This is a genomic window from Acidovorax sp. Root70, from assembly GCF_001428225.1.
In the GTDB taxonomy this organism is placed as follows: Bacteria; Pseudomonadota; Gammaproteobacteria; order Burkholderiales; family Burkholderiaceae_C; genus Acidovorax.
Genome location: NZ_LMHQ01000017.1, coordinates 1 through 51,770, shown reverse-complemented (window position 1 = coordinate 51,770; position 51,770 = coordinate 1). Strand labels below are relative to the sequence as shown.

Genomic DNA, 51,770 nt, shown 5'->3' with positions numbered 1-51,770 from the left:
GCTGCCGCACTACCTGACCGAAGCCGGGCAGGAAGGCCTGATCGAGCATGTGGCCCAGGTTTGCAACAGCGTGAAGTTCGGTGTGATCGTCTACAACCGTGACCGCACCAAGCTCACGGCCGAGTCCCTGGCCATCCTGGCCGAGCGTTGTCCGAACCTGGTGGGGTTCAAGGATGGTGTGGGCAATATCGAGACCATGTCGTCCATCTACATGAAGCTGGGGGACCGTTTCTCGTACCTGGGCGGCCTGCCCACGGCCGAGGTGTATGCAGCCGCCTACAAGGCGCTGGGCACGCCGGTGTATTCGTCAGCCGTCTTCAACTTCATTCCGAAGACCGCGATGGAGTTCTACCAGGCGGTGGCGAGTGACGACACGGCCACGCAGCACCGGCTGCTCAAGTCGTTCTTCATGCCGTACCTGGCCATCCGCAACCGGGTAGAGGGCTATGGGGTGTCGATCATCAAGGCGGGTGCGCGCATCGTGGGCCATGACGGTGGGCCGGTGCGGGCGCCGCTGGTGGACCTCAAGCCCAGCGAGATGGAAGAGCTCAAGGCGCTGATTGACAAGCTCGGNCGCATCGTGGGCCATGACGGTGGGCCGGTGCGGGCGCCGCTGGTGGACCTCAAGCCCAGCGAGATGGAAGAGCTCAAGGCGCTGATTGACAAGCTCGGGCCGCAGTAACGACGGGCCACACCCCCCGCAGAAATCCAAGGATCGAGGCCCCGCAAGAGGGCCACCGACCGCCACCCATTACCTCCGGAGACTTTCACCATGTTCATGAAGAAATTGCTGCTGGTTGCCAGCGCCTGCAGTCTGGCCTTGGCCGCATCGGCCCAGACCGGCACCCCTGCCGCTTGGCCTGAAAAGCCTGTCACGATCGTTGTTCCCTTCCCTGCAGGCGGTTCCACCGACATGGTGGCCCGTGCCATGGCCGTGAACATGGGTGACAAGCTGGGCCAGAACTTCGTGGTGGACAACCGCCCCGGTGCCACGGGCACGCTGGGGGCCGGCATGGTCAAACGCGCGCCGGCCGATGGCTACACGCTGCTGGTGTCTTCACTCGGTGCCTTCGTCGTGGCGCCGCACCTGCTGAAGACCGTGCCGTACGACGCGCTCAAGGATTTCGACTACATCACCGTGCCCGTGCAGGCACCCAATGTGCTGGTGGCAGCCCCGGGCCAGAAGGCGCGCACCGTGAAGGAGGTGATCGCCCAGCTCAAGGCCAACCCGGGCAAGGTGAGTTTTGCGAGCTCGGGCAATGGTTCGTCGGACCACCTCTCGGCCGAAGTGTTCTGGCAGCAAAGCGGCACTGAGGGCCTGCACATCCCCTACAAGGGCGGCGCACCGGCCATCAACGACCTGCTGGGCGGGCAGGTGGAGTTCTCGTTCCAGAACGTGAACGCGGTGCTGCAGCACATCCGTGCGGGCAAGCTGCATGCCATTGCCGTCACCGGCGACAAGCGCAGCCCCGTGCTGCCCGACGTGCCCACCCTGGCCGAGGCTGGCGTGGCCGGTGCCGAGGTGTACTCGTGGCAGGGCATGGCCGCGCCCAAGGGCCTGCCGCCAGCAATCAAGAAGAAGCTGTCGGACGCCGCTATCGCCGCCATCAACGACCCTGCCGTGAAAAAGCGAATGCTGGACCAGGGCCTGGAGATTGTGGGCAGCACGCCCGAAGCCTTCACTGCCTACCAAGCGCGCGAATTCGCCCGTTGGAAGACCGTGATCGAAACCCGAAAGATCACCGCTGATTGAGTTCTACCAGGGGCGCCTTTGTGTTCCCCATTCTCGTTTCCCGAACACCATGACCAACTCTTCCCATCCTTCTGCCACCAGCACCCCCCTCATCACCGAGCTGCGCGTGGTGCCCGTGGCGGGCCACGACAGCATGCTCATGAACCTGAGCGGCGCGCACGGCCCGTTCTTCACACGCAACCTGCTCATCTTGCGTGACAGCGCAGGCAACACCGGGGTGGGCGAGGTACCTGGCGGCGAGAAGATCCGCCAGACCATCGAGGACGCGCGCCCGTTGATCGTGGGCCAGCCCGTGGGCCACCACAACGCCGTGCTCAATGCCATGCGCGCCCAGTTTGCCGACCGCGATGCGGGCGGGCGCGGCCTGCAGACCTTTGACCTGCGCATCACCATCCATGCCGTGACGGCGGTGGAATCGGCCTTTCTCGATCTGCTGGGCCAGCACCTGGGCGTGCCCGTGGCCGCGCTGCTGGGCGACGGCGTGCAGCGCACCTCGGTGCAGATGCTGGGCTACCTGTTCTATGTGGGCGACCGTACCCAAACCGACCTGGCCTACCGCACCGAGCCTGGCGCCGACAACGACTGGTTCCGCCTGCGCAACGAAAAGGCCATGAATGCCGAGGGCATCGTGCGCCTGGCCGAGGCCGCGTACCAGCGCTACGGCTTTGCAGACTTCAAGCTCAAGGGCGGTGTGCTGCGGGGCGAGGAAGAGGTCGAGGCCATCCGCGCGCTGCACGAGCGTTTCCCAGACGCGCGCGTGACGCTGGACCCCAACGGTGGCTGGCTGCTGAAAGATGCCATCCGCATCACGCGCGACCTGCATGGCGTGATGGCCTATGCCGAAGACCCCTGCGGCGCCGAAGGCGTGTTCTCGGGCCGCGAGGTGATGGCCGAGTTCCGCCGCGCCACGGGCCTGCCCACCGCTACCAACATGGTGGCCACAGACTGGCGCGAAATGGCGCACAGCCTGGCCCTGCAGTCGGTGGATATCCCTCTGGCTGACCCGCACTTTTGGACCATGGCGGGGTCGGTGCGCGTGGCGCAGATGTGCCAGGCCTTTGGCCTGACCTGGGGCTCGCATTCCAACAACCACTTCGACGTGTCGCTGGCCATGTTCACCCACGTGGGCGCCGCCGCCCCGGGCCGCGTGACGGCCATCGACACGCACTGGATCTGGCAGGACGGCGAGCGTCTGACCAAACAGCCGTTCCAGATCAAGAATGGTTTCATTGATCTGCCCCAAAAGCCCGGCCTGGGCGTGGAACTGGACATGGACGAGGTGGAGCGCGCGCACCGCCTGTACTTGCAGCATGGCCTGGGCGCACGCGACGATGCGATGGCGATGCAGTACCTGATCCCCGGCTGGAAGTTCAACAACAAGTCGCCCTGTATGGTGCGTTGAAGCCGGGCACCGCGTGACCGAGGCCGCCCTGCGGTACCGAGGTCAGGCAAGAAAAGCCCTCCAGTGGAGGGCTTTTTGCATGGACCGGGGCAGGGTATTGGTATTACGCCACCCGGTCCTCCGCCCGCCGCCGGGGCAGCTGGCGCTTGACGGAGGGCCGTTGCAGGCGCTGCTTGGGGTCCGTGCCTTCCGGCAGGCTGGTGGCACGCTGCAGTTGCAGGTGGGCTACCAGGCCGCCGGTGCTGGAGTTGGCCAGCGCAAAAATGCCGCCCATGCGCTGCACCGTCTTGTCCACAATCGACAGCCCCAGGCCCGCGCCCGCCGCAGCCGTGCGCGCCGAGTCGCCTCGGAAGAACGGCTTGGTGAGGTTGGACAGCTGCTCGGGCGGCACGCCAGGCCCATGGTCGCGCAGCTTGATGAGCACCCAGTTCTCCCGGCTTTTGGCTGCAATGTCCACGTTGGTGATGCCCGTGTCATTGTTCTTGCCATAGCGCCTGGCGTTTTCCAGCAGGTTGGAGATCACCCGCGCCAGTTCCACTTCGTCCGCCAGCACGTTCAGGTCTTCAGGCACCGCCATGGTGATCTGCAGCTCGCGGTGGTCTTGCACCGCATACACACACGATGACACCACCGCGTGCAGGTTCACAGGCGTGAGCGTCACGTGGTCGGGCCGTGCGTAGTCCAGGAACTTGTCGATGGTGGCGTCGAGCTGAACGATGTCCGCCACCATGTGCTCGCGGGCCACTTCGTCGGTCACGCTCATCTCGGTTTCGAGCCGCAGGCGCGCCAGGGGCGTGCGCAAGTCGTGCGAAATGCCTGCCAGCATCACGGCGCGGTCCTGTTCCAGCTTGGCCAGCTTTTGGGCCATGCGGTTGAAGCCGATGTTCACCTCGCGGATTTCGCTGGTCACCACTTCTTCGTCGAGGTGGCTGGCAGCAAAGTCACCGTCTTTGACCCGGTTGGCCGCATACGACAGCTGCTTGAGCGGGCGGTTGATGAGCCGCGCAATCGCAGCGGCACCGGCCAGCGACAGCGCGGCGGCCGTGATCAGCCAGATCAGCCAGGTGCGCCCGCCCGCCGGGCTGAAGCGCGAACGATCCATCAGCAGCCAGTTGGGGTCGCCATTGATGTTGAAGCCGACCCACAGGCCGTTTTCTCCGTTCACGCTTTGCGCCACGATGGTGTCCGGGCCCAGGCGCATGGTCAGCTCGTCGGTCAGGCGGTTGCCCAGGGCCGTCGGGTCGAGCAGTGCGTATTTGTCCTTGGGCTCGCGCGGCAGGATGCGGACCCCTTCCTGGTCGGCCATGGTCTTGATCAGCGACACGCGCGCGATGGCGTCGGAGTGCACCAGCGCCGCGCGGCTCAGGTTGACCAGCGACGCAATCTGCTGTGCTGTCTGCAGCGTGCGCGGTTCAAACTCCAGCGCGCGCAGGGTCTGCAGCCACGCCAGGATGCTGCCCACCAGCAGCAGCGCGAGCAAAAAGAACGTGCGCCAGAAAAGGTTCAGACCCACGCGCGCACGTTGCTCCCGTGCCCGCCGAATGGCCTCCAGCGGGGCGGGGCTGGTAGCGTCGGAGGGGGCGGTGACAGACATTCGGGACGAAGATCTGGGCTTGCCCTCGGTGTTGGCCATGGGCTATCAGCTCGTTCCGTCCGGCACAAACACGTAGCCCACACCCCAGACGGTCTGGATGTAGCGGGGCGCTGCGGCGTCCACTTCCACCAGCTTGCGCAGGCGCGAGACCTGCACGTCCAAGCTGCGGTCAAAGGGCTCGAACTCGCGGCCGCGTGCCAGCAGCGCCAGCTTTTCGCGCGACAGGGGCTGGCGCGGGTGGCGCACCAGGGCTTTGAGCATCGCGAATTCGCCAGTGGTCAGGGGCAGCTCTTCGCCGTTGCGCTGCAGTGCGCGCGTGCCCAGGTCGAAGGTGAAGGGGCCAAAGGTGACGACTTCGTTGTCGCCCGAGGGGGCGCCCGGGGCTTCCTGCGCAGGGCGGCGGCGCAGCACGGCGTGGATGCGGGCCAGCAGTTCGCGGGGGTTGAAGGGCTTGCCCAGGTAATCGTCGGCGCCCACTTCCAGGCCCACGATGCGGTCCACGTCCTCGCCCTTGGCTGTGAGCATGATGATGGGGGTGCGGTCATTGGCGGCGCGCAGGCGGCGGCAGATCGACAAACCGTCTTCGCCGGGCATCATCAGGTCCAGCACGATGATGTCCACCGTTTCGCGCAACAGCAGGCGGTTGAGGGCCTTGCCGTCTTCGGCAACCATGACTTCAAAACCCTCTTGGGTGAGGTAGCGGCGCAGCAGGTCGCGGATGCGGGCGTCGTCGTCCACTACCAGAACTTTGTCGGTGCGATTGGGTGTTGTGGCCATCTTGATCTCAAGTCCAATTTGTAACAGAGCCAATTCTGACCAGTTGGAACGCCGAAGTTCGGGTTTGAAGGCCGGGTTTGACCAACTGTTACAAGTTTTGCCCAGCTTCGCACCTCGTGCGACAGGGCTTTGTCAAGGGCGTCGCGCACAGCGGTTAAGGTGGTGTCCCGCACGCCTGGCAACCAGGACGTGCACCGATGACAAGGACCGCGTGATGATGAAAAACACTACCAAATTGATAGCTACCAGTGTATTGATTGCCTGCGCTAGTGCCGCCTTTGCCCAAAATGCACCAGCGCCTGAGCTGCGCAATGTGGTGCAGTTGTCGGCCACAGGCACGGTGGAGGTGCAGCAGGATCTGCTGGTGCTCAACCTTGCCACCAGCAAGGAGGCCGCCGATGCCGCCACCGTGCAGACCCAGCTCAAGCAGGCGCTGGACGCGGCCCTGACGGAGGCCAAGCGCAATGCGCAGCCCGGTCAGCTGGATGTGCGCACCGGCCCTTTCGGGCTGTTTCCGCGCTACGGCAAGGACGGCAAGATCAACGGCTGGCAGGGACGTGCCGAATTGGTGCTGGAGGGCCGTGACTTTGCACGCATCACGGCCACTGCCGGCAAGATTCAGACCCTGGCGATCAGCCAGGTGGCGTTTGGCCTGTCGCGCGAAGCCCGCTCCAAGGTGGAGTCCGAGGCCCAGACCCAGGCCATCGAGCAGTTCAAGGCCCGTGCAGCCGAGCTGGCCAAGGGTTTTGGATTTGCCAACTACAGCCTGCGCGAAGTGGCTGTGAACAGCAATGAGATGTCGCCCGGCCCTCGGCCCCGCATGATGGCCGCCGAGGCCAAGGCGGCGTCTTTTTCAGACTCTGCCGTGCCGGTCGAAGCGGGCAAGGCCCAGGTCACGGTGAACGTGTCGGGCTCGGTGCAGATGCGCTGAGGCCCCTGAGCCACTGGGTGAGGCCTGTTTGAAGTAAAAATGGCTGCAAGCGCCAGTGCAATAAGCGCTGGCAGCTATTAAAAATAGAGCTAAATGCTCTGTGCAGGCTCCGCGCAGGCTTACTGCGCAGCCCAGCCCCCGTCCATATTCCACGCCACACCGCGCACGTTGTTGGCCGCGGGGGAGCAGAAAAACACGGCCAGTTCACCCAGCTCTTCGGGCGTGGTGAACTGCATCGAAGGCTCCTTCTCGCCCAGCAGCAGCTTCTTGGCCTCTTCGTTCGAGATGCCGTGTTCGGCGGCCTTGGCGTCCACCTGCTTTTGCACCAGCGGTGTCAGTACCCAGCCGGGGCAGATGGCGTTGCAGGTCACGCCGGTGGTGGCGTTTTCCAGCGCGGTGACCTTGGTCAGGCCCACGATGCCGTGCTTGGCGGCCACATAGGCGGACTTCTGGGCCGAGCCCACCAGGCCGTGCACCGACGCCACATTGATGATGCGGCCCCAGTTGGCGCTCTTCATTGCGGGCAGGGCCAGGCGCGAAGTGTGGAAGGCGCTGGTCAGGTTGATGGCAATGATGGCGTCCCAGCGCTCGACGGGAAAGTTCTCGACATTGGCCACATGCTGGATGCCCGCGTTGTTGACCAGGATGTCCACGCGGCCGAACTGGCTGGCGCTGTACTTCATCATGTCCTCGATGTCGGCCGCCCGGCTCATGTCGGCGCCGTGGTAGGCCACCTGGGCGCCAGCGGCCTCACCGGCGGCCAGCACTTCGGCTCGGGGGCCATCCACATCGCCAAAACCGTTAAGCACGATGTTGGCACCCTGGCGCGCCAGGGCCTTGGCGATGCCAAGACCAATGCCGCTGGTGGAGCCGGTGACGAGGGCAGTTTTGCCTTTCAGCATGGGAGTCTCTCCGAATGAATTACGATGCGACGACAAGAAAAAGTCGGCACTCAAGGGCAAGCAATGGGTGCCAACGACCACAGCATTATCGAGCGCTGCCCCCGGATTTCGCACCCATGATTGAACCTACGCTGAACTACGTACTGTGCCCAGGCCCTGCGGCCGCGCCGGAGACTCCAGGCCGCGCACCCGCTCCCGCACAGCAGCACCGCATGGCGTACTGGGAATGGAATGCCACCGGCAACCCGGCGCACCCGCACGTCATCGTCTGCGTGCATGGCCTGTCGCGCCAGGGGCGGGATTTTGATACCTTGGCCCGCGTGCTGAGCCAGCATGCACGGGTGATCTGCCCCGACGTGGTGGGCCGAGGTCGCAGCGATTGGCTGGCCGACCCCATGGGCTACCAGATCCCGCAGTACGCAGCGGACATGCTGGCATTGCTCGCGCAGGTGCATCAGCAAGCCCCCATCACCACGCTGGACTGGGTGGGCACGAGCATGGGCGGGCTCATCGGCATGGGCATCACTGGCCAGCCGGGCCTGCCCTTGCCGGTGCCCGTGCGTCGGCTGGTGCTCAACGACGTGGGGCCGCTGATCCAGTGGCAGGCGCTGCAGCGCATCGGGCAGTACCTGGGGCAGCCGACGCGGTTCGGCTCGCTGCAGCAGGCGGCCGACGCGATGTGGGCCATCTCCACCAGCTTTGGCCCCCACACGCCCGCCCAGTGGCTGGACTTGTCGCGCGCCATGGTGCGCGAGCTGCCCCAGTCCGCCGGAGGAAGCCTCACATTGCACTACGACCCGGCGATTGCCGTGCCGTTCAAGACGCTGACGCAGGAGGCTGCGGCGGCGGGCGAGGCGGCGCTGTGGCAGCTGTATGACCACATCACGGCCCAGACGCTGCTGTTGCGTGGTGCGCAGTCCGACCTGCTCTCGCGCGAGACGGCGCAGGCCATGGCGCAGCGCGGGCCCCGTGCCCAGGTGGTGGAGTTTGAGGGTGTGGGCCACGCGCCCACGCTGGTGGCGCCCGACCAGGTCGCCGCAGTCGCGGATTTCCTGCTGACGGCAGAAGGCGCTGTGGCCGGATGAAAACCAACCCTCCTGCGCCAGCGTCTCTCACTCCCCAGACCGACGCCGTCCCCCAGCTCATCGCAGCCACGGCGCACACCCTGCCGGAGCAGGTGAACGCACTGGCGCGCGCACGCGCGTTTGCCGAACCCCTGATGGCGGGCGAGACGCTCGACTCTGGCGAGAACACGCTGGCCCACGCCGATGCGGTGGCCGCCATCCTCAAGGGCATTGGCGGCTCCGAAGCCATGCAGGCGGCCAGCTATCTGGTGCATGCCTGCATCCACCTGAACAAACCCGAAGAAGTCATCGCCAAGGCGTTTGGTGCCAACTTTGCCGCGCTGGCGGTGGAGACCACCAAGCTGATGCGCGTGCAGCAGCAGGCCCGCGCGGCCGCGCCGCTGGACGACCCGGCCGTGCAGACGGAGAACGTGCGCAAGATGCTGCTGGCGTTCTCGCGCGACCTGCGTGTGGTGATGCTGCGGCTGGCCTCGCGCTTGCAAACGCTGCGTTTTCATGCGGCCAGCAAGCGCCCTGTGTCACCCAGCCTGGCGCGCGAGTCGCTGCAGGTGTTTGCGCCGCTGGCCAACCGCCTGGGCATCTGGCAGGTGAAGTGGGAGCTGGAAGACTTGTCCTTCCGCTTCCTGGAGCCCGACACCTACAAGGAAGTGGCCCGCCTGCTCGATGAAAAGCGCGGCGAGCGCGAGGTGTACATGGAGCAACTGCGCGCGCGGCTCGAATCCGACCTGCGCGCCCGCAGCATCAGTGCCACCGTCGCGGGCCGCCCCAAGCACATCTACAGCATCGTCAAGAAGATGCGCGGCAAGTCACTCAACTTCGACCAGGTGTTCGACATCCGCGCGCTGCGCGTGGTGGTGCCCACAGTGAAGGACTGCTACGCCGCTCTGAGCTGGGTGCACGAGCAGTTCAAGCCCATCGTGGAGGAGTTTGACGACTACATCGCCAAGCCCAAACCGAACGGCTACCAGTCACTGCACACCATCGTGCGGGACGACAACGGCAAGCCCATCGAGATCCAGATCCGCACCCAGGCCATGCACGAACACGCCGAGCACGGCGTTGCAGCGCACTGGGCCTACAAGGAGGCGGGCGCCAAAGGTTATGTGGGTGTGTCTGCGACGGGCGAGTACGACGCCAAGATCGCCGTGCTGCGCCAGCTGCTGGCGTGGGAACGGGACCTGGCAGGCGCATTGCCCAACCGGGGTCTGTTCGAGGACCGCATCTACGTGTTGACCCCTGATGCGGCTGTGGTAGAGCTGCCCCAGGGCGCCACCCCGGTGGACTTTGCGTACTCGGTGCACACCAGCCTGGGCCACCGCTGCCGGGGCGCCAAGGTCGATGGCGTGATGGTGCCGCTCAACACGCCCCTGCAGAACGGGCAGACGGTCGAAATCTCCACCGTCAAGGAAGGGCGCCCCTCGCGCGACTGGCTCAATGCCGAGCTGGGTTATCTCACCAGCAACCGTGCCAAGGCCAAGGTGCGTGCCTGGTTCAACGCCCAGGCCACGCACGAGACGGTGGCGCGGGGCCGCGAGGCGGTGGAGAAGCTGCTGCAGCGCGAGGGCAAGACCGCCATCAAGCTCGACGACCTCGCCGTGCAGCTCGGCTTCAAGTCGGCCGACGCATTGTTTGAAGTGGTGGGCAAGGACGAGTTTTCGCTGCGCAATATCGAAACGGTGCTGCGCCCGCCCGAGCCCGTGCTGCAGCCCGACGACTACCTGCTGCTCAAGAAAACGCGCACCAACGATGCGGCCCCCAAGGGCGGTGTGCTGGTGGTGGGGATCGATTCGTTGATGACGCAACTGGCCAAATGCTGCAAGCCCGCGCCGCCGGACACCATCCGCGGCTTTGTCACGCGCGGCAAGGGGGTGAGCGTGCACCGTGCCGACTGCAGCAACTTCCGCGAGATGGCGGCACGCAATGGCGAGCGCGTGATCGAGGTGGAGTGGGGCGTGCCCAAGCCTTCGGCGTCGGCGGCGGTGTACCCGGTAGACGTGGCGGTGGAGGCTGCTGATCGCCAGGGCCTGCTGCGCGACATCTCGGAAGTGTTTGCCCGCGAAAAAACCAATGTGATCGGCGTGCAGACCCAGTCCGTCAAAGGCACGGCCTGGATGACCTTCACGGTGGAGGTGTCTGATTCAGGCAGGCTGAACAAAGTGCTGGGCATCGTGGCCGGGGTGCAGGGCGTTCGGTCGGCCCGCCGCCGTTGAGAGGCGGACGGGCGGGATCTGCGGGCCCGCGCCTTGGCGCTTTGTGTGATTTGTCGCGCGATGGCCCCGAGTGGCTGATTTTTATGGCTATAATCGTGGTCTTGATAACGACAGGCGCGTAGCTCAGCTGGTTAGAGCACCACCTTGACATGGTGGGGGTCGTTGGTTCGAGTCCAATCGCGCCTACCAAGTTTTTGTCTGAAAGAAACCAGCTTTCGGTACCAAAAAAAACTTGGCAACAACACCTCTATCGGTGTTCACGCAGCAAGCCACCGCAAGGTGGCTTTTTCGTTTCTGCTTCTTTCTTCCCTTGCCAGGGGCTGCTGGAGGTGTTGTGCGCTAAAGGCCGCACGGCATACGGCGTCTCACGCATCAGTCGCCCACGCGACACTTTGATGCCCGGCATCATCAGGGTATTCCTTTGCCGCTGCGGCGCGGCAGTCTCCCTAGAATGTGCTGCACTGCAATACATGGGTTTGAGCCCGAGGAGTTCGTTGTGTCCGAACCGAAAAGCGCTGTGTCCAAGTCGGCCCAGCGCGTCATCAAGAAGTACCCCAATCGCCGTCTGTACGACACAGACACCTCCACCTACATCACGCTGGCCGAGGTGCGCCAGTTGGTGATGGACCACCAGAACGTAGTGGTGCGCGACGCCAAGACGGGCGAAGACCTCACGCGCAGCATCCTGCTGCAGATCATTCTGGAAGAAGAGGCCGGCGGTGCGCCCATGTTCACCGAAGCGGTGCTGGCCAACATCATCAGGTTCTATGGCCATGCCATGCAGGGTTTCATGGGCGCGTACCTGGAGAAGAACGTTCAGGCATTCACTGACGTGCAAACCAAGCTGGCCGAGCAGTCGCAAAGCGTGACGCCCGAGATGTGGGCGCAGTTCATGAACCTGCAGTCGCCCATGCTCAAGGGCATGATGGGCAACTACGTCGAGCAATCGCAATCCATGCTCACGCAGATGCAGGAGCAGATGCAAAAGCAGACCGAGCAGATGCTGGGCGCGTTTGGCATCAAGCGATGACCCGCTGAGTGGCCCGCGCGGTGGGGTGGCCCTTGCGCGTGGCTAGCTGGCTTGGGTAACGCCCGTTTCAAGGTTGCGCAGCGGCAAATAGGGCGCTGAATCGGCAGCGCCACCCGCTCCACGCCGGAACTGGGACAATAGGGGGATATGAGCGAAGCAATTGCCCCCACCAAAACACCCAAAGTCGGATTTGTCAGCCTGGGCTGCCCCAAGGCGTTGACCGATTCGGAACTGATCCTCACGCAGCTGAGCGCCGAGGGTTACGAAACCTCCAAGACCTTCCAGGGTGCGGACCTGGTCATCGTCAACACCTGCGGCTTCATTGACGATGCCGTGAAAGAAAGCCTGGACACCATTGGCGAAGCCCTGGCCGAGAATGGCAAGGTCATCGTCACCGGCTGCCTGGGTGCCCGCGCCGGCGAAGATGGCGGCAACATGGTGCGCCAGATGCATCCCAGTGTGCTGGCCGTCACAGGCCCCCACGCCACGCAAGAAGTGATGGACGCCGTCCACCTGAACCTGCCCAAGCCGCACGACCCGTTCGTGGACCTGGTGCCCGGCGGTTTCGGCATCGCGGGCATCAAGCTCACGCCCAAGCACTACGCCTACCTCAAGATCAGCGAGGGCTGCAACCACCGCTGCACCTTCTGCATCATCCCCTCGATGCGCGGCGACCTGGTGTCGCGCCCGATCGGCGATGTGCTCAGCGAGGCCAAGGCCTTGTTTGAAGGTGGCGTGAAAGAGCTGCTGGTGATCAGCCAGGACACCTCGGCCTATGGCGTGGATGTGAAGTACCGCACGGGCTTCTGGGACGGCAAGCCCGTCAAGACCCGCATGCTGGAGCTGGTGCAGACCCTGGGCGAGATTGCCGAGCCTTACGGCGCCTGGGTGCGCCTGCACTACGTGTACCCGTACCCCAGCGTGGACGAAGTGATCCCGCTCATGGCCACGGGCAAGGTGCTGCCTTACCTGGACGTGCCCTTCCAGCACAGCCACCCTGACGTGCTCAAGCGGATGAAGCGCCCCGCCAGCGGCGAGCGCAACCTGGAGCGCATTCTGCGCTGGCGCGAGGCCTGTCCTGAACTGGTCATCCGCAGCACCTTCATTGCGGGCTTTCCGGGCGAGACCGAAGAAGAGTTCCAGCACCTGCTCGACTTTGTGCGCGAGGCGCAGATCGACCGCGCAGGTTGCTTTGCCTACAGCGATGTGACCGGCGCCGCCGCCAACGAGCTGCCCGGCATGCTGCCGATGGAAGTGCGCGAAGAGCGCCGCGCGCGCTTCATGGCGGTGGCCGAAGAGGTGTCGATCGCCAAGCTGCAGCGCCGCGTGGGCGCTACCATGCAGGTGCTGGTGGACCACGCTCCCGCCCTGGGCCGCAAAGGAGGCGTGGGCCGCACCTATGCCGACGCGCCCGAGATCGACGGCACCGTGCAGTTGTTGCCGCCCGAGAAGATCAGCAAGACCATGAAGGTGGGTGAGTTCACCAAGGCGCGCATCGTCGGCGTGCAGGGGCACGACTTGGTGGCGCAGCCCATTTGATTGCTATCTAATTAATAGCAATACGCCCATGGCGCACTAGCGCATGGGCTTGAAACCATCAAAAAAGGCTTCCCGAGGGAAGCCTTTTTCTTTGGGGGATCTCCTGCGAGGGAGATGGGCTGTAAGCCCTTGCTGCCCTTAGACGCGCTTGCGGTATTCGCCGGTGCGGGTGTCGATTTCGATCTTGTCGCCTTGGCTGACGAACAGGGGCACAGGCACTTCAAAGCCGGTGGCGATCTTGGCGGGCTTGAGCACCTTGCCGGACGTGTCGCCCTTGACGGCAGGTTCCGTCCAGGTGATTTCGCGCTCGACGCTGGTGGGCAGTTCGACCGAGATGGCCTTGCCGTCGTAGAACACCACTTCAACGGTCATGCCGTCTTCCAGGTAGTTCAGCGAGTCACCCATGTTTTCGGCTTCCACTTCGTACTGGTTGTACTCGGTGTCCATGCACACGTACATGGGGTCGGCGAAGTAGGAGTAGGTGCACTCCTTCTTGTCCAGGATCACGTTGTCGATCTTGTCGTCGGCCTTGAACACGACTTCGGTGCCGAAGTTGCCGATCAGGCTCTTGAGCTTCATGCGCACGGTGGCTGCACCGCGGCCGCCGCGGGCGTATTCGGTCTTCAGGACCACCATGGGGTCCTTGCCGTGCATGATGACGTTGCCGGCGCGGATTTCTTGAGCGATTTTCATAGCAAGTTGCTTGGGTTGGGGCCGCTCAACGCGCGGGCTGACAAACCACCTGGTTTGCACGCCGATGCATGTTCTGCGGCGAAAGTGCGCGGGGCGTGGGCACTGACATGCCGCACCTGATTTGCGCAAAGCCTCGGATTTTACCGTTTTTCGGCGACAAAGCCCAAAAGTTGCGCCACAAGGTTGTCTTGCGTCAGCAGGCGTGCACGGGCCGCCCGGGTGCAGCGCGTCCACTCGGCCAGGGTGTTGTCGTCGGGCCATTGCAGCGGCGCGGCGTCCAGCCCGTTCCAGGTGGCGTGGAATCGCCGCAGCGACTCAGGGGCTTGCAGCCAGTCCAGAAAGGCCCAGAGCTTGTCGTGGTGGGCGTTGTCATGCTGGGGGTAGATGTGCCACACAAACGCCTGTCCGGCCCACAGTGCGCGCACCAGAGAGTCCTCGCCCCGCACAGCGTTGAAGTCGCAGGCCCACAGCATCTCGTCAAACGCCGCCTGGGGCCGGTGGGGAAGGAAGGACATGGACAGCAGCCCCTGCTGGCCGTGCAGGGGTTGTCGCTCCTGACCGCCCTGGGTCTCGGCCAAGGCGGCCCGCACTGCGGCGGCCGGGCGGCCGGGCGTGACCAGCAACTGGGTGGGCCGCAATGCGCATTGGCGCAGCAGGTCGGCCAGCGCGGGGGGCTCGTAGCAAAACAGCGACACCCAGCGCGTGCCCGGTGTCTCGTCGCCCATGCCAAACTGGGCCCGGTGCTCCGCGCGCCATGCGCTGAGATCAAACGCCTCGCGCTGCTCCATCAAGTGGGGCTCGCGCAGCAGGCCGCCGGTGCCGGCGGTAAAGCCGGGGTAGAAGAACCAGCGCGTCCACCCCGACGCCGGGCCCGACAGGATGGGCGAGGGCAGGCGGTGAGTGCGCTCCACGTAGGCCTCGGCAGACAGGTATTCCAGGTTGATCCAGACAGGTTTTGGGCGTTTTTGGCCAGAAGCGCTAGTGGAATATGCGCGATATGCTATGAATTCGGGAGCAATATCGCAGCCGAACGCCTCCACCATCACGTCGGGTGGCGGTTCGTTCGGGCCCGGCGGCGGCGTGCCCCAGCGTTTTACTTCCACACCGGGGCAGCCCTCCGGGGCCATCCATTCCAGCGCCGATGCATCGTCCACCCACAGGCGCACGCGGTGCCCCAGGCCCGCCAGTTGCGCCACCAGGCGCCAGCACACGCCGATGTCGCCAAAGTTGTCGATCACGCGGCAGAACACGTCCCATTGCAGGGCGGCGAGGGGGCTGTGCATGGTCATGGGGCGGGCGTGGGTGGTTGCGCGCGCAAATGGTCCACCAGCAGCTGCGCCACGCTGGAGAGGGATTCTTCCGAGCGTACGCACAGCATCAGTTGTCGGTGCGCCCACGGCTCGTTCAGCGTGACCACGCGGATGGGCTGCGAGCCCTTGTACAGCGCGGCGCTGCCACGCGGCATCACGCCCACGCCCAGGCCGGCGGCCACCATCAGGCACAGCGCGTCGTAGCTGGTGACCTGCATGCGCAGGCGCAGCGGCAGGCCGGCCTCAGAGGCCGCGCGGGTCAGCTGGTTGTTGATGGCGCTGCCCGGGTGTGCGCCCACAAAGTCGTAGGGCAGGGCGTCGGCCAGCCGGGCCGACTTGCGCCGCGCCAGCGCATGGCCCGTGGGCACCACCAGCACCAGCTCGTCGGTGCGGTAGGGCAGCTGCACCACGCGGTCGCCGTACTGGCCCTGGTTCAGGATGCCCACATCGGCTGCGTTCTCGGCCACGGACTGGGCGATGGCCGTGCTGATCTGCTCCTGCAGCCGTACATCCACCTGCGGGTGCAGCGCCATGAAGCTCTGTAGCTGCGCCGGTAAAAACTGCGTGATGGCCGAGATGTTGGCCACCACCCGCACATGGCCGCGCACGCCCGCGCCGTAGTCGCGCATCTGGCTGGCCATGCCGTCCAGGTCATTGAGCACACCGCGCGCCAGGTTCAGCAGCGCGTAGGCGGCGGCGGTGGGCTCGGTGCCCTTGTTGCTGCGGGTGAACAGCGCCACGTGCAAGGCGTCTTCCAGGTCGGCCAGGCGGCGGCTCACGGCCGATGCGGCAATGTGCTCGCGCGCGGCGGCGGCGGCGATGGTGCTTTCTTCCATCACGGCCACAAACAGGCGCAGGGAGACGGGGTCGAGTTTCATGGGGTGCCGATGGTAACAAGCATGCCTGCTTGCCATGCCGGTTTGCGATGGTGGCTTGTTGCTTGAGCGTTTTGCAGGCGGGCCGCGGGTGCGCATCATTGCGGCCCAGCATCACCGCCTTTAGGAGACACATAGTTCCATGGATTCCATTGCTTCCCTCGCCGCCTTGCAAGGCGTGCGTGTCATCGAAATGGGCCAGCTCATTGCCGGGCCGTTCTGCGGCAAGACGCTGGGCGAGTTTGGCGCCGATGTGATCAAGATCGAAGCCCCCGAGACCGGCGACCCCCTGCGTAACTGGCGCCTGATCAAGGAAGGCACCTCCGTCTGGTGGCAGGTGCAGTCGCGCAACAAGCGCTCCGTGGCGCTGGACCTGCGCCAGAAGGAAGGCCAGGACATCGCCCGCCAGCTCATTGCTGAAGCCGACGTACTGGTCGAGAACTTCCGCCCCGGCACGCTCGAAGGCTGGGGCATGTCGCCCGAGGAGCTGCACCAACTCAACCCCGGCCTCGTGATGCTGCGCATCTCCGGCTACGGCCAGACAGGGCCCTACCGCGACCTGCCGGGCTTTGGCGCGATTGGCGAGGCCATGGGCGGCCTGCGCCACCTGACGGGCGAGCCCGGCCGCGTGCCTGTGCGGGTGGGGGTGTCGATTGGCGACACGCTGGCGGCGCTGCACGGCACTATCGGGGTGCTCACGGCGCTGTACCACCGCAAGGTCAACGGCGGCAAAGGCCAGGTGATTGACGTGGCACTGCACGAGGCGGTGTTCAACGTGATGGAAAGCCTGATCCCCGAATACAGCGCCTTTGGTGCCGTGCGCGAGGCGGCGGGCAGTGCGCTGCCCGGCATTGCCCCCAGCAACGCCTACCCCTGCACGGATGGCTGGGTGCTGGTGGCGGGCAACGGCGACAGCATTTTCAAGCGGCTGATGGATGCGATTGGCAGGCCCGACCTGGGTGCTGCGCCGGACCTGGCCAACAACACCGGCCGCGTGGCCCGCGTGGAAGAGATCGACGCCGCCATTGGTGCCTGGAGCGCGCAGCGCACCGTGCAGCAGGTGCTGGATGCATTGGGCGCCGCCCGCGTGCCCGCTGGCAAGGTCTACACCGCCAAGGATATTGCCGAAGACCCGCACTACCGTGCCCGCGACATGCTGCTGACCCAGCAGACGCGTGACGGCTACAGCGTGGAGGTGCCGGGCATCGTGCCCAAACTCTCGGCCACGCCGGGCACCATCCGCAGCAGCGCGCCGCACCTGGGTGATGACACCGATGCGGTGCTGGCAGAAACGGGGCTCAATGCTGAGCAGATTGCGTTGCTGCGCAGCAAAGGAGTTGTGCAATGAACGTACCCAGCACCGTTTGGCAAGGCGCAGGCCGCCGCATCCACATGCAGGAAGTGGGCCTGCGCGACGGACTGCAGATGGAAAAGGCCTTCGTGCCCACCGAAGACAAGATCGCGCTGTGCAATGCGCTGTCGGCGGCAGGGCTGTCCAAGATCGAGGTGACTTCATTCACATCGCCCACCGCCATCCCCGCGCTGAAAGACGCCGAGATCGTGATGCGCGAGATCACGCGCCGCCCTGGCACGGTCTACACGGCGCTGGTGCCCAACCTGCGCGGAGCAGAGCGCGCCATCGAGTCGCGCACGGACGAGCTGAACCTCGTCATGTCGGTCAGCGCCACGCACAACCTGGCCAACCTGCGCATGACGCAGGAACAGTCGTTCGCGGCGCTGGCGCAGGTGGTGGCCCTGGCGCAGGGCGCCAACGTGGCGGTGAACGTGTCGCTGTCGTGCGTGTTCGGCTGCCCCATGGAAGGCGATGTGGCCCAGGCCGATGTGTTCGGCTGGGTGCAGCGCTTTGTGGACCTGGGGGTGCGCGGCATCACGCTGTGCGACACCACGGGCATGGCCTACCCCACGCAGGTGCACCAGCTCACGGCGGCAGCCCGCGCGCGCTGGCCGGGGGTGGAGTTCACCCTGCATTTCCACAACACGCGCGGCATGGGGCTGGCCAATGTGCTGGCGGCCATTGACGCAGGCGCAGACCGGTTCGATGCCTCGCTGGGCGGCCTGGGCGGCTGCCCCTATGCACCCGGTGCCAGCGGCAATGTGTGCAGTGAGGAGATCGTGCATGCGCTGGCGCTGATGGGCTATGACACGGGGGTGGATCTGGCACAACTGTTGGCCGCTGCGCAGCAACTGCCTGCGTTGATTGGCCACGACATTCCCAGCCAGATCGCCAAGGCGGGCCCGCGCCTGGCGCTGCACCCGGTGCCTGCCGATTTCGAGGCAATCCGCGAAAGAGCGCTGGCCCGCTGAATGCGGGCGAGCCTGCATTCATACATAACACCAGGAGACAAAAGCCATGACATTTCAAACGACGCTGTCCCGCCGCATCTTTACCGCCGCCGTGTTGTGCTCCGCTGCCTTCGCAGCCGGCGCGCAGGACAAATACCCCTCCAAGCCCATCACCGTGGTGGTACCCCAGGCTGCGGGTGGCGCCAACGACGCCATTGCGCGCGTGGTGGCGCAAAAACTCAGCGAGCAGCTGGGCCAGAGCGTGATCGTGGACAACCGCCCTGGCGCGGGCGGCACGCTGGCCACCGGCGCCACGGCCCGTGCGCGCAATGATGGCTACACGCTGCTGCTCACGGCTGACAGCGCCCATGTGATCGGCCCTGCGCTGTACAAGAACCCGGGCTTTGACCCGGTGAAGGACTTTGCACCCGTGGCGCCCGTGGCCACGGCGGGCTATGTGCTGGTGGCTCATCCGTCCTTCCCGGCCAACACCGTGGCCGAAATGGTGGCTTTGGCCAAGGCCAGCCCCGGCAAATATGCGATTGCCTCGGCGGGCAACGGCACGCTGAACCACCTGATTGGCGAGATGCTGCAAAAGGCTGCGGGCATCCAGCTGCAGCACATCCCGTACAAGGGTTCGGCGGCAGCCGCTACCGACGTGGTGGGCGGGCAAGTGCCGCTGTCGGTGCAAAGCCTGCCGTCAGCCATTGCGTTCATCAAGGCAGGCAAGCTTAAGGTGCTGGGTGTGGTCAATGAAAAGCGCGTGGCCGCGCTGCCCGATGCGCCCACCATCGGCGAGACTATCAAGGGCTTTGGCCAGGCGCCGTGGTATGCGCTGTTTGCCCCGGCCGGTACGCCCGCGCCCATCGTGGCGCAGCTGCAGGCCGAGGTGGCGCGCGCGCTGGAGCACAAGGACGTGGTGGACAAGCTGGCCACCGTGGGCTGCGAGCCCTTCAAGGGTACGGCGGCGCAGCTGGCGGCGCTGGTGCAGTCCGACCTGCCCAAGTGGAGCCGCGTGGTCAAGGACACGGGCGCCACGGTCGATTGACCGGGCGCTTTCTCAGTGCCTTCCTGCTTCTCGCTACCCAGATTTTTGACAACAACGACAACGACGGAGACATCCCTTCATGAAAACCACCCGCAAGCAGTTCACCACCCTGGCCCTGGCCGCACTGGCCACCGGCTTCATCGGCCACGCAGCGGCGCAGGGCGCCTACCCGACCAAGAACGTGACCCTGGTGGTGCCCACCGCCGCAGGCGGCACCACCGACCTGTCGGCCCGCATGCTGGCGCAAGCCCTGGCGCCGGTGCTGGGCCAGTCGGTCATCGTGGACAACAAGGGCGGGGGCAACGGCAACATTGCTGCCAGCGCCGTCAAGCGGGCCGAGGCCGATGGCTACACGCTGCTGATGCAGTACTCGGGCTACCACGTCATCTCGCCCCACATCACCAAGCAAAAGCAGTGGGAGCAGGGTGACTTTCAACCCGTGGCCAACGTCATCTCGGCCCCGCAGATCATCGTGGTGCGTGCTGACCTGCCGGTGAAAACGCTGCCCGAGCTGATCGCCTACGCCAAGGCCAATCCCGGCAAGCTCAACTACGCCTCGTCGGGCAACGGCTCGCTGCAGCACGTGACCGGTGCCATGCTGGAGCAGCAGGGCGCCATCAAGATGGTCCATGTGCCCTACAAGGGCACAGGCCCCGCGCTGCAGGACCTGCTGGGCGGCCAGGTGGACCTGACCTTTGGCACTGCACCGCCGTTCATGCCCCACATCGCCAGCGGCAAGCTGCGCGTGCTGGCCGTGACGGGCAAGCAGCGCCTGCCCAGCCTGCCTGATGTGCCCACCACAGCCGAGGCGGGCTACCCCAAGGTCGATGCCACCTCGTGGTTTGCGGTGTTTGCCCCCGCCGCCGTGCCCAAGGCCGTGGTGGACAAGCTCACGGCCGACATCCGCGCCGTGGTGCAGAACGCGGCCTTCCAGCAAAAGGCGCAGGAGCAGGGCGCCACGGCCGACTACCAGACCCCGGCGCAGCTGGGTGACAAGGTGAAGGCCGATCTGGCCAACTGGGCGCAGGTGGTGAAGACCTCGAAGATCGAGGCGGAGTGATCAGGGTGCAGAGGTTTTGATCAAAATGGCTTCTAGCGCTTGTTAGATAAGCGCTGGCAGCTATTTATTTGATAGTGAATGGGCAAGGCCGTGCCCGAGGCCACAATACGCGCCATGTCCCATTCCGAAGAACTCCTGGCGCAGGTGGCTGCGCTGCCCGCGCTGCCGGGCGTGTACCGCTATTTCGACGCGCAGGATGCGCTGCTGTACGTGGGCAAGGCGCTCAACCTCAAGCGCCGGGTGTCCAGCTACTTCCAGAAGAACCATGGCGGCACCCGCATCGGCCACATGGTCAGCAAGATCGTGCGCATGGAGACCACGGTGGTGCGCTCCGAGGCCGAGGCGCTGCTGCTGGAAAGCAACCTCATCAAGACGTTGAACCCCAAGTTCAACATCCTGTTCCGCGACGACAAGAGCTACCCCTATCTCAAGATCACCGGCACGCCGGGCGCCCACACACGGGGCGATGCACCGGGGCAGGTGTTTCCGCGCATGGCTTACTACCGGGGCGCGGTCGATAAAAAGCACCGCTACTTCGGTCCATACCCCAGCGCCTGGGCCGTCAAGGAAACCATCCAGCTGCTGCAAAAGGTCTTCCGGCTGCGCACCTGCGAAGACACGGTGTTTGCCAATCGCACACGGCCCTGTCTGCTGTACCAGATCAAGCGCTGCACCGGGCCCTGCGTGGACCTGATTTCGCCCGAGGCCTATGCCGCTGACGTGTCGCACGCCGAGGCGCTGCTGCGCGGCGAAACGCAGGAGCTGCTGCAGGCGATGGAGGTGCGCATGATGGCGCATTCGGACAAGCTCGAATTTGAGCAGGCGGCCGAGGTGCGCAACCAGATCCAGGCGCTGTCGCGCGTGCTGCACCAGCAGTCCATCGAGACGGTGGATGACAAGGATGTGGACATCCTGGCCGTGCGCGTACAAGGCGGCCGCGCCTGCGTCAACCTGGCCATGGTGCGCGGTGGCCGCCACCTGGGGGATAGGCCGTACTTTCCGGTGCATGTTGAAGATGCGGCGGCGGTGTTTGAGGAAGAGGGTGGCGATGGCGCAGACGAGGCGGTGGCCACCCCGTCTCGCCCCGCGCGCCCGGTGGAGGCGCTGGTACTCGAAGCCTTCATCGCCCAGCACTACATTGGCGTGCCCGTGCCGCCGTTGCTGGTGACCAGCGTGCCCGTGGACAAAGCATTGCTCGACGCGCTGACCGAACAAAGTGGCCTGCGTGTGAACGCCATCCACCAGCCCCGCGAACAGCGCCGTGCCTGGCTCGACATGGCGCAGAAGAACGCTGACCTGCAACTGGCGCGGCTGCTGGCCGAAGAAGGCTCGCAGCAGGCCCGCACGCGGGCGCTGGCCGAGGCGCTGGATTTGCCGCCCGAAGACCTGGAGCAGCTCACCATCGAGTGTTTCGACATCTCGCACACGGCGGGCGAATCCACCCAGGCGTCGTGTGTGGTGTTTCACCACCACAAGATGCAGAGCAGCGAATACCGCCGCTACAAGATCGAAGGCATCACCGGCGGCGACGACTATGCCGCCATGCGCCAGGTGCTCACGCGCCGCTACAGCAAGGTGGTGGAGGCGCAGCGCGAGGAGGGCGGCATCGACTATGCGCAATCGCCCGAGGCGCAAGCCGCAGCCCGGCCCAAGGGCCAGGCGCGTTTGCCCGACCTGGTGCTCATCGACGGCGGCAAGGGGCAGGTGGGCGTGGCGCGTGAGGTGTTCACGGCACTGGGGCTGGACCTGACCCGCATCGTGGGGGTCGAGAAGGGCGAGGGCCGCAAAGTGGGGCTGGAAGAGCTGGTGTTTGCCGATGGGCGCGAGAAGGTGTACCTGGGCAAGGACTCGGCCGCGCTGATGCTGGTGGCGCAGATCCGCGATGAGGCGCACCGCTTTGCCATTACCGGCATGCGCGCGGCGCGCGCCAAGGTGCGGGTGGGCGGTGGGCAGCTTGAGGAAATTGCGGGGGTTGGCCCCAAGAAGCGCGCGCGGCTGCTGCAGCGGTTTGGCGGGGTGCGCGGCGTGGCTGCGGCCAGTGTCGAGGACCTGGCCACTGTCGATGGCATCTCGCGCGAGTTGGCAGAAGAAATTTACAAGGCCCTGAGATAGGCCCCGCACAGTTCCACGGCCGCGCCGTGACACAATCGCCGCCATGTTCTGGACTATCCCCACCTTGATGACCTGGACGCGCATCGTCGCGATACCTTTGATCGTGGGGGTGTTCTACGCACCGCTGGACCCGGCCACGCGCAATCTCATCGCCACCGTGATGTTCGTGGTGTTCGCGGCCACCGACTGGCTGGACGGCTACCTGGCCCGCAAGCTCAACCAGACCTCGTCCTTCGGTGCTTTCCTGGATCCGGTGGCCGACAAGTTTCTGGTGTGTGCGTCGCTCCTGGTGCTGGTGCACTTGCAACGTGCCGACGTGTTTGTGGCCCTCATCATCATCGGCCGCGAGATCGCGATTTCGGCCCTGCGCGAGTGGATGGCGCAGATCGGCGCCAGCAAGAGCGTGGCCGTGCACATGATCGGCAAGGTCAAGACCACGGTGCAGATGCTGGCCATCCCCTTTCTGCTGTACGACGGGCGCCTGTTTGGCGTGATCGATACCGGCGTGTGGGGCACCTGGCTCATCTGGGCCTCGGCGGTGCTTACCGTCTGGTCGATGGTGTACTACCTGCAGAAGGCGTTGCCCGAGATCCGGGCACGCGTCAAATAGTTTTCAAGTCTTTGATGCCTGGAGCGCTGGATGAATAAGCGCAGGCAGCTATATTTTCAGGAGCATCTGAATGGCGAAGCATCGCATTGCAGTCATTGCCGGTGACGGCATTGGCAAAGAGGTCATGCCCGAGGGCCTCCGCGTTCTGGACGAGGCCGCCCGCAAGTTTGGCATTGACCTGCATTTCGACCACTTCGACTTTTCGAGCTGGGACTACTACGAAAAGCACGGCAAGATGCTGCCCGACAACTGGAAGGACCAGATCGGCGGCCATGAGGCCATCTACTTCGGCGCGGTGGGCTGGCCCGACAAGATCGCCGACCATGTCTCGCTCTGGGGCTCGCTGCTGCTGTTCCGCCGCGAGTTCGATCAGTACATCAACCTGCGCCCCGCGCGCCTCATGCCAGGCGTGATCGCCCCTGTGGTGCGCCGTGACGGCAGCCCGCGCCTGCCGGGCGAGATCGACATGCTGATCGTGCGCGAGAACACCGAAGGCGAATACTCCAGCATCGGTGGCCGCATGTACGAAGGCACTCCGCGTGAGATCGTGATGCAGGAGACAGTGATGTCGCGCCACGGCGTGGACCGCGTGCTGAAGTTTGCGTTTGAACTGGCCCAGTCGCGCCCCAAGAAGCACCTGACCAGCGCCACCAAGTCCAACGGCATCGCCATTACCATGCCCTACTGGGACGAGCGCGTGGCCGATATGGCCAAGGCCTACCCCGATGTGAAGGTGGACAAGTTCCACATCGACATCCTCACCGCCCACTTCGTGCAGCGGCCCGACTTCTTTGATGTGGTGGTTGCCAGCAACCTGTTCGGCGACATCCTCTCGGACCTGGGACCTGCGTGCACCGGCACCATCGGCATCGCGCCCAGCGCCAACCTCAACCCCACGCGCACCATGCCGTCGCTGTTTGAGCCGGTGCATGGCTCGGCGCCCGACATCGCGGGCAAGGGCATCGCCAACCCCATCGGGCAGATCTGGTGCGGCGCAATGATGCTGGACTTCCTGGGTTATCGCGCCGCGCATGACGCCGTTCTGGCCGCTATCGAAGCCGTGTTGCAACCCGGCAGTGGTGCTCCGCGCACCCCGGACCTGGGCGGCACGGGCAGCACGCAGGACGTGGGCAAAGCCATCGCTCAGGCACTCGCTGCTCGTTGAGTACGGCTGGCTGCGGGGTGTCAATACGGAGTGCTGCCGATACGGCGTGTTTGAGACAAAAACCCCCGCCAAGCCCTGTCGCAGCGTGAAATACGACTAGAATTCAAAACAACGCTGACGCAAAACAGCGTGTTGTATTGACACTCTGAAACTCGATGGCTTTAATCTGATGCAGCAGCCACTGCTGTGTATGCCAGTCATTCCCCCGCCCGTTCTCCACCAGCCCACGGCTGTGCTTTCAGGCGTGTGAAGACCAGATATCCTCGAGACATTCCATTAACTCTTTTCCGAGAGGCTTCTTGTGAACAAAACCGAATTGATTGAGCACATCGCTACCAACGCCGACATCTCCAAGGCCGCTGCTGCGCGTGCACTGGAATCCACGATCGAGGCTGTCAAGAAGACTCTCAAGAAGGGCGGCACCGTGTCGCTCGTCGGTTTCGGTACCTTCGCTGTGGGCAAGCGTGCTGCCCGTACCGGTCGCAATCCCCGTACTGGCGCTACGATTAAAATCAAAGCTGCTAAAGTTCCGAAGTTCCGTCCTGGCAAGGCATTGAAAGATGCCTTGAACTGAGGATCAGTTTAGGTGGGGTCCTTAGCTCAGTTGGTAGAGCGGCTCCTTTACACGGAGTAGGTCGGCGGTTCGAGACCGTCAGGACCCACCATCACCGAACAAAGGCGAACGCAAGTTCGCCTTTTGTTTTTTGCCTTCTGAAAGATCGACCATGTTTGAATCCATCCGCAAGCACTCCAAGATCGTGATGATCTTCTTGTTCTTGCTGATCATTCCTTCGTTTGTGCTGGTAGGCATCGACCGCAACTATTTCTCTGAAAAGAGCCCTGTGGTAGCCCGTGTCGATGGCAACAACATCAACCAGACGGACTGGGACAATGCCCATCGCATGGAGACAGACCGCATTCGCGCCCAGTCTCCCTCGGTCGATCCCAAGTTGCTGGACTCTCCCAGCGCCCGGTATGCCACGCTGGAGCGCCTGGTGCGTGACCGTGTGCTGGCGGCTGCCGCGCAAAAGATGCACCTTGTGACCAGCGATGCGCGTCTGGCCCGCAGCCTGCAGGAGATTCCCGCCATTGCGGGACTCAAGCGCCTGGACGGTACGCTGGACGCCGATGCCTATCGCGCACTGGTCGCTGCTCAAGGCCTGACGCCCGAAGGTTTCGAAGCCAATGTGCGCCGCGACATCTCGGTGAACCAAGTGATGGGTGGAGTGATGAGCTCCGCGTTTGGCTCCGATGCGCAGGTCAAACTCGCGCTCGACGCTTTGTATGAGCGCCGTGAGATCCAGGTGGCCCGATTCAACGCTGCCGACTTCGCCAGCAAAGTCACCCCGACAGATGCAGACCTGGAGGCCTACTACAAGGCCCATCCCGCCCTGTTCCAGCAACTGGAACAGGCAGCCATCGAATACGTGGTGCTGGATCTCGACAGCGTGCGGGCGTCCATCACCCTGGGTGAAGACGACCTGCGTACTTACTATAAAGAGAATGTGGCTCGCATTACGGCGAAGGAAGAGCGCCGCGCCAGCCACATCCTGGTAAACGCTCCCAAGGATGCATCCGCCGCGGACCGCGAGAAGGCCAAGGCCCGTGCCACTGAACTGCTGGCCCAGGTGCGCAAGGCTCCCGGCAGCTTTGCTGATGTGGCCAAGAAATCCTCTGACGACAAGGGCTCGGCCGTTGCGGGCGGAGACCTGAACTTCTTTGCCCGGGGTGCGATGGTCAAGCCCTTTGAAGAAGCTGCGTTTGCGCTGAAAAAGGGCGAAATCAGTGATCTGGTGGAAACCGAGTTTGGTTATCACATCATCCAGCTCACCGACATCAAGACACCCCGCCAGCCCAGCTTTGAAGAACTGCGCCCCACCATGGAAGCAGAGCTCAAGCAGCAGCAGGCGCAGCGCAAGTTTGCCGAGGTGGCAGAGTCCTTCACCAATGGTGTGTATGAGCAGGCAGACAGCCTCCAGCCCGTGGCCGACAAGCTCAAGCTGAAGATCCAGACTGCCAAGGGCGTGACCCGGACCCCTGCCGCAGGTGCCAAGGGCACTCTGGCCAACGCCAAGTTCCTCGAAGCACTTTTTGCTACCGACTCGCTGCAGAACAAGCGCAACACCGAGGCGGTGGAAGTGGGCCCCAGCCAGATGGCTGCCGGTCGTGTGACCACCTACACCCCTGCATTGACACTGCCCTACGACGAAGTGAAGGCCCGTGTTCGCACCTTGTATGTGGCTGAGAAATCTGCCGAACTCGCACGCAAGGAGGGCGAGGCCAAGCTCAATGCATGGAAGGCTGCCCCATCTTCTGCCACAGGCTTGGCCGCAGCGACCGAAGTCTCCCGCGAACAGACCCAGAACCTGCCGCGTGCCCTGATCGACGCCGCACTGCGGGCTCCCTCCGAAACGCTGCCAGGCTGGACGGGGGTGGATTTGGGCGCTGCGGGTTATGCCGTGGTCAAGGTCAACCGCGTCGTGCCGCGCCAGGCACCGGATGCGCAGCGTGCGCAGCAGGAGCGCCAACAATACGTGCAGTGGTTGGCCACGGCCGAAGGGCTGGCGTACTATGAACTGCTCAAGCAGCGCTTCAAGGTGCAGATCAAGGCACCACGTCCTGAGGCAGCGGCAACAGTGACTGCAGAAAATTAAGCGATTTGATGTCCGGGGCCAAAATCCCGGGCTATAATACAAAGCTACGGTGGCTGTAGCTCAGTTGGTAGAGTCCAGGATTGTGATTCCTGTTGTCGTGGGTTCGAGCCCCATCAGCCACCCCAAATAAAACGGCGCCCCTCTTAGCAGGGGCGCTTTGTTTTTTATAGCGCACTGGATGCGCATATAGCCCGAATTTCCCACCGTGGGAAATTAGAGCGACTTTCGGCGGGCCTCACGGCTGCGTTCGTACACCCTGGCAGTGGTCCCCGGATCGGCGTGCATGTCGGGCAATTCCTTGAACCGCAGCTTGTAGTAGGTGGCGTAGTGCGCCCGCAGGTCGTGGAACGTAAAGCGTTCGGCCACCACCTTCTCGGCCAGGGCTTTCGTCATCAGCCGCCCCCACATCGTCTTGAAGCCCGATTCTGAATATGGGTTGCCAGTCTTTGGCGCACGGAACACAGCCCCCAATGGGTTGTACCCCGGCAGGGCGCGCATCCTGTCGAACACCGCCCGCAGGGCATCCCCCATCTCGATCAGCTCTCGGCGCTCCCGGCCTCGCTGCTTGGCGCGCATCAGGCGTACTATTTCCTCATCCACCTGCGGCCAGTGCAGGGTGCGGAACTCAATGCGCCGACTGCCTGCCAAGGCCGCAAACTGGGCCATGCTGACCAACACTACGGCGCTCGGGCCTTGCTGTAGCGCCCATGCCACAAACGGCTCCAGTTCGTGATGTTCCACCAGGCGGGTGCGTGACTGCTCTTTGTTCCGTCTGACCTCTTTGCAGGGGTTGCGGTCAATCTCCCCGCGCTCCACGGCTAGATTGCACAGGTTGGACAGCAATGCAACTTCCCGATTGGCGACCACTGGCGCATCGGCACGGTACATGCGCAGGTAGCGGGCAATGTCCGCAGGCTTGATGGCCCCCACAATGCCGCGCTCAAACACCTTGGACAAACGCCCCCAATAATCTGCATAGTCTCTCCGGGTGGTGTCCCCAAGGTCCAGATAAGCGTGTGATGCTTTGTAAATCCGCCAGAGCTGCCCCATCGTGCCGGTGTCTGGTGCTTTACTGTTCATGTCCAGCACTTGGCGTATGGCTTTGGTCTTGTCCGTGCCCAGGTTGATCGGCTTGCCACCCCTTGGGTGGTAACGGTAGGTGACGGTTTTGCCGTCCTTGTGCGGGCGGGCCTCCATGAGTGGCAGCAAGCCTAGGGCGCTGGCCCGGTCGCGTGGTCTTGTCATCCTGTCCCCCAGTTCAAACCGGTGTCATTGCTGGCCGGTGTTTCTGCAGACTGCAAGCGCGCGAGCATATCCCTGGTGACGATTGGGCGCCCATCAGGGCGGCGCTTGATCTCGCACCCCAACAACTCGCGCAGGTGGCGCACTTGGGCGGCTCCTTGCTTGATAGGCTTGGTCAGCTCGCCCACTTCTTCATCGGTGAGTGCTATGGTCATGGTTTCTTTCCTCCCTGCCGCTTCCGCAGCCAGGTGAAGTGCGGCGGATCTCCCGCCTGTTGATATGCAGTCCACAGAGCAGCGCCATCCGCGCACCGCTCCCTTGAACCAGGGGCAGTGCCAGCGGCGCGGCATGTGGGGCAGTTGGAGTGGTGGAGCTGGTAACCCTTGTCTGCGGCTGACCAGTCGGGCGGGGTGGTCATGGGGTGGGGAAGCCGTCCCAAGTGCGGCCATCGAGCAGGCGACCGGCGGCTTTCTTGCCGACGCGGCGGATCTCGTTTCGCGTCCGGCCGCCGTCGGTGCTGATGGCGACATAGTGGTCAGCGGTAACGCCGTCAAGCGTGACGCTACAAAGGTTGCCGGGTATGCGCGTGGACTCAGGATGCACTGGCGACGTTCCGACAGACGCCCACTCTCCCCATTGCTTGAACAGGAACGGCACGCCAGCGGCCTCGCACTGGTCGCGCAGGCTGCGGGCCCAGTCGGGGTGCATGGGGCGCGCACCGGGGCCGCTCTCGCCGCCGACGATCACCCAGTCCAGCGCTGGAACATCGTCGGCAGGCTCACCCTCATCGTTCACGCAGTTGGTCGTTCCCTTGAGCGGGTAAATCACGGCGTCACCGCCGAAGACATCAATGCTCGTCAGATCAACAGGGCCCAGCAGCGGCTCCATGCTCAGGAACCGCACGCGCGCAGGCACCTGCAGCAGCTTGGGGATGTCGCGATCAGCCTCGGCCTGGTTCACGATGGTGGCGCCGATCCAGACATTGGGGTAGTGCTTGTCGAAGTCGAACGGCACGGGCAGCATGTTGCCCACATTGCCGATGCGCTTGGTCAGCAGCAGCCAGTCCAGATTCGGTGTGGCGGCGATCAGCTCGAACAGGTCAGCGCGCCACTGTGGATCCACCGCGTTGTCGAACACATCGGCCAGGGATGCGCAGAAAACCCGCTGGCGGCGGCCGTGCTGGGCCATGAAGGCATCGGCCTGGGCATTCCAGCGCAGCGGCATCTTCCAGTTGGCTGACTTGGTACGCACACGCTCATTGCCAGGGCCCCAAACGGCCACGCCCATGCGCTTGTCCATGAGGTTTTCGGCATAGCAGTGGTCGCACCCGGGGCCCACCTTGGTGCAGCCAATCCAGGGGTTGAAGGTGTGGTCCGTCCACTCGATTTTGGTGTTTTCGGCCATGGTGGCTCCAGAATGAAAAAGCCCCGCATGAGCGGGGCTGGTTGTGGGGTTGGTGCCTGTCAGGCGGTGGGTGGCGCGAGGCGGGTGCGGGCGGCAGTTATTGCCGCGCTGACACCGGCATGGTTGTAGTCGGCCGACTCCAGCGCCTCCAGCATCTGCCGTATCAGCGCTTCGTCGTCCTTGCGGACCTCGGCCAGCAGGCTTTCTAACCCCGCCACTGAAAACCCGAAGGCCGGGTTCTGTGTGTCTGCGCGGTTGCGGTAGCTCAGTGCGCCGTGGCGCTTTGCCAGCGATTCCAGCGCGTCGATCTGTTCAGGTGTCAGCGCCATGCTGTCCTCCTTTTCTTGCCGAAACGATCAGCCACACAGCGGCGATGTTCCAAACTGCCAAGATGAAAAGCGAAGCTGCCAACCAAATCAAGGCTTTGATTTCTTCGACGTTACAGGCCATGCTGGCCTCCTTTGATGCCGTGGTGTTGCTCTGCGAAGCGCACACCAGCCATGAACGCCTGCACAAACTGATGAATGCCCGGGGTGCGGCAGAACGCATCCAGAGCCTCATCGTGTGTCAGCGGCACCGCCCCGGCCTGCGCCTGAGTGGGCTGCGGTGTGCGTGTGTTCCATGCAGCAACGGCATCGGCCTTTGCAATCTCTGGTGTCTTGCGGACGGCCATCTTGTGCGCACAGGCGGAGTGGCGACCGCAATAGCAGGCAATTGCGTAGAAGAACTGCGTGCCGTCGATGTTGTCTGGGCGCTCGATGGTGGTCGGCGCACCGCCGCAAAACGGGCACGGCAGTAGTTCTGTCGGTTCAGTCATGGTTTGCTCCTTGCTTGCGGGCGGCGATGGCTGAATCAATGGCCTTTGCCACATCGAATAGGCAGGAGTCGCAAAGATCGAATTTGCGGGTTGCGTCCGCGCAGGCGTGGCCGTGCATGTCCAAGGCGTGGGCGTTGAGCGTCAGCTTGCCCTCTTGGCGAGAGTTCTGCGCATCAATCGTGACGCCGCAGCCGTCGCAGGTTTTGATGATCTGCGCGGGAATGGTCTTGGTGCTCATGGTTTCTCCAGCGGGCCAAGAGGCCACGGGTCAACGATTTCTGTGATTTCGGTCATGGCGTCGTGGGCGGTGGGCCCATCTGGGGGCAGGTATCGCTGCACCACTGACAGCACCTTGCGCAGTGCTTGCTCGGCCACCATTCCCTCTGGGGGAGAGGGGTGGGAGTAGAGTGATTGAGCCTCGTATCCGGTCCACCGTTGCGGCGCGCGCAGTACCATGTCGTGGGCCTCCTTGGTGCAGTCCTCCCAGTTGCCATTGGCTCCACTGCGATAGCGCCATGCCACTGGCTCACTCCCCGCATTTGCTGCGAGGGAGGCGACAACCTTTGCACGGGCTTCTGCGGTCTTTGCGTTGTACGTGTGGCATCCGCCGATGTGGCGCGCTTCCGCGTAGGCATCGACCAACGCCATCAGGTCGCGCTCCTTGCTGTCTGTTTTATCGGTCATGGTTTTCCAATCAAATCAGGTCGTGGCGCCTGATAAATAAGCGCCGGTAGCTATGAATTTCGCAGCGCAGGTCCAGAAACGAAAGAGCCCGCTGGGTTGCGGGCTCTGTGGGGTGGGGGTGCTGCTCAGGCGACCTGTTCAATCGTCTGGATGTTTTTCAGGTTGATGACTTCGCCGCCGTCGCACTTCACGCGCGCAGTGGCCAAGCGGTACGCCTCCTGGTGCTCGCCGTAGGAAACTTGGCGCAGCTGGAATTCGTGGGCAATAACCAGCATGCGTATGGACTCCAGCTCAGTGGCGCGCAGCGCGCCCGACTTCCAGCCTTGTGGGCTGTCCTGGCGCGTGCCGATTTCTTCCAGGGCATCCAGTGCCGCTTTCAGATCGGATCTCAGGCCCTTGACCACGCCGCCGTCCTCGATGGCCATGCCCACGTTCACCAGGGTGCACAGGCGCAGCCAGTCCTTGAAGTTGCCTTTGCCCACACGGAAGGCCTCCACCGCCCGGCGGCTGGGCACGATGTAGTGCTCAATCTCCGGCGTGGTGAGCTTGGTGGCGTTGCGAATGGCCACGTTCACCGGAGAATCCGGTAGGTCCGTGACGAACTTCATCCACTCGGGTTGCTTACCCTTTGCGGCAAGTCGGCGCAGCTGGCGGTTCACGGCCGCCCCCGATACTGCAGTTCCTTGCCCTCGTACCGCCCGCGCATGGTGCTGTTCAGGTGCGGGATGGTTGGGTGGTCGCGCAGGGTGATGCGCTCTTTCTCGCGCTGGGCCTCCCACTTGGTCTGTGGGACTGGGTTGGACAGGGCGAAGCCTGCGGGTTTTTTGGGGGTGGTCATGGTGTAAAAAAGCCCGCACTTGGCGGGTGGCTTTGGTTGTTAGGCGAACAAGGGGCCAACTACGTCGGCTATTCGGGCATCCTGCAGTGGTTGGTATGCGGGGTTCAGCTCGCACCCCAGGTACTGGCGGCCATGCTGCAGCGCTACGGCGGCAGTGGTGCCGCTTCCCATGAACGGGTCCAGCACAATGTCGCCAACTCGAGATCCCGCAAGAATGCAGGGTTCAATCAGCGCGGGAGGAAACGTTGCGAAGTGGGCGCCTTTGTAGGGGCGCGTGGCCACTGTCCAGACACTGCGGCGGTTTCGCATCGCCCCCTCCCAAGGCACTGAGCCAGCCTGGTGGCGGCTGTCACCCGGCAGCCCTGGACGTGGTTTGCGTGCCAAGTTCCCAGAGCGGCGAGCAACCGCTTTCATGGTGCCGTTGGTCTTTCCCGGAACCCTATCGCTTCCGGCTTGTTGCTCGAGATCCTGGGACAAACGCGCAACCGTGCTCGCTGCAACCTGTTCCATCACCGCTTCTTGGTCGTAGAAGTAGCGCTCCGACTTCGACAGCAGAAACACATACTCATGCGCTTTGGTGCAACGGTCGGTGACGCTCTCGGGCATGGGGTTCGGTTTCGACCAGATGATGTCCTGGCGTAGATACCAGCCGTCGGCGCGCAGTGCAAATGCCAGCAGCCAGGGTATCCCGATCAGGTCTTTTGGCTTGCAGCCGCCGGGTACACCAGCGCCGATCCCTTGGCCCTGGGTGACGGCTCCGCTTCCAGAAACTCGACCGGGTTGGGTGCCGCGCTGTCCCGCATAGCTGTCCCCGATGTTCAACCATAGCGTGCCATCGTCGGACAGCACGTCGCGCACGCAGCGGAACACCTCGACCATGGCCGCGATGTATTCCTCGGGTGTCTGCTCCAGGCCAAGCTGGCCAGGGTGCCCGTAGTCGCGCAGGCCAAAGTAGGGCGGGCTGGTAACACACATTTGCGCACGTACGCCGTCAGCAGCCCAGGCGCGCATCGTCTCTCGGCAGTCGCCGGTCACAGTGATGTTCATAAAAGGGCTCAAAAAAAGCCACCTCGGCGGGTGGCTTGGGGGTTGGGTTGCTGGGTGGGTCAGAACGGTGGAATGTCGTCGTAGCCGTCTTGCTGCGGCGCTTGGCGTTGTTGCGGCTGCCGCTGTTGCGGCGCCTGCTGACCGTCGCGCGGCTTCGGATCATTCAGGTAGGCCCAGCCGTCCCAGCCAATCGGGATCGCTTCCAGCTTGAGCATCAGCCCGTTTTTTGTTTCGATCACTGAACCCAGCGTCTGATAGCGACTCTTTTCCGCTCCGGTGCTGTCGGTGTACTTGCCGGTGACTGCTGTTACTTCGTACTTGCGTGCCATGATGGCCCTTTCAAATTGCCCGCCGCCCAGCGCGGCAGGAGTTGGTTAAGCGGCTTGCGCTGTTGGTTGGTTTGCCTTGAGCAAAGCGCGCAGTTTGCTTTGCGGCGCCATCAGCTTCCAAGCGGCAATCTTGTGGTCGTTGTCGGCAATCTCGTAGTACGCAGAGATGGCCTCAAACTCCTTGCCTTCGGTCCAGGCGGCAACGATGCCATCGACAATCGCGGCCACATGTGCTTGCTCTTCTGGCGGCAACTCAATGTCCGGCACTGGGCTGACCTTGGGGGATGGAGGTTTTGGAGCGGGCGGCGGTGACTCTGCGTAGCCAGACTCCAGTGGAAGTTTTGCCCACAGCTCATAGGCCAAACCAAAGGTGAACGCAGCGGCCATGCACACCCCACGACGGTGCGTGTCCGTTATGTCGCGTGCTGTGATTCGATCCACCGGGATAGCTGCGTTGCGCACATCCATAACCGCTTGTGGCACTGGTGGTGTGGTTACATCGCCGTTGCGGAACCGGATCAGCAGGTAGGCCCCCACGGGAGCCTGGTGCAACACGTAGCCATCCGGCGCTGTCACCATTTCTGGTTGCCAGCCGGGGGCATGTTCGCGCAGTAGCGCCATGGTGCGCGACCAGTTGATGTAGCTTGCGGAGAATTTGCCCGTCCCAATCTGTTCGACCAGGTTGGAAGTCGCCACGCCCGCGAGGTTTGGAATGTTGGTATTCATGGTCAGAATGGTGTGAAAAGCATTTCGCGCAATGCGCCAATGCGGGTGTTGTTGATGCGGGACAGCTTGTAGGCGCCCCAGTAGTAGCGAAGTGTTTTCATGTGTGCTCCTAGTCCCGCGCCACAACCCACGCAGAGCGCAGGGCCTGCAGCGGCGGCAGGGTTTGTCGATAAATGCGGTACAGCCGCCAGAAATCGTGCAGGCGGTTCACTTCCCCGCCTCCTTCGCCGCAGTCGCCACCGCATCAGCTAAATCAGCCTGTACCGCGGCATACGTGTCCACATCGCTTGTGCAGCCGCTGAAAACCAGCACTGCAAGCACTGCGGGAACGATCAGCCAGCCACGGCGGCGGAACGCCCAAATGGCGCGCTTGTGTAGCGGCGTCTTGTGCACCTCTATTGCCATTGCCATCTGAGCAGCTGTCTTGCCGAAGCCGGGGCAGGTGCGGGCGTAGGTGCTGGTGTTGTCGTCTAGGTATGAGGGGGCGCGAATCATGGGGTCTCCTTCAATGCAGGGTTAGGGCCGCCGATGCCAGATGGGCGCTGCCACTTGGTAATGGCTGTCAACACATTGCCTGCGGCATTGACGGGGCGGAGGGAGCGCCATGCGCCGCACTGGTAACACCATTCCACGGCGCCGCCAGCGATCAGCCAGCTATTGCGCTCATGCCGGTGTCGGGTGGGTGGGGCAGCGTTCTCCCTCTTCGCCTTCGCCTGGCTGGCCTCACTCGCTGCCAGTGCTGCAGGGCGGTCGCGTTCGGTGCGGGTCATTCGTCCACCTCCGCGTGCCATTCGCCGTACCAGCGCGCCAGCGTGTCGAGAGCTTCCTTTGCTTCTGGCGCGCCCTTGTCGGCACAGCTCACCAGTGCGCGAAAAACAATCGCGTCGTGGTCCCGAAAGTCGAAGGCTTCGCGCAGCCTGTCGAACTGTCCGGCCTTGGCCTGCTCCAGGGTTTCGCGGGTGAGCCGGACTTCCTCGGCTTCCAGCGCTTCGGCGTACCGCTGGCGCTGGTCTTCGTGCGCTGCGCACGCCAGCATGTCGATTTCAAAGGCCATGTCACACCTCACTTTCAACAAACTCGCCTTCCGGACTGAGTTGGTAGAAGACATCAGGCTTGATCCCGTCCTGGCCAACCATCGCAGCGCGGATGCAGATCAGGTCGCCGTCATCGTTGCGATGCGTCAGCACAATCGCACCGCCCGCGCTTGCCTTTGCCTTTGCATCGATACCCAGAGCGGCTGCCACAGCGTGCTTGCCCGTGGTGGCGGCGTTCGCCTCTTCGCCCGTGGTGGCGGCGTTCGCCCAGTTGCCCGTGGTGGCGGCGTTCGCCCGGTAGCCCGTGGTGGCGGCGTTCGCCCAGTTGCCCGTGGTGGCGGCGTTCGCCCAGTTGCCCGTGGTGGCGGCGTTCGCCCAGTTGCCCGTGGTGGCGGCGTTCGCCCGGTAGCCCGTGGTGGCGGCGTTCGCCCGGTTGCCCGTGGTGGCGGCGTTCGCCCGGTAGCCCGTGGTGGCGGCGTTCGCCCAGTTGCCCGTGGTGGCGGCGTTCGCCTCTTCGCCCGTGGTGGCGGCGTTCGCCCAGTTGCCCGTGGTGGCGGCGTTCGCCCAGTTGCCCGTGGTGGCGGCGTTCGCCTCTTCGCCCGTGGTGGCGGCTTCTGCGCCTGCGGCAACCTGCGCCGCAATCGCCACCGCATCAGCGCCAGCAATGATGGCCGTTTGCTTTACGCGGGTGGTAGTGTCCAGCTCGGCAAACAACTTGCCCACCAGCCAATCAGCGTCGTCACCGCGTTTATCAGCGATCAGCGCGCGGTACACGGGCACGAACTCTGCGCCCTCGGGGAACTTGCCAAGAAACCAGCGGTAGCCATCGCTACACGCGGCCCACGACTTCACGCGGTCTTTGGTGATCTGGAGGTTGTTGGTGGTCGCGGTCGAATCAGCCATGCTGGCTCCTTGGGTTACGTTTTGCATTGCGCCTCCTGGGCGTAAAAAAGCCCTCACTTGGAGGGCTCAAGAAAATCGGGCGGGAGGATGACGGCTTCCTCTCCGGGACACCAACTCAACGGCGGCTCTTCTCTGATCGCTGCATTGAGCGCATCGAATGCCGCCATCAACCGGTCGCTTACCTCGCCGTCTTCTGGGAGGTCATCGCTGAAGTGCTCGTTTGGGTCAATCTCGCTGGCCATGTTTGGCTTGCAAAACACCAAGCGCGCATCCTCGGGTTTGATGTCGTTGTCAGCCAGCCAGTCCGCTATTGCTTCTGCGTCGAAGAAGTAGGTATCCCCATCAAACACCGCGACAAGTTCCCCGTCGTATGCCCGGCGTGGCATCGCAGCGAACTTTGCATCCATACGCTCGTCGCGGCACATCCGGCACCAGCCGCGAGTCTCGACAACGCCATGCGCCGGGTTCTGGCTGCAGGTGCGGTGCGTCGATCCGTCGTAGCGGGCCATGTGCTCGTCCTGGCCCCAGAAATGACCAGTTCTTGATACCCAGCCCGTGACCGTCTGTAGGCTTGCGGCTTCATCGGATTCGTAAAGGACAGGCTTTTTGTCAGATGACATGGAGCGCTCCAAATAAAAAAGCCCCGACAGGCGGGGCGAACCCCTGCGCAAGGCAGGAGGGGAGGGATGGGGCTTGCCCTGTCTATAGGAGGGCAGGGGTGTAGCTAGTCGTCCTCTGCGGTCACCAGCGAGCCGTCATCGTTGATTGCCATCAACTTCAGGCCGCAACTGCCGCGATCTGCGACCCATACCGGCACGCCAGCGTGCATGTAATAGTCGCCGCCCTTCCAGCCATGAAAGCACGCGCCCATGGCGTCCTTGCATTTCTCAAGTAGATGCTTGACGGCTACGGGGTCTGTTGGCTCAAACGACAAGTCCGAGTAGTACCCGCGATAGCTATGCGGGTTCGACAGCGGAACCATCACATGGTCCGGAAGTTCTTGCAGGCGTTCGATCATCTTGCCAAGCGTCATTTGTGACTCGGCGCGCTCTTTCATCCATTGGGCCGAAAGACCATCTACCAACGCTTGCATGTTCATACTGCTCTCCTAGTATTTGGTGAATGGGTGGGCTACTCGCTGCACCAGTTGCTCCGCTACATGGCGGCTCACTCAGGCTGGCATCTGCTTTCGCCCGTATTGGGGGGCACTCCCGGCCCCTGGTGTAGGGGCGGGGTGGGGTTAGGCGCTTTTTTCTTCGGTCTCATCCGCAACGCCACGCCCTGCGCTCTTTGCCAAGCCCAGCAGCACATCCTTGTGCGCACGCCAGAACCGCAAAGCATCACGGCCATCCATCTGCGCAATGCGTTTGTCGTCGTACTCGTCCCAGTCGCTAAGTTTGTGCAGCTCGCAGCCGATTTGCATGTGTTCATCCAGGATGGTCACGCGCCAGTGCAAACCAAACAACTGGATAGGAGCTTGGTTGATCACGATGCCATCACGCCACTTGGCGTCCGACAGGTTGGCGCCCGACAGGTTGGCGCCCGACAGGTAGGCGCCCGACAGGTAGGCGCCCGACAGGTTGGCGTCCGACAGGTTGGCGCCCGACAGGTAGGCGTCCGACAGGTTGGCGCCCGACAGGTTGGCGTCCGACAGGTTGGCGCCCGACAGGTAGGCGCCCGACAGGTAGGCGCCCGACAGGTTGGCGCCCGACAGGTTGGCGCCCGACAGGTTGGCGTCCGACAGGTAGGCGCCCGACAGGTTGGCGCGCGATTCCACCGCCCTCTCCAGCGCGTACCGCGTGCGCAGTCCGCTTGCCATATCGTCCGGCACATCGCACTCGAACAATACCGAGTCGTTCCAGCGATGCTTGATCTGATGCTTTGCCATGGTGGTTCCTTCGTGGTTGAAATCAGCAAGCGCCTCGTTGGAAGCGCCTGGTGGTTTGCCGTGCGTTGGCGGGGCGGGGTGATTACTTGCAGCGCGCTTTGTGTTTCTTGATGCGGCGTAGCTTCATGGCGGCGCGGTGAGCTGCTTTGTGCGCGCCGGGTGCGCGGCGGTTGCTGTGCCCCTGACCTTTGCCGCGAGAGACATAAGGCCCGAGTTCAGCGATTTGCGCCTGCTGCAACGAGGCAGAGGCTGCGCTACTCATGATTCCAGCGATTGCTACTGCCATAGCCATGGCGCGTGCAAATGGTGCTGAGCGTTGCATGTGTGTTCCTTTGTTGAAAAACAGAGAGCACTGACCATCAATGCGCTCTGGTTTTGCCCCTGTCTCCAAGGGCTGTCCCGGTTACTCGATCCGGGTCCACTGAGGGAAGGGTTAGGCCCAAGCTATGACGCTCTGAGGCTGCGTGTGACAAATGGCTTGACTGATGCGTTAAGGGCTCGCCACACCCAAGTACCCCGCGCGCCGTAGCGCTTCCTTTGTCCGGGTAACTCGCCTATCGACAACCTTTGCGCATTTCCTCCCCGCGCTGTCACCGCGAGGCATGCGGCCCACGTTTTTGCGTGGAGCAGAGAGCGAGGGAGCGACCGCCGCTGTGCATCTCTCTGTTGGTCTTTTGCTGTTGTTGGCTGACCGCCTCACCCGGATTTGCTGCTAAGCCACTCCCGGTTTGTGCCCGCTGCGCGGGTGTGATTGAAGGTGATGTGAATGCCGCCCTGAGCCGTCACGAGTTCTCAGGCCCCTAGAGCCAGTGGACACGCTGCAGCGTGCTACCCACCTCCCTTGCGCACTACGCCTATTCGCCGCGGCAATCACATCACCCTCAGTTTTTAAGGAACTCCGTGGTGACCGCCGATCCGCTCACCCTGTCGCTGCGTTTTGCTGCGATGGGTGTATTATTAGGTCACGCCTTATCGGTGTCAATAGGCATAGCCTTATAAATGAGGCGAACAACTACGTACGTAGTTTTGACGGGCAACAAAAAACCGCCTCGGTGGGCGGTTTGGGGATCGGGGCATGAATGCGGACGGGTGGTTTAGGCCCGCCCGCGTTCACTACACCAGGAGCGCAAGTAGAAGGATGATTGCATCGACCGGAGCCGAGAGGGTCACCTTCACCTTGCCAAACTGGACTGCGATTTGCAGCTTCATGGTTAGTCCCCATGTTGCGCGACCGCAGCACCGGTGCTTGGCCGCCTGTACGGGTGGCCTCGCTTTGGAGGTTACTGGAATGTTTGAGGGCGTTCGCGTGCGACCGCGAATCCTCTAGATTTCATTGGCCTCCTGACGGCGTATAGGCCATACGCCGGGGACGCCGGAGGGGTGGGGCCGTTAGTCGCATGGCGGCTTGTCCATCCCTCCGGGTATCCCGAATTCACCTGCAATCCGTATAGACGGCTAGCTAGCCTTGCACTTTTTCTTTTCCATGGCTGCAGTCACAGCCTCGCGTTCGCCGCGCACGTTTGCCAGCTCGGCGGCCTCTACGCCGTCGCCCTGGCCCACCCCGTACCAGAATGCTTGCGTTTCGCTGGTCTTAATCCGCTGGTTTTGAGCGGCCACCAGTTGGTTTTCGCGCCTGGCTAAGGCCGATATTTCCGCCACCAGGGCATCGCAGCTTGTGCTTTCGTACTTGAGCGGGGACACGTAGGCCCCTGTGATTTGGGTGGTCGGCGTTGGCATGTTCATGCAGCCAGAAAGTACCGCGACCCCAAGCGCGACTGCGCCAACCCTCATTTTTTGCATAGTTGCTCCTTAAAACTCTTCTCCGCGCCACACCTTCACGACGCGCGCAAAAACCTCAAAGTCCATCCCTTCGACAATGTCGAACGGGTCGTACAGGGTGTTGTAGCTTTTGGCCCGCAGAACTAGACCCGCAGCGGTTGGAATGCGCTGGAGTTGTTTCACGAAGCCCTCTTCCCCCACGCGGAAGAAATAGATCCCGTCCACGTCTGCGCGGTTGATGCCCCTATCAACCAGCAGTGGGTCGCCCGGGTTGAAAAGCGGCTGCATTGAGGGGCCAAACCCCGTGACGATGGCTAGGTTCTTGACTGATGTGATGCGGTGCACGTTCTCTTGTGCCCAGCGTTCCGATACGCGCCATTCCTTGATAACCCCCGGTTGCTCTGCCAAAACGATCCCCTTGCCCATAGAACCGCCCGTTTGGAACTGGCGGATTACGACATCACTAGTTTCTTGTTGTAACGAATGTGCAGAGGGTATGACGTTTACGCCGCCTACGGAAATTTCGGATTGCACGACCCCATCAGTCGGGTATGGAGCCTCTACGCTGGACAAGCCCCAATGTTCTGGCCCAACGACATCTGAAAAGTACGCCCACAGCTTTGGCAGCTTTTCTTTTCCGATGGTCCCACGGTTGATCCAGTCCTGAACGGACGGCGGTTTGACCCCGAAGTACGCGGCAACCGCGACCTTGGAAACACCCTTCTTTTCGATGGCGACGCGTATAGCCGCGCCAAGCTGTTCGCCTGTAAGCATCGCCTTATCTTCGATTAGGCAGTACATGTTAGGCAATTCCTATTGACTGAGATAAGGCCAAGCCTCATAATGAGGCTATGTCTAATGCAATTCTCAGGGCCGCAGAACAGCTTGGCGGTCAAGCGAGCCTGGCTCGCGCGATGGGGGTTCAGCCTCCGACCGTCAACCAGTGGGCTAAGGGCGACCGTCCGATCCCTGCTGAGCGCTGCCCACAAATCGAGGCCCTGACCTCTGGAAAGGTTCGCTGCGAAGAACTCCGCCCAGATGTGAATTGGGCAGTTCTTCGCAAGCCATCCCGCAAAGCCAAGCCCACCGCTACGGAGGCCGCACATGGATAAGCACATCTCCGAAGGCGACGAGCACCTGCGGCTGGTTAAGTCGGTTTTGTCGAGCACGTTCCCCAACATATCAGGCGCAGTTTCGGACCCCATTGCTTGGCTGAACGAGCGCACTGCGGCGTTGGAGGCCAAAGCGCCAGCGACTACCCAACTTGATCGGATTGAGCGCCTGTTGGAGGCGCTGCTGGCAAAAAGCCAAACGGCTTGTCTGCCTCCGCTCGCAGCATGTACAGCACATATGACGGCGGCACAAACAGTGTCAGCCCGTGGTTTTTTTCTCCATCCATCGGATGTAGCTGCAGAAAGCCAAAAGACGTTTCCAGCACCTCGCTGCAGCGGATCGACGGGCACTGACCCAGAGGCGAGCCAGTCATGACCGCATTGAACACGCTCAAGTCGATTGGCGCGTCTGGTCGAAAGATCACCCCGAATACCGGTTTCATGTCTGCCCCTTTCGTTGGTTTGGTTGCTTGCACTTCCATTGTCCAGCGTCAGCGGGTGGGCACCCATTCTTTCTAAACCTGCCAATCCACAGGAGAACACGACATGTACGCAGACCCTGCCGCTATCCGTGTGAAGCGCGTCAACCTCAGTCTCAACGCCGCAGAGATGCGCGTGATTGAGGCCGTGAGCGAGATCAACAACATGCAGCCCAGCACGTTCATTCGTGAGCTGCTGATGGAGGCGTTGGCGAAGCAGATTCATGGCGGCAATTCTGTGGCGGGTGCTGGCGAAATGCGAGCCACTGCTTAGTCCCTCTCCCGTTTCAAACACGTAACGGAATGAGCACCAGTGCAATCCAAACCACCACCGACAGTGCAGCTGTCAGAGGCAGACGCACGCAAGGTCCAGCAGTACGCGGACCAGAACGGGCTGACGCTGGAGCAAGCCTGCACGCAATTGACCCAGCAGGAAATTCAGGCGCGATTCGTTCGGCCCAAGGTTCCCGCTCGGGTTCTTCCATTCATCAAGCGCAACAGGTAAGCCCGCCCGCTGCGGCGGCTGAACTTTCGCGTAACGGAAAAGTTATGTCCCTCTGGAACCCACGCAAACCCCTGAACCAGCCGCCAGCCTTTGGCCGTGTTCGGGCACCCGATGCCACCCCCGCATACGACCGCGCCAAGGTAATCCACCAAGCCGCCCAGTTCGAGCGCATCACCCAAACCCGCAAGTACGGGATACGGCACGAGGTGAAGTGAAACGGTGAAGCCTGCTACCGAAAGTGCAGGCATGAAAAAACCCGCTGTCATCGGCTGGCAGGCCTCGGCGGGTTTCCTTAACTGAGGCAAATCATGACACAACATCAAATCCTTGCCAAGCTCCTGTCGCGTAAATGCGGCACTACAGCCATGGAGATCATCAGCCGCGTGGGCACCGTATGCCCTCACAAGCGCATGTCTGACCTCAAGGCCATGGGCTGGACTATCACCAAGCGCCGCATCCCTGGCAAGAACTACCACGCCTATTTCGGCACTGCTCCTAAGGGCTGCTGAGCATGGCCGGTGACTGGATCAAGATGCGCGGCAATCTGTGGGATGACCCACGGGTTGCCCGCCTTGTGGATATGACCGACTCCAGCGAAGCCGCTGTTGTTGGTGGCTTGTACTGGCTGTGGGCAACTGCAGATCAGCACACGCAAGACGGCCTGATGCCTGGCCTTTCCCTGCGTCAGATTGACCGCAAGACCGGCATTCAAGGCTTGGGCAAAGCTCTGTGCGATATCGGCTGGTTGTCCGAAACCGAAGCCGGTGTGCGCCTTGAAAACTTTGAAGAACACAACGGACAGTCCGCAAAGCGTCGCTGTGTTGACGCACAACGCAAGGCAACTGTCCGCACCGTGTCCGCTTCTGATGCGGACAAATCGCAGACGAGTGCAGGACAAGAAACGCCGAATCTCGGAGCTAGAGAAGAGAAGAGAAGAGAAGAGAAGAAAGAAGAAAAGGAAGACACCGCGCCGCGCAAGCGCGTCACCCCACCTAAGCCGGATGACATCGATCAACAGGTCTGGGATGACTGGCTGTCGCTGCGCAAGGCCAAGCGTGCCCCGGTGAGCTTGACCGTGCTGGAGGACGCCCGCCGCGAGTCATCGAAGGCCGGGATGTCGCTGGAAAACTTTCTCCGCATCTGGTGCCGCCGTGGCTCGCAGGGCCTGGAGGCTGCATGGCTCAAGCCTGATGAGCGCTCCACGGGCGAAACGGCATACCAGCGCTCGATGCGTGAGCGGGTTGAGGAAATGTCCCCATTGGTTGCGCGCAAGGCCCCTGGCATGGCGTTCGACCGGGCAACCCAAATCCTCGATTGCGTGATCGTGGAAGCCGAGCCTCTGGCAATTGGAGGTGCACATGGCTGAAACCTTTGCCGATGTGATTGACGCCATCTTTGCAAAGCTCGCAGTGCGTTATGGCGCCGAGTGGTTGCGCAAGTGGGAGGGCGTCGATATCGCCGCCGTCAAGGCTGACTGGGGCTATGAGCTGGGCGGCTTTGGCTGGGACTTAGAACCCCTGCGCTACGCCCTGCGCAACCTGCCGGAAAAGTGCCCGAACGTGCAGGAGTTCCGCGCGATTGCTCGCCGGATGCCACCGCCAGAGTTCAAGCAGCTGCCTGCACCAAAGGCTGACCAGGAAAAGGTCGCCGCAGAGATCGCAAAACAGATCGGATTGAAAGCCGCACTTGCTCCCAAGGGAGACATGAAGGACTGGGCGCGCGCAATTGTGAAGCGCGCCGAGGCTGGCGAAAAGATCCGCCCCTACACCCTCAAATCAGCCCGCCAAGCGCTGGGCATGGAAGGAAAGATGTCATGGCAATGACCCGCGCACAAGCAAACCACATTCTCGACCTTGTCCGCGCTGGCGGCACCGTCCCAGAGTCGCAAATCCTGTTTGCACTGTGGGTCACCGGTGATCTGTTCTCGGAGGCCATCAATGCATGACCTGCTCAACCTGTCTCCACTGGTCACCCAAGCAATCCGGCCAGATGGCCAAGCATCGTCTAGCGATCTGCCTCAAGGGGCCGCGCTGGACGTTCTATCCACCACAGCACGTCTGTGGAAAGCACCAAGCAGTTGCACCGGATGTGGCGGCTGTGAGGGTTCAGTGGCTCAACAAGAAGGGGTGAAGCATGAACTGTAAGCCTGGGGATTTGGCGCGAGTGGTTGGCATGCCAAAACAGATGCAGTTGGCTAACAACCGAATTGTCAAGTTAAAGAATCTTCCGCCGATGGAAATTGAAGGATGCGCTTGCTGGGTTCTTGAAGACACGCTCCATGTGCAAGTCATTGGGAAGATGAAAACAAGCCGGGACACGTTCTTGCGTGGAGAGCAAGCGTGTCTTGACGCGCTGCCTGATGCCAACCTCCGCCCCATCCGCGACCCAGGCAGCGACGCCCAAGACGAAACCCTGTCCTGGCTACCAGTGCCAAGCACTGAGAAGGAGGCGGCATGAACCAGCAGTTCCCCGAAATCGTGGTGAGCGCAGATGACCGCCAGGTCGGCGGTTCTCACTACAAAGACATGCCCATGCAGCCATGGGACGTGATGCAGGCCTGGATGACGAAGGAGCAGTTCAACGGGTTCTTGCTCTGCTCGGCTCTGGCCTACATCGCTCGCGTCAACACGGCTGGCGTCGCAGGTAAAGGCGGTCGTACAGATATCGCGAAGGCGGCTCACTACCTAGAGAAGTGGCTGCAGGAGAACCAACATGCGTGATATCGCAGGGCAACAGTTCGGACAATTGATCGCTGCGCATGTCGCGGGCCGCGATAGCACTGGCAAGGTCACATGGATGTGTGTCTGTGCGTGTGGCAACCAGAAGGCGGTGACCATGCTGAATCTCACCTCCGGCAACACCAAGTCATGCGGCTGCGCGCGCCGCGTGTCCCGCAAGCGCAAGGATTTGTCCGGCCAGCGCTTCGGGTTGCTGACTGCCATCAAGACTGATGGCCATAAGCACTGGGAATGCGTGTGTGATTGTGGCGTGGTGGCCCGAGTGATGACGGTGCACCTCGTCCGCGAGCACACCCGTTCGTGCGGCTGTTTGAGGATCAACCCATCTCCGAGTGCGGCAGCTCTCAAGCGCCGTGAGCGTAACGCCCTGACAGGCTGGGTGAAGGGGGCGATTGCGGATGCTGGCGGAGTATGTGACTGCTGCGGGTCTTCGGAGCAGCTGCACGCTCACCACATCATGCCCTTTGCCACCCATCCTGCAATGCGGGCCGATCCAGACAACTCCGCAGCGCTATGTGCTCCATGTCATCGCGAGGTTCACCGTCTTATCGCGAGTGGATTGACTGGAGGCGACGCGCTTTATGAATTGCTGAGCGCAGGCAAGGCGCAGCACTACCGGCAAAAGCTGGCCGAGATTGACGCGCAGGAGGGGCGGCGCCATGGCTGAGCCAATCGACCCCAACAAGGCGGTTGACTTCCTTTTGTCCAACGCTGGTAAGTTTGCCAAGGCCAAGAGCGAGCGCGTGCATCTTGAGGAATACCGCAAGTCGAAGAAGGCCCTGCTGATGGCTGAATGCGCCGAGAAGGCCGTGAACGCCCGCGAGCAATACGCCTACAGCCATCCCGAGTACATCGCCCTTCTGGAAGGCTACAAAGCCGCCGTAGAGGTGGAAGAGCAATTGCGCTGGGCACAGATCGCCGCCCAGCTCCGGGTGGAAATCTGGCGTAGCCAAGAGGCCAGCAATCGGGCTCAAGACAGGAGCTTGCGCTGATGCTGACCTACAAGCACCCCAAGGCCAAAGCCTGCGCAGTGTGCGAGCGGGTATTTGTGCCTGAGCGCATGGGGCAGCAGGTATGCCGCCCCGCCTGCGCCATGAAGAAGGTGCGCCAGGCCAAGGTGGAGGAACGGGCAAAGGTTCGCACCCGCAAGGAAGCCGCCAAGCGCCTACCCGCCCTGATAGCCGAGGCTCAAGCCGCATTCAACGCATACATCCGCGCCCGCGATGAAGGCCAGCCCTGCATCTGCTGCGGCAAGCCTTTCGAGCCCATGAAGCCGGGCGGTTCTGTGGACGCGGGCCACTTCCGCAGCCGTGGCGCTGCTGGGCACCTTCGATTCAACGAAGACAACTGCTTTGCCCAGCGCAAGAACTGCAACCGCCCCGGAGGGACTACTTACGCCGCGTTTCGTGCTGGTGTGGTGGCGCGCATCGGTGAAGCACGGGTGACCGCGCTGGAGGCCGACAACACGCCCCACAAGTGGACGCACGACGAATTGCGGGCCATCCGCGATACCTACAAGGCAAAGCTCAAGGAGATGAAGAGTGAGAAATAACGCAGGCCGCCCAGTAGGCGCACGCATCCGCGAGGTGCTGGAGATCACCGAAGCACGCGGCCAGGCCAACACCACCGAAATCCGCCTGGCAATGAAGGGCTACGTGGAATCCGCCAATGTGGGGAAATACTGCTCCCGCGCTGTGGGCCTAGGTCTGCTGACTGCCGACCGCACACAACACCCCATTGTGTACCGCGCCGTTGACGGCTGGAGAGAGGCGATCGACGCCCGCCCACCATCCCGCCGTCGCCCTGAACCACGGCCAACGCCGCAGCGTACATGGCGCATGGCAAACAGCGTCTTTGCACTGGGGGCCGCATGACCCAGCCCGCAAAGCTCAACGGGTGCCACAACCGCCCGCCGTTCCTGAAATCGACCGAACTGCGGGACCACCACGGGCGCTTGGTGTCGTCTTGGCCCGCAGTCATGAACCCAGCCTGTCAGTACACGCACTCTGAATTAGGTCAGGCCGACCAACGATGCACCGGATGCAAGCACCGCGCAACCAAGGAGGCCGCATGATCCCGCGCAATCAACTGGGAGCCCACAGCGTTGCCATCCTTGAAGCTCTGGAAAAGCTGGGCCAATCCTCACCGCTGCAGGTCAGCGCCGAAACAGGGCTAAACCACGACCTTGCCCGCCAGTACCTGCGCCGCTGCGCCTTTCGTGGCCTGCTGAACGTGGCTCACATCGGCCGAGTGCCCATCTACACAGTCAAGGAAGGCTGGCGCGCAAGGTTTGAGCCGAAGCCGCGCCCGGTGATGCCACCGCCAGAAACCACCGTACAGCGGGCTATCCGCAAGAGGCCAGAGCTGCATTCGATATGGATGAACTGAAAGGACGGCCATGATGCAAAACGACATTGACCACCTGCTGAATGATCACCTCGTCCGCTGGCACAACTGGTGCAGTCGCTATCGGTTTGGCAAGGGATACCCATCGAGCGACGTGACCTGCCGCCAGTCCCGGACATCCAAGCAATACGACTACGATAACGGCGCCATTGATGCCTCAGTTGAGGACAGCATTGCAGAGGCGTTTGATGCCGCCATGGATCGCGTAGAGCAGCCGTATAGGACCGCTCTTTCGATCCAGGCTAGGAATCTGGCAACCGGCGCAACCGTCTGGAATAGCCCGCGCCTCCCCGCTGATCCTATGGAGAGATCGAAAATTTTGATGGACGCACGAAATATTTTGCTGAAAGTGCTTGCATCGACCGGAGTTATGGGGTAAAAATACGTCCGGCGGGATAGGTGTCTCTAAAATATCCTGCCAATATCACAGCCCCGCAGGTTCGCGCCTAGCGGGGTTTTGCTTTTGCCGTCAATGTGCAGGCTGATGCACTAATGACCTCGCTAGCTATTGCGTGGATCAGGCCCAGGATAAGGCGCAAGCCGATGCCTTTAAAAGCCGACCAAGGTAGAGGAAGCAACCACGTGGCATGCCGGAGATCAGCACCGGCGACGGCAATCATTGGGGGTTAGCTCAGTTGGTAGAGCAGCGGGTTTTGATCCCGCGTGTCGCAGGTTCGATCCCTGCACCCCTTGCCAGTTATGCGGGGCCGATCCAACACCATCCCGGCCATTTAGCGCCACGGCTTCGAGCCCCGCACCCTATCGAACCCCGAGAACACCATAAACCCTGTATGGCGGCTGACGGGTAAATCAGCCGGTTCTTTCTCGTATGCCCATACGACAGGGGGAGGCGCGAACGGCAACGCCCAGGCATGAGCTAGACCGATGGGCGCTTATGGGTTGAGCACTGCAGCCAAGCGGGCTTTGAACCACTTCTTCAGTTTGCGCGCATTCAACTTGCGCAATCGGCGCGATGTCCGGCCGGGTGCTGAGATGGCGCCAAAGTCGCTTGAACATATCTGCATAGGCGCATTTTGCGCTTTTATTTCACTTCGGACGAGCCGTAAGGAATCCGATATGTCTGAAAAACAAACAAAGCAATCGAAAGGTCGTGGCGGGGTTCGCCCTGGCGCTGGCCGTCCCAAGGGATCGCTAGACAAGGGCAATGCGCTCATCCGTGTCATGGTGGCCGATGCGCTTAATAAGGCGGGCGGCGTTGACTATCTGGTGCGCCAAGCCGACGAGAAGCCTGCGGCCTTTCTCGCATTGCTGGGCAAGGTGCTTCCTGTGCAGATCGAGGGAGGCGACGGTGGGCCGGTTGCGCATTCGCTGACGGTCACATTCAAGTGATCGAATTCCCGAAGGCGCTTCAGTTCCTGTTCAAGCCAGCCCGGTACAAGTGCGCCTACGGTGGGCGCGGTTCTGGGAAGTCTTGGGGGTTTGCTAGAGCGCTCCTCCTTGAGGGTGTGCAAAAGCCCTTGCGCGTGTTGTGTACCCGTGAGGTGCAGAAGTCACTAGCCGACTCGGTGCACAAGCTGTTGAGCGACCAGATAGAAGCCATGGGCCTGTCCCGCTTCTACGAGGTGCAGCAAACAGTCATCCGGGGCAAGAACGGGACAGAGTTCACATTTGCAGGCCTGCAGAGCCACACGGTGGACTCGATCAAGTCTTATGAGGGCGTGGACAGGGTATGGGTTGAAGAAGCCCACGCGGTAAGCAAGACTTCATGGAATGTCCTGCTGCCCACGATCCGCAAGCCAGGGTCTGAGATTTGGGTGACGTTCAACCCGCAGTTGGACACAGACGAAACCTATGTGCGGTTCGTAAAGAGCCCGCCGCCTGATTGCATCTCCATCCTGATGAACTACACGGACAACCCGTGGTTCCCGGATGTGCTGGAGGCTGAGCGAGTCCACGCACAGAACACTATGAAGCCCGAGGAATACGGGCACATCTGGGAAGGCCGCTGTATGCCAGCGGTTGAGGGGGCGATCTACTTTGATGAGGTGGCTGGAGCAGAGAGTAAGGGCCGCATCCGTGAGGTGCCCTATGACCCGCTGCTGAAGGTGCACGGGGTGTGGGACTTGGGCTGGAACGACAGCATGTCGATCATCCTGGTGCAGCGGTCGGCGTCTGAGATCCGGGTGATTGACTACATCGAGGATTCGCACCGCACGCTGAGCGACTACGCCCAGGACTTGAAGGCGAAGGGCCTCAATTGGGGTAGCCAGTACCTGCCACACGACGGGTACACGAAGGACTTCAAGACAGGCAAGAGCGCGCAGGAGATCCTGGCCGCGATGGGATTGACAGTGCCGGGGGACACGCAGAACCCAGGTATCCCACGAATGGACATTGAATCCGGTATCAAGGCCGCGCGCGAGGTGTTCCCGCGCATCTACTTCGACAAAGACAAGACCGGGCGCCTGGTGGAGTGCTTGAAGCGCTACCGCAGGCACATCAACCAGCAGACCCGAGAGCCAGGCCAGCCGCTGCACGACGCATACAGCCATGGTGCGGATGCTTTCCGCTATCTCGCATTGGTGGCTGACCAACTGAGCAACGACGAGTGGGGCGGAGCGATCCGCTATCAAAAGCTGAGCTACGCATGACAAACCACACGGTATATGTTGATCCTGAGATAGGCGCGTTTGTCAACGGGCGCCCGATCAATACGCATTGGTTGGTCGTGGAGCGCGACGAAGACCTTAAGACTGTGCGCCGTCAGTCTGTTGCAGGCCTGGAGGCAGCCTACGCGTTGGCGAACCAATGGCGTTCAGAGCTTGCCGCGCAAAACATGACGCCAATCGAGCAGATGCATCAGGTGTTGCAGGCTGAGTGGCTTGCATCAAACCCGGCAAATTGCATTGCTTTCAAGGCAGACATGCGCGATGTCGTGCAATGGATTTGCTATTGCACCAAGCACCCGCCAGTTACCTATAACTTCTACAACGTCATGCAGCAGCATGGTGTGCCGTTGCCTTCATATGGCAAAGACGATATCGCAAAGGCTCTCAATAGCCTCGCGCCGCACAAGCTGTTTGCAAACGTCAATACACCCGAGTAATTTCCAAAGGCATCGCTGAGAAGCGACCCATACATGAAATACAGCAAACCCGAACTCACCGCCATCCTGGAAAAGGAGCTGCGGCAGTCACTGGGTGCGCCCGGCACGGAGATCAGCCGCATCCGTCTGCGCAATCTCCAGTACTACAAGGCCGAAGCAACGGGCGAACTTGCAGCCCCTGACATTCCAGACCGCTCCAGCATCGTTTCGTCTGACGTTGCTGATACGGTCAATTGGATGCTCCCCTCGCTTCTGCGCCCGTTTGTGCAGTCGCAAGACGCCATGGAGTGCGAGCCATCAAGTCCTGAGTATGTGCAGGACGCGAAGATCGCCGGAGAGTACCTCAAGCTCCTTTTCTGGAAGCGCAATCGCGGGTTCAACTTCCTGCACCAATGGTTCCTGGATGGCCTGATTCAGAAAGTCGGCTTTGGCAAGGTCTTTTGGGAAGAGTACGAAGAAGACGCCGAGGAAAGCTACCAAGGCCTGTTGCCTGAACAGGTCGAGGAACTGCTGAAAGACTCTGATGTAGAGCCTGTAAGCCAGGAATCGCGCGAGATCATGGTGGAAGGCCAGCCGCTGGAGGTGTGGGACATCACCGTCAAGCGCGTGGAGAAAAAGGGCCGCTGCCGTGTGATGGGTTGCCCGCCCGAGGAAATGCGCGTGCATCCTCGGTCACGTTACGGCGAGCCGCTGACCTTCATTGCGCACCAGTTCTACAAGACCCGCGCAGAGCTGGAGGCTGATGATTACGACCTGACCAATGTGGCCGCCGAGGATGGCTGGCACATGGAGCAAATCGAGCGCGCTGCAACACAGACGCCGTGGTTCTTCGATCAATCAGACGGTGAGCTGGAGCGCTACCTGTGCTCTGAGTGCTACATCAAGCTGGACCAGGACAACGACGGCATCCCTGAATGGCGCCGGGTGTTCATGATCGGCAGCACGATCAAAGAGGATGAGAAGGTGGACGACCATCCGTTCGTCTTCTTCTGCCCCAACCCGATGCCGCATGTGTTCTTCGGTGAATGCCCGGCGGATCAGGCCCTGCAGCCGCAACGCCTGCGCACATCGCTGATGCGTGCTGTGGCCGACAACGTGTATCTGTCGGTCAACCAGCGTACGGGGATTGTCGAAGGCCAAGTGAACCTCGACGACCTGCTGAACAACCGCCCCGGTGGTGTGGTGCGCATGAAGAGCATCGGCGCCCTGCAGCCAATCCCGCAGGGTGGACTGGATCAAAGCGCCTGGCAGTTCGTGGAGTGGGGTGAGCAGTGGCGCGAACAACGCACCGGCTTCACGCGCTACTCGCAAGGCCTGTCGCCTGATGCGCTGAACCCCACGGCAACGGGTGTTTCGCTGATCACCGAGAAGGCCGACCAACGGATGGAGTTGATGGCCCGCGTGGCCGCTGAGTCCGTGCGCCAGTTGTTCGAGAAGATGATGAAGTGCGTCTGCCGCTACCAGAACAAGGCCGAGCAGGTCGAATTGTTCAAGCAGTGGATGACCATTGATCCTCGGGAGTGGGTGGATGGGTATCACATTCACATCAATGTTGGCCTGGGGACTGGGTCGAAGGACAAGCTTAGCGCTGTCATGTCGCAGATCTTCCAGATGTGTTGGCGCCGATTCAAAATTGAGCCACCGTGCCGATTGAATTTTGAGCCAGGGCTAATGGCCAACCTGTGAAGGTCGGCTGTGGATAAGTGTAGTGCCTTGGG

At 62.5% G+C, this 51,770-nt stretch carries 65 protein-coding genes, 3 tRNA genes and 1 pseudogene; 39 read left to right on the top strand and 30 right to left on the bottom strand.

Annotated elements, in window-relative coordinates:
• From ASD94_RS10995 to gudD, 3 genes and pseudogenes are all read left to right on the top strand, one after another.
• Positions 1-573 (top strand): annotated as a pseudogene (locus ASD94_RS10995) (5-dehydro-4-deoxyglucarate dehydratase); the annotation flags it as partial.
• Between the two features lie 205 nt (positions 574-778).
• Positions 779-1,753 (top strand): tripartite tricarboxylate transporter substrate binding protein, encoded by a 975-nt coding sequence (locus ASD94_RS10990; protein WP_056642690.1) that lies wholly within the window; start codon positions 779-781, stop codon positions 1,751-1,753.
• A 49-nt stretch (positions 1,754-1,802) separates the two neighbouring features.
• Positions 1,803-3,155 carry a glucarate dehydratase gene (gene gudD / locus ASD94_RS10985; protein WP_056642675.1) on the top strand — a complete coding sequence of 451 codons (1,353 nt, stop codon included), beginning with the start codon at positions 1,803-1,805 and terminating at the stop codon, positions 3,153-3,155.
• Between the two features lie 103 nt (positions 3,156-3,258).
• Here the strand turns inward: gudD and ASD94_RS10980 are convergent, their stop codons facing one another.
• On the bottom strand, positions 3,259-4,749 hold the full coding sequence (locus tag ASD94_RS10980; protein ID WP_056642672.1) for a sensor histidine kinase: 1,491 nt from the start codon (positions 4,747-4,749) through the stop codon (positions 3,259-3,261).
• Between the two features lie 45 nt (positions 4,750-4,794).
• A complete protein-coding gene (ompR, locus tag ASD94_RS10975; RefSeq protein ID WP_015014739.1) occupies positions 4,795-5,526 on the bottom strand; it encodes a two-component system response regulator OmpR in 732 nt (243 codons plus the stop codon).
• Between the two features lie 217 nt (positions 5,527-5,743).
• Here ompR and ASD94_RS10970 point away from each other — a divergent pair, with 217 nt between their 5' ends.
• Positions 5,744-6,457, top strand: coding sequence for an SIMPL domain-containing protein (locus tag ASD94_RS10970; protein WP_056642688.1), 714 nt, complete (start codon positions 5,744-5,746; stop codon positions 6,455-6,457).
• A 119-nt stretch (positions 6,458-6,576) separates the two neighbouring features.
• On the opposite strand, the gene ASD94_RS10965 is transcribed toward ASD94_RS10970, so the two are convergent.
• Positions 6,577-7,359, bottom strand: a complete 783-nt coding sequence (locus ASD94_RS10965) for a 3-hydroxybutyrate dehydrogenase (RefSeq protein ID WP_056642668.1) — start codon at positions 7,357-7,359, stop codon at positions 6,577-6,579.
• Between the two features lie 116 nt (positions 7,360-7,475).
• Here ASD94_RS10965 and ASD94_RS10960 point away from each other — a divergent pair, with 116 nt between their 5' ends.
• From ASD94_RS10960 to rimO, 5 genes are all read left to right on the top strand, one after another.
• Positions 7,476-8,444 carry an alpha/beta fold hydrolase gene (locus ASD94_RS10960; protein ID WP_056642666.1) on the top strand — a complete coding sequence of 323 codons (969 nt, stop codon included), beginning with the start codon at positions 7,476-7,478 and terminating at the stop codon, positions 8,442-8,444.
• Positions 8,441-10,654 (top strand): bifunctional (p)ppGpp synthetase/guanosine-3',5'-bis(diphosphate) 3'-pyrophosphohydrolase, encoded by a 2,214-nt coding sequence (locus tag ASD94_RS10955; protein WP_056642663.1) that lies wholly within the window; start codon positions 8,441-8,443, stop codon positions 10,652-10,654. Before ASD94_RS10960 ends, ASD94_RS10955 begins: the two co-directional genes overlap by 4 nt.
• A 112-nt stretch (positions 10,655-10,766) precedes the next feature.
• Positions 10,767-10,843, top strand: a tRNA-Val gene (locus tag ASD94_RS10950).
• A 262-nt stretch (positions 10,844-11,105) separates the two neighbouring features.
• On the top strand, positions 11,106-11,684 hold the full coding sequence (gene phaR, locus ASD94_RS10945; RefSeq protein WP_233247163.1) for a polyhydroxyalkanoate synthesis repressor PhaR: 579 nt from the start codon (positions 11,106-11,108) through the stop codon (positions 11,682-11,684).
• Positions 11,685-11,831: 147 nt separating this feature from the next.
• Positions 11,832-13,223: a 30S ribosomal protein S12 methylthiotransferase RimO gene (gene rimO, locus ASD94_RS10940; RefSeq protein ID WP_056642661.1), complete on the top strand. Its 1,392-nt coding sequence runs from the start codon at positions 11,832-11,834 to the stop codon at positions 13,221-13,223.
• A 138-nt stretch (positions 13,224-13,361) separates the two neighbouring features.
• Here rimO and efp read toward each other — a convergent pair whose 3' ends face one another.
• From efp to ASD94_RS10925, 3 genes are all read right to left on the bottom strand, one after another.
• Positions 13,362-13,916: an elongation factor P gene (gene efp, locus ASD94_RS10935; protein WP_056642658.1), complete on the bottom strand. Its 555-nt coding sequence runs from the start codon at positions 13,914-13,916 to the stop codon at positions 13,362-13,364.
• 140 nt (positions 13,917-14,056) lie between these two features.
• Positions 14,057-15,199 (bottom strand): elongation factor P maturation arginine rhamnosyltransferase EarP, encoded by a 1,143-nt coding sequence (gene earP, locus ASD94_RS10930; protein WP_056642681.1) that lies wholly within the window; start codon positions 15,197-15,199, stop codon positions 14,057-14,059.
• Between the two features lie 2 nt (positions 15,200-15,201).
• On the bottom strand, positions 15,202-16,104 hold the full coding sequence (locus tag ASD94_RS10925; RefSeq protein WP_056642655.1) for a LysR family transcriptional regulator: 903 nt from the start codon (positions 16,102-16,104) through the stop codon (positions 15,202-15,204).
• 139 nt (positions 16,105-16,243) lie between these two features.
• Between ASD94_RS10925 and ASD94_RS10920 the strand changes: the two genes are divergently transcribed.
• The 11 genes from ASD94_RS10920 (at position 16,244) to ASD94_RS10870 (ending at position 27,179) form a co-directional block, all read left to right on the top strand.
• Positions 16,244-17,449 carry a CaiB/BaiF CoA-transferase family protein gene (locus tag ASD94_RS10920; protein ID WP_056642652.1) on the top strand — a complete coding sequence of 402 codons (1,206 nt, stop codon included), beginning with the start codon at positions 16,244-16,246 and terminating at the stop codon, positions 17,447-17,449.
• The gene (locus ASD94_RS10915) at positions 17,446-18,426 is read left to right on the top strand and encodes a hydroxymethylglutaryl-CoA lyase (protein ID WP_056642649.1); all 981 of its coding nucleotides are present in this window, start codon (positions 17,446-17,448) and stop codon (positions 18,424-18,426) included. Before ASD94_RS10920 ends, ASD94_RS10915 begins: the two co-directional genes overlap by 4 nt.
• Before the next feature lie 46 nt (positions 18,427-18,472).
• Positions 18,473-19,453: a tripartite tricarboxylate transporter substrate binding protein gene (locus ASD94_RS10910; RefSeq protein ID WP_056642647.1), complete on the top strand. Its 981-nt coding sequence runs from the start codon at positions 18,473-18,475 to the stop codon at positions 19,451-19,453.
• A gap of 79 nt (positions 19,454-19,532) precedes the next feature.
• Positions 19,533-20,513, top strand: coding sequence for a tripartite tricarboxylate transporter substrate binding protein (locus tag ASD94_RS10905; protein ID WP_056642645.1), 981 nt, complete (start codon positions 19,533-19,535; stop codon positions 20,511-20,513).
• A gap of 114 nt (positions 20,514-20,627) precedes the next feature.
• Positions 20,628-22,625, top strand: coding sequence for an excinuclease ABC subunit UvrC (uvrC, locus tag ASD94_RS10900; RefSeq protein ID WP_056642678.1), 1,998 nt, complete (start codon positions 20,628-20,630; stop codon positions 22,623-22,625).
• A 43-nt stretch (positions 22,626-22,668) separates the two neighbouring features.
• Positions 22,669-23,235, top strand: coding sequence for a CDP-diacylglycerol--glycerol-3-phosphate 3-phosphatidyltransferase (gene pgsA / locus ASD94_RS10895; RefSeq protein WP_026436902.1), 567 nt, complete (start codon positions 22,669-22,671; stop codon positions 23,233-23,235).
• A 70-nt stretch (positions 23,236-23,305) separates the two neighbouring features.
• A complete protein-coding gene (locus tag ASD94_RS10890) occupies positions 23,306-24,400 on the top strand; it encodes a tartrate dehydrogenase (RefSeq protein ID WP_056642642.1) in 1,095 nt (364 codons plus the stop codon).
• Between the two features lie 301 nt (positions 24,401-24,701).
• Positions 24,702-24,974 carry an HU family DNA-binding protein gene (locus ASD94_RS10885; protein ID WP_008906675.1) on the top strand — a complete coding sequence of 91 codons (273 nt, stop codon included), beginning with the start codon at positions 24,702-24,704 and terminating at the stop codon, positions 24,972-24,974.
• A 15-nt stretch (positions 24,975-24,989) separates the two neighbouring features.
• Positions 24,990-25,065, top strand: a tRNA-Val gene (locus ASD94_RS10880).
• Between the two features lie 60 nt (positions 25,066-25,125).
• Positions 25,126-27,054 carry a SurA N-terminal domain-containing protein gene (locus tag ASD94_RS10875; RefSeq protein WP_056642639.1) on the top strand — a complete coding sequence of 643 codons (1,929 nt, stop codon included), beginning with the start codon at positions 25,126-25,128 and terminating at the stop codon, positions 27,052-27,054.
• A 49-nt stretch (positions 27,055-27,103) separates the two neighbouring features.
• Positions 27,104-27,179: transfer RNA gene (locus tag ASD94_RS10870), tRNA-His, on the top strand.
• 88 nt (positions 27,180-27,267) lie between these two features.
• Here the strand turns inward: ASD94_RS10870 and ASD94_RS24020 are convergent.
• From ASD94_RS24020 to ASD94_RS24015, 23 genes are all read right to left on the bottom strand, one after another.
• Positions 27,268-28,299 (bottom strand): tyrosine-type recombinase/integrase, encoded by a 1,032-nt coding sequence (locus ASD94_RS24020; RefSeq protein WP_082576840.1) that lies wholly within the window; start codon positions 28,297-28,299, stop codon positions 27,268-27,270.
• The gene (locus ASD94_RS23770) at positions 28,296-28,511 is read right to left on the bottom strand and encodes a DUF4224 domain-containing protein (protein WP_056642633.1); all 216 of its coding nucleotides are present in this window, start codon (positions 28,509-28,511) and stop codon (positions 28,296-28,298) included. Before ASD94_RS23770 ends, ASD94_RS24020 begins: the two co-directional genes overlap by 4 nt.
• 199 nt (positions 28,512-28,710) lie before the next feature.
• Entirely contained in the window at positions 28,711-29,700 is a 990-nt protein-coding gene (locus ASD94_RS10855) for a phage Gp37/Gp68 family protein (RefSeq protein WP_056642631.1), read from the bottom strand.
• Between the two features lie 59 nt (positions 29,701-29,759).
• A complete protein-coding gene (locus ASD94_RS10850; protein WP_056642627.1) occupies positions 29,760-30,029 on the bottom strand; it encodes a hypothetical protein in 270 nt (89 codons plus the stop codon).
• Complete coding sequence (locus ASD94_RS23585; protein ID WP_156391403.1) at positions 30,013-30,150, bottom strand: hypothetical protein; 138 nt, start codon at positions 30,148-30,150, stop codon at positions 30,013-30,015. Before ASD94_RS23585 ends, ASD94_RS10850 begins: the two co-directional genes overlap by 17 nt.
• A complete protein-coding gene (locus tag ASD94_RS10845) occupies positions 30,140-30,517 on the bottom strand; it encodes a Lar family restriction alleviation protein (protein ID WP_056642624.1) in 378 nt (125 codons plus the stop codon). The genes ASD94_RS23585 and ASD94_RS10845 overlap by 11 nt, the downstream gene beginning before the upstream one ends.
• Complete coding sequence (locus ASD94_RS10840; protein WP_056642622.1) at positions 30,510-30,755, bottom strand: hypothetical protein; 246 nt, start codon at positions 30,753-30,755, stop codon at positions 30,510-30,512. The genes ASD94_RS10845 and ASD94_RS10840 overlap by 8 nt, the downstream gene beginning before the upstream one ends.
• Complete coding sequence (locus tag ASD94_RS10835) at positions 30,752-31,201, bottom strand: hypothetical protein (protein ID WP_056642620.1); 450 nt, start codon at positions 31,199-31,201, stop codon at positions 30,752-30,754. Before ASD94_RS10835 ends, ASD94_RS10840 begins: the two co-directional genes overlap by 4 nt.
• A gap of 125 nt (positions 31,202-31,326) precedes the next feature.
• The gene (locus ASD94_RS10830) at positions 31,327-31,809 is read right to left on the bottom strand and encodes a hypothetical protein (protein ID WP_056642618.1); all 483 of its coding nucleotides are present in this window, start codon (positions 31,807-31,809) and stop codon (positions 31,327-31,329) included.
• A 47-nt stretch (positions 31,810-31,856) separates the two neighbouring features.
• Complete coding sequence (locus tag ASD94_RS10825; protein WP_056642615.1) at positions 31,857-32,039, bottom strand: hypothetical protein; 183 nt, start codon at positions 32,037-32,039, stop codon at positions 31,857-31,859.
• A gap of 39 nt (positions 32,040-32,078) precedes the next feature.
• Positions 32,079-33,086, bottom strand: coding sequence for a site-specific DNA-methyltransferase (locus tag ASD94_RS10820; RefSeq protein WP_056642612.1), 1,008 nt, complete (start codon positions 33,084-33,086; stop codon positions 32,079-32,081).
• Between the two features lie 59 nt (positions 33,087-33,145).
• Positions 33,146-33,415 (bottom strand): hypothetical protein, encoded by a 270-nt coding sequence (locus tag ASD94_RS10815; RefSeq protein WP_056642608.1) that lies wholly within the window; start codon positions 33,413-33,415, stop codon positions 33,146-33,148.
• Positions 33,416-33,460: 45 nt separating this feature from the next.
• On the bottom strand, positions 33,461-34,141 hold the full coding sequence (locus ASD94_RS10810) for a hypothetical protein (RefSeq protein ID WP_056642605.1): 681 nt from the start codon (positions 34,139-34,141) through the stop codon (positions 33,461-33,463).
• A 207-nt stretch (positions 34,142-34,348) separates the two neighbouring features.
• Positions 34,349-34,636, bottom strand: coding sequence for a hypothetical protein (locus tag ASD94_RS10805; protein ID WP_056642602.1), 288 nt, complete (start codon positions 34,634-34,636; stop codon positions 34,349-34,351).
• A complete protein-coding gene (locus ASD94_RS23580; protein WP_156391402.1) occupies positions 34,633-34,911 on the bottom strand; it encodes a hypothetical protein in 279 nt (92 codons plus the stop codon). Before ASD94_RS23580 ends, ASD94_RS10805 begins: the two co-directional genes overlap by 4 nt.
• Positions 34,908-35,195, bottom strand: a complete 288-nt coding sequence (locus tag ASD94_RS10800) for a hypothetical protein (RefSeq protein WP_056642599.1) — start codon at positions 35,193-35,195, stop codon at positions 34,908-34,910. Before ASD94_RS10800 ends, ASD94_RS23580 begins: the two co-directional genes overlap by 4 nt.
• A 1-nt stretch (position 35,196) precedes the next feature.
• On the bottom strand, positions 35,197-36,078 hold the full coding sequence (locus ASD94_RS10795) for a hypothetical protein (protein WP_056642595.1): 882 nt from the start codon (positions 36,076-36,078) through the stop codon (positions 35,197-35,199).
• 53 nt (positions 36,079-36,131) lie between these two features.
• Positions 36,132-36,698 (bottom strand): hypothetical protein, encoded by a 567-nt coding sequence (locus ASD94_RS10790; RefSeq protein WP_056642592.1) that lies wholly within the window; start codon positions 36,696-36,698, stop codon positions 36,132-36,134.
• Between the two features lie 104 nt (positions 36,699-36,802).
• Positions 36,803-37,177, bottom strand: a complete 375-nt coding sequence (locus ASD94_RS10785) for a hypothetical protein (RefSeq protein ID WP_056642590.1) — start codon at positions 37,175-37,177, stop codon at positions 36,803-36,805.
• Positions 37,178-37,318: 141 nt separating this feature from the next.
• Positions 37,319-37,966 carry a pentapeptide repeat-containing protein gene (locus ASD94_RS10780; RefSeq protein WP_056642587.1) on the bottom strand — a complete coding sequence of 216 codons (648 nt, stop codon included), beginning with the start codon at positions 37,964-37,966 and terminating at the stop codon, positions 37,319-37,321.
• Positions 37,967-38,048: 82 nt separating this feature from the next.
• Positions 38,049-38,288, bottom strand: coding sequence for a hypothetical protein (locus ASD94_RS23575; RefSeq protein WP_156391401.1), 240 nt, complete (start codon positions 38,286-38,288; stop codon positions 38,049-38,051).
• Positions 38,289-39,421: 1,133 nt separating this feature from the next.
• The gene (locus tag ASD94_RS10775) at positions 39,422-39,709 is read right to left on the bottom strand and encodes a hypothetical protein (protein ID WP_200954223.1); all 288 of its coding nucleotides are present in this window, start codon (positions 39,707-39,709) and stop codon (positions 39,422-39,424) included.
• A 66-nt stretch (positions 39,710-39,775) separates the two neighbouring features.
• Positions 39,776-40,546, bottom strand: coding sequence for a S24 family peptidase (locus tag ASD94_RS24015; RefSeq protein ID WP_235510634.1), 771 nt, complete (start codon positions 40,544-40,546; stop codon positions 39,776-39,778).
• 50 nt (positions 40,547-40,596) lie between these two features.
• Between ASD94_RS24015 and ASD94_RS23165 the strand changes: the two genes are divergently transcribed.
• A complete protein-coding gene (locus ASD94_RS23165) occupies positions 40,597-40,857 on the top strand; it encodes a helix-turn-helix domain-containing protein (RefSeq protein ID WP_082576837.1) in 261 nt (86 codons plus the stop codon).
• Between the two features lie 143 nt (positions 40,858-41,000).
• Here the strand turns inward: ASD94_RS23165 and ASD94_RS23565 are convergent, their stop codons facing one another.
• Positions 41,001-41,300, bottom strand: coding sequence for a hypothetical protein (locus tag ASD94_RS23565; protein WP_156391400.1), 300 nt, complete (start codon positions 41,298-41,300; stop codon positions 41,001-41,003).
• 103 nt (positions 41,301-41,403) lie between these two features.
• Here ASD94_RS23565 and ASD94_RS10765 point away from each other — a divergent pair, with 103 nt between their 5' ends.
• The 18 genes from ASD94_RS10765 (at position 41,404) to ASD94_RS10695 (ending at position 51,738) form a co-directional block, all read left to right on the top strand.
• Positions 41,404-41,610 carry a hypothetical protein gene (locus tag ASD94_RS10765; protein ID WP_056642582.1) on the top strand — a complete coding sequence of 69 codons (207 nt, stop codon included), beginning with the start codon at positions 41,404-41,406 and terminating at the stop codon, positions 41,608-41,610.
• Between the two features lie 275 nt (positions 41,611-41,885).
• Positions 41,886-42,056: a hypothetical protein gene (locus ASD94_RS23560; RefSeq protein ID WP_156391399.1), complete on the top strand. Its 171-nt coding sequence runs from the start codon at positions 41,886-41,888 to the stop codon at positions 42,054-42,056.
• Between the two features lie 93 nt (positions 42,057-42,149).
• Positions 42,150-42,350: a helix-turn-helix domain-containing protein gene (locus ASD94_RS23555; RefSeq protein WP_156391398.1), complete on the top strand. Its 201-nt coding sequence runs from the start codon at positions 42,150-42,152 to the stop codon at positions 42,348-42,350.
• A 2-nt stretch (positions 42,351-42,352) separates the two neighbouring features.
• Positions 42,353-43,207 carry a hypothetical protein gene (locus tag ASD94_RS10760; RefSeq protein WP_056642579.1) on the top strand — a complete coding sequence of 285 codons (855 nt, stop codon included), beginning with the start codon at positions 42,353-42,355 and terminating at the stop codon, positions 43,205-43,207.
• Entirely contained in the window at positions 43,200-43,664 is a 465-nt protein-coding gene (locus ASD94_RS10755) for a hypothetical protein (RefSeq protein WP_056642576.1), read from the top strand. The genes ASD94_RS10760 and ASD94_RS10755 overlap by 8 nt, the downstream gene beginning before the upstream one ends.
• Positions 43,655-43,786 carry a hypothetical protein gene (locus ASD94_RS24185; protein ID WP_255357437.1) on the top strand — a complete coding sequence of 44 codons (132 nt, stop codon included), beginning with the start codon at positions 43,655-43,657 and terminating at the stop codon, positions 43,784-43,786. The genes ASD94_RS10755 and ASD94_RS24185 overlap by 10 nt, the downstream gene beginning before the upstream one ends.
• Positions 43,787-43,974: 188 nt before the next feature.
• Positions 43,975-44,298: a hypothetical protein gene (locus ASD94_RS10750; protein WP_156391397.1), complete on the top strand. Its 324-nt coding sequence runs from the start codon at positions 43,975-43,977 to the stop codon at positions 44,296-44,298.
• Positions 44,295-44,561 carry a DUF3310 domain-containing protein gene (locus tag ASD94_RS10745; protein ID WP_056642571.1) on the top strand — a complete coding sequence of 89 codons (267 nt, stop codon included), beginning with the start codon at positions 44,295-44,297 and terminating at the stop codon, positions 44,559-44,561. The genes ASD94_RS10750 and ASD94_RS10745 overlap by 4 nt, the downstream gene beginning before the upstream one ends.
• Positions 44,554-45,246, top strand: coding sequence for an HNH endonuclease (locus ASD94_RS10740; RefSeq protein ID WP_056642568.1), 693 nt, complete (start codon positions 44,554-44,556; stop codon positions 45,244-45,246). Before ASD94_RS10745 ends, ASD94_RS10740 begins: the two co-directional genes overlap by 8 nt.
• Complete coding sequence (locus tag ASD94_RS10735; protein WP_056642565.1) at positions 45,239-45,571, top strand: hypothetical protein; 333 nt, start codon at positions 45,239-45,241, stop codon at positions 45,569-45,571. The genes ASD94_RS10740 and ASD94_RS10735 overlap by 8 nt, the downstream gene beginning before the upstream one ends.
• Positions 45,571-46,131: a recombination protein NinG gene (locus ASD94_RS10730; protein ID WP_082576836.1), complete on the top strand. Its 561-nt coding sequence runs from the start codon at positions 45,571-45,573 to the stop codon at positions 46,129-46,131. The genes ASD94_RS10735 and ASD94_RS10730 overlap by 1 nt, the downstream gene beginning before the upstream one ends.
• Positions 46,121-46,453 carry a hypothetical protein gene (locus ASD94_RS10725; protein ID WP_156391396.1) on the top strand — a complete coding sequence of 111 codons (333 nt, stop codon included), beginning with the start codon at positions 46,121-46,123 and terminating at the stop codon, positions 46,451-46,453. The genes ASD94_RS10730 and ASD94_RS10725 overlap by 11 nt, the downstream gene beginning before the upstream one ends.
• A gap of 196 nt (positions 46,454-46,649) precedes the next feature.
• Positions 46,650-46,967: a hypothetical protein gene (locus ASD94_RS10720; protein WP_156391395.1), complete on the top strand. Its 318-nt coding sequence runs from the start codon at positions 46,650-46,652 to the stop codon at positions 46,965-46,967.
• A 13-nt stretch (positions 46,968-46,980) separates the two neighbouring features.
• On the top strand, positions 46,981-47,364 hold the full coding sequence (locus ASD94_RS10715) for a hypothetical protein (protein WP_162255821.1): 384 nt from the start codon (positions 46,981-46,983) through the stop codon (positions 47,362-47,364).
• Between the two features lie 698 nt (positions 47,365-48,062).
• Complete coding sequence (locus tag ASD94_RS23550) at positions 48,063-48,335, top strand: hypothetical protein (RefSeq protein ID WP_156391394.1); 273 nt, start codon at positions 48,063-48,065, stop codon at positions 48,333-48,335.
• Positions 48,332-49,597, top strand: coding sequence for a PBSX family phage terminase large subunit (locus ASD94_RS10705; RefSeq protein WP_156391393.1), 1,266 nt, complete (start codon positions 48,332-48,334; stop codon positions 49,595-49,597). The genes ASD94_RS23550 and ASD94_RS10705 overlap by 4 nt, the downstream gene beginning before the upstream one ends.
• Complete coding sequence (locus tag ASD94_RS10700) at positions 49,594-50,052, top strand: hypothetical protein (protein WP_056642551.1); 459 nt, start codon at positions 49,594-49,596, stop codon at positions 50,050-50,052. The genes ASD94_RS10705 and ASD94_RS10700 overlap by 4 nt, the downstream gene beginning before the upstream one ends.
• 33 nt (positions 50,053-50,085) lie before the next feature.
• Complete coding sequence (locus tag ASD94_RS10695) at positions 50,086-51,738, top strand: hypothetical protein (protein WP_056642548.1); 1,653 nt, start codon at positions 50,086-50,088, stop codon at positions 51,736-51,738.
• The last annotated feature ends 32 nt before the right edge of the window (positions 51,739-51,770 follow it).

Bases quoted from the DNA above. Each gene is read 5' to 3' on its own strand.
- ASD94_RS10990 (WP_056642690.1), top strand. From the start codon at position 779: ATGAAGAAATTGCTGCTGGTTGCCAGCGCCTGCAGTCTGGCCTTGGCC.
- gudD (WP_056642675.1), top strand. From the start codon at position 1,803: ATGACCAACTCTTCCCATCCTTCTGCCACCAGCACCCCCCTCATCACC.
- ASD94_RS10980 (WP_056642672.1), bottom strand. From the start codon at position 4,749: ATGTCTGTCACCGCCCCCTCCGACGCTACCAGCCCCGCCCCGCTGGAG.
- ompR (WP_015014739.1), bottom strand. From the start codon at position 5,526: ATGGCCACAACACCCAATCGCACCGACAAAGTTCTGGTAGTGGACGAC.
- ASD94_RS10970 (WP_056642688.1), top strand. From the start codon at position 5,744: ATGAAAAACACTACCAAATTGATAGCTACCAGTGTATTGATTGCCTGC.
- ASD94_RS10965 (WP_056642668.1), bottom strand. From the start codon at position 7,359: ATGCTGAAAGGCAAAACTGCCCTCGTCACCGGCTCCACCAGCGGCATT.
- ASD94_RS10960 (WP_056642666.1), top strand. From the start codon at position 7,476: ATGATTGAACCTACGCTGAACTACGTACTGTGCCCAGGCCCTGCGGCC.
- ASD94_RS10955 (WP_056642663.1), top strand. From the start codon at position 8,441: ATGAAAACCAACCCTCCTGCGCCAGCGTCTCTCACTCCCCAGACCGAC.
- phaR (WP_233247163.1), top strand. From the start codon at position 11,106: ATGTGCTGCACTGCAATACATGGGTTTGAGCCCGAGGAGTTCGTTGTG.
- rimO (WP_056642661.1), top strand. From the start codon at position 11,832: ATGAGCGAAGCAATTGCCCCCACCAAAACACCCAAAGTCGGATTTGTC.
- efp (WP_056642658.1), bottom strand. From the start codon at position 13,916: ATGAAAATCGCTCAAGAAATCCGCGCCGGCAACGTCATCATGCACGGC.
- earP (WP_056642681.1), bottom strand. From the start codon at position 15,199: ATGCACAGCCCCCTCGCCGCCCTGCAATGGGACGTGTTCTGCCGCGTG.
- ASD94_RS10925 (WP_056642655.1), bottom strand. From the start codon at position 16,104: ATGAAACTCGACCCCGTCTCCCTGCGCCTGTTTGTGGCCGTGATGGAA.
- ASD94_RS10920 (WP_056642652.1), top strand. From the start codon at position 16,244: ATGGATTCCATTGCTTCCCTCGCCGCCTTGCAAGGCGTGCGTGTCATC.
- ASD94_RS10915 (WP_056642649.1), top strand. From the start codon at position 17,446: ATGAACGTACCCAGCACCGTTTGGCAAGGCGCAGGCCGCCGCATCCAC.
- ASD94_RS10910 (WP_056642647.1), top strand. From the start codon at position 18,473: ATGACATTTCAAACGACGCTGTCCCGCCGCATCTTTACCGCCGCCGTG.
- ASD94_RS10905 (WP_056642645.1), top strand. From the start codon at position 19,533: ATGAAAACCACCCGCAAGCAGTTCACCACCCTGGCCCTGGCCGCACTG.
- uvrC (WP_056642678.1), top strand. From the start codon at position 20,628: ATGTCCCATTCCGAAGAACTCCTGGCGCAGGTGGCTGCGCTGCCCGCG.
- pgsA (WP_026436902.1), top strand. From the start codon at position 22,669: ATGTTCTGGACTATCCCCACCTTGATGACCTGGACGCGCATCGTCGCG.
- ASD94_RS10890 (WP_056642642.1), top strand. From the start codon at position 23,306: ATGGCGAAGCATCGCATTGCAGTCATTGCCGGTGACGGCATTGGCAAA.
- ASD94_RS10875 (WP_056642639.1), top strand. From the start codon at position 25,126: ATGTTTGAATCCATCCGCAAGCACTCCAAGATCGTGATGATCTTCTTG.
- ASD94_RS24020 (WP_082576840.1), bottom strand. From the start codon at position 28,299: ATGACAAGACCACGCGACCGGGCCAGCGCCCTAGGCTTGCTGCCACTC.
- ASD94_RS23770 (WP_056642633.1), bottom strand. From the start codon at position 28,511: ATGACCATAGCACTCACCGATGAAGAAGTGGGCGAGCTGACCAAGCCT.
- ASD94_RS10855 (WP_056642631.1), bottom strand. From the start codon at position 29,700: ATGGCCGAAAACACCAAAATCGAGTGGACGGACCACACCTTCAACCCC.
- ASD94_RS10850 (WP_056642627.1), bottom strand. From the start codon at position 30,029: ATGGCGCTGACACCTGAACAGATCGACGCGCTGGAATCGCTGGCAAAG.
- ASD94_RS23585 (WP_156391403.1), bottom strand. From the start codon at position 30,150: ATGGCCTGTAACGTCGAAGAAATCAAAGCCTTGATTTGGTTGGCAGCT.
- ASD94_RS10845 (WP_056642624.1), bottom strand. From the start codon at position 30,517: ATGACTGAACCGACAGAACTACTGCCGTGCCCGTTTTGCGGCGGTGCG.
- ASD94_RS10840 (WP_056642622.1), bottom strand. From the start codon at position 30,755: ATGAGCACCAAGACCATTCCCGCGCAGATCATCAAAACCTGCGACGGC.
- ASD94_RS10835 (WP_056642620.1), bottom strand. From the start codon at position 31,201: ATGACCGATAAAACAGACAGCAAGGAGCGCGACCTGATGGCGTTGGTC.
- ASD94_RS10830 (WP_056642618.1), bottom strand. From the start codon at position 31,809: ATGAAGTTCGTCACGGACCTACCGGATTCTCCGGTGAACGTGGCCATT.
- ASD94_RS10825 (WP_056642615.1), bottom strand. From the start codon at position 32,039: ATGACCACCCCCAAAAAACCCGCAGGCTTCGCCCTGTCCAACCCAGTC.
- ASD94_RS10820 (WP_056642612.1), bottom strand. From the start codon at position 33,086: ATGAACATCACTGTGACCGGCGACTGCCGAGAGACGATGCGCGCCTGG.
- ASD94_RS10815 (WP_056642608.1), bottom strand. From the start codon at position 33,415: ATGGCACGCAAGTACGAAGTAACAGCAGTCACCGGCAAGTACACCGAC.
- ASD94_RS10810 (WP_056642605.1), bottom strand. From the start codon at position 34,141: ATGAATACCAACATTCCAAACCTCGCGGGCGTGGCGACTTCCAACCTG.
- ASD94_RS10805 (WP_056642602.1), bottom strand. From the start codon at position 34,636: ATGATTCGCGCCCCCTCATACCTAGACGACAACACCAGCACCTACGCC.
- ASD94_RS23580 (WP_156391402.1), bottom strand. From the start codon at position 34,911: ATGACCCGCACCGAACGCGACCGCCCTGCAGCACTGGCAGCGAGTGAG.
- ASD94_RS10800 (WP_056642599.1), bottom strand. From the start codon at position 35,195: ATGGCCTTTGAAATCGACATGCTGGCGTGCGCAGCGCACGAAGACCAG.
- ASD94_RS10795 (WP_056642595.1), bottom strand. From the start codon at position 36,078: ATGGCTGATTCGACCGCGACCACCAACAACCTCCAGATCACCAAAGAC.
- ASD94_RS10790 (WP_056642592.1), bottom strand. From the start codon at position 36,698: ATGTCATCTGACAAAAAGCCTGTCCTTTACGAATCCGATGAAGCCGCA.
- ASD94_RS10785 (WP_056642590.1), bottom strand. From the start codon at position 37,177: ATGAACATGCAAGCGTTGGTAGATGGTCTTTCGGCCCAATGGATGAAA.
- ASD94_RS10780 (WP_056642587.1), bottom strand. From the start codon at position 37,966: ATGGCAAAGCATCAGATCAAGCATCGCTGGAACGACTCGGTATTGTTC.
- ASD94_RS23575 (WP_156391401.1), bottom strand. From the start codon at position 38,288: ATGCAACGCTCAGCACCATTTGCACGCGCCATGGCTATGGCAGTAGCA.
- ASD94_RS10775 (WP_200954223.1), bottom strand. From the start codon at position 39,709: ATGAACATGCCAACGCCGACCACCCAAATCACAGGGGCCTACGTGTCC.
- ASD94_RS24015 (WP_235510634.1), bottom strand. From the start codon at position 40,546: ATGTACTGCCTAATCGAAGATAAGGCGATGCTTACAGGCGAACAGCTT.
- ASD94_RS23165 (WP_082576837.1), top strand. From the start codon at position 40,597: ATGTCTAATGCAATTCTCAGGGCCGCAGAACAGCTTGGCGGTCAAGCG.
- ASD94_RS23565 (WP_156391400.1), bottom strand. From the start codon at position 41,300: ATGAAACCGGTATTCGGGGTGATCTTTCGACCAGACGCGCCAATCGAC.
- ASD94_RS10765 (WP_056642582.1), top strand. From the start codon at position 41,404: ATGTACGCAGACCCTGCCGCTATCCGTGTGAAGCGCGTCAACCTCAGT.
- ASD94_RS23560 (WP_156391399.1), top strand. From the start codon at position 41,886: ATGTCCCTCTGGAACCCACGCAAACCCCTGAACCAGCCGCCAGCCTTT.
- ASD94_RS23555 (WP_156391398.1), top strand. From the start codon at position 42,150: ATGACACAACATCAAATCCTTGCCAAGCTCCTGTCGCGTAAATGCGGC.
- ASD94_RS10760 (WP_056642579.1), top strand. From the start codon at position 42,353: ATGGCCGGTGACTGGATCAAGATGCGCGGCAATCTGTGGGATGACCCA.
- ASD94_RS10755 (WP_056642576.1), top strand. From the start codon at position 43,200: ATGGCTGAAACCTTTGCCGATGTGATTGACGCCATCTTTGCAAAGCTC.
- ASD94_RS24185 (WP_255357437.1), top strand. From the start codon at position 43,655: ATGGCAATGACCCGCGCACAAGCAAACCACATTCTCGACCTTGTCCGC.
- ASD94_RS10750 (WP_156391397.1), top strand. From the start codon at position 43,975: ATGAACTGTAAGCCTGGGGATTTGGCGCGAGTGGTTGGCATGCCAAAA.
- ASD94_RS10745 (WP_056642571.1), top strand. From the start codon at position 44,295: ATGAACCAGCAGTTCCCCGAAATCGTGGTGAGCGCAGATGACCGCCAG.
- ASD94_RS10740 (WP_056642568.1), top strand. From the start codon at position 44,554: ATGCGTGATATCGCAGGGCAACAGTTCGGACAATTGATCGCTGCGCAT.
- ASD94_RS10735 (WP_056642565.1), top strand. From the start codon at position 45,239: ATGGCTGAGCCAATCGACCCCAACAAGGCGGTTGACTTCCTTTTGTCC.
- ASD94_RS10730 (WP_082576836.1), top strand. From the start codon at position 45,571: ATGCTGACCTACAAGCACCCCAAGGCCAAAGCCTGCGCAGTGTGCGAG.
- ASD94_RS10720 (WP_156391395.1), top strand. From the start codon at position 46,650: ATGATCCCGCGCAATCAACTGGGAGCCCACAGCGTTGCCATCCTTGAA.
- ASD94_RS10715 (WP_162255821.1), top strand. From the start codon at position 46,981: ATGCAAAACGACATTGACCACCTGCTGAATGATCACCTCGTCCGCTGG.
- ASD94_RS23550 (WP_156391394.1), top strand. From the start codon at position 48,063: ATGTCTGAAAAACAAACAAAGCAATCGAAAGGTCGTGGCGGGGTTCGC.
- ASD94_RS10700 (WP_056642551.1), top strand. From the start codon at position 49,594: ATGACAAACCACACGGTATATGTTGATCCTGAGATAGGCGCGTTTGTC.
- ASD94_RS10695 (WP_056642548.1), top strand. From the start codon at position 50,086: ATGAAATACAGCAAACCCGAACTCACCGCCATCCTGGAAAAGGAGCTG.